The sequence below is a fragment of the Micromonospora sediminicola genome (assembly GCF_900089585.1).
GTDB classification, from domain to species: domain Bacteria; phylum Actinomycetota; class Actinomycetes; order Mycobacteriales; family Micromonosporaceae; genus Micromonospora; species Micromonospora sediminicola.
The window spans coordinates 1,501,346-1,556,771 of sequence record NZ_FLRH01000003.1; the positions used below are offsets into that span (position 1 = coordinate 1,501,346).

Here is a 55,426-nt window from a genome sequence, read left to right on the forward strand (position 1 = left end):
TGCGGCGACTGCCCCCGGATCGTGCTCGGCAGCCCGGTCGCCGGGGTGGCCCGCGACGAGCTGCTCGACCCCACGCCGGCCATCGACGAGATCGTCCGCCGGTACGTCGGCGACAAGGCGTTCTCCAACCTGCCCCGCAAGTTCAAGACCTCGATCTCCTGGCTGGTCGACACCCCGTACGAGGCGAACGACATCGCGCTCCTCGGCGTCGACCACCCCGAGCACGGCCCCGGCTTCGACGTCTGGGTCGGCGGCGGGCTCTCCACCAACCCGATGCTGGCCAAGCGGCTCGGCGTCTGGGTGCCGCTGCACGAGGTGCCGGACGTGTGGGCGGGCGTGGTCGGCATCTTCCGCGACTACGGCTACCGGCGGCTGCGCAACCGGGCCCGACTGAAGTTCCTGGTCGCCGACTGGGGCGTGGAGCGCTTCCGCGAGGTGCTGGAGAAGGAATACCTGGGCCGCGCGCTGCTCGACGGCCCGGCCGCGGAGCTGCCGGCGAAGCCGGTCGACCACATCGGCGTGCACCCGCAGCGCGACGGCGCCAACTACGTGGGCGCGGCCCCGGTGGTGGGCCGGGTCTCCGGCACCCAGCTGGCGCAGCTCGCCGACGTGGTCGAGGCGCACGGCAGCGACCGGGTACGGCTCACCCCGTACCAGAAGTTGCTGGTGCTGGACGTGGCGCCGGAGCGGACCGAGTCCCTGGTGACGGCGCTGCGCGGGATCGGCCTGGAGGCCCGGCCGTCGGCCTGGCGGCGCGGCACCATGGCCTGCACCGGCATCGAGTTCTGCAAGCTGGCCATCGTGGAGACCAAGCGGCGCGGCGAGGAGCTGGTGGCGCGGCTGGAGGAGCGGCTGCGCGACTTCGACGCGGACATCTCCATCCACCTCAACGGCTGCCCGAACGCCTGCGCCCGCACCCAGGTCGCGGACATCGGGCTCAAGGGCCAGCTGGTGGTCGGCCCGGACGGCCGGCAGGTCGAGGGCTTCCAGGTGCACCTCGGCGGCGGCCTCGGCATGGCCGCCGGCCAGACCGCCGGTTTCGGCCGCAAGCTGCGCGGCCTGAAGACCACCGCCGACGACCTTCCGGAGTACGTGGAACGGCTGGCCCGCCGCTACCTGGCCGGCCGGACCGAGGGCGAGACCTTCGCCCGCTGGGTGATCAGAGTCGACGAGGAGGAGCTCCGATGAGTGATGCCCGATCCGCGCCTCTCTACTGCCCCTACTGCGGGGAGGAGGACCTGCGACCGCACGAGGCCGGGCACGGCGCCTGGGAGTGCCACGCCTGCGCGCGGGTCTTCTCGGTGAGGTTCACCGGTCTGCTGGGCCGGGCGGTGACCCGGTGAGCGGCCTGGTCTCCGCCGCGGGCCTGGGCCTGGTCGGCGCGGGTGGGGCGGCCGACCCGGCCCGGCGCGACCCGGAGGAGCTGCGTCTGCTGGCCGAGGAGGCCGGGCGGGAGCTGGCGGACGCGCCCGCGCTGGAGATCGCCCGCTGGGCGGTGGAGACGTTCGGCGAGCGGTTCTGCGTGACCAGCTCGATGGCCGACGGTGTGCTGGCGCACCTGGTCTCGCGGGTCGCCCCCGGCGTGGACGTGGTGTTCCTGGACACCGGGCTGCACTTCCCGGAGACGCTGCGGGTCCGCGACGAGGTGGCCCGGCGGATGCCGGTGCGGGTCCGCTCGATCCGGCCCCGGATGACCGTCGGGCAGCAGGACGGCCAGTACGGCCCACGCCTGTTCAACCGGTCCCCGGACGACTGCTGCCAGTTGCGCAAGGTGGAACCGCTGGAGCGGGCGCTCGCCGGGTACGACGCCTGGGCCGCCGGGCTGCGCCGGGACGAGTCGCCGACCCGCGCGAACACGCCGGTGGTCGGCTTCGACCCGCGTCGCGGCAAGGTCAAGGTGAACCCGATCGCCGCCTGGACGCAGCGCGAGGTGGACGCGTACGTGGCCCGCCACGACATCCCGGTCAACGAGCTGTTCGCCCGGGGCTACGGCTCGATCGGCTGCTGGCCGTGCACCCGCCGGACCAAGGCGGGGGAGGACCCCCGGGCCGGCCGGTGGGCGATGTTCGAGAAGACCGAGTGCGGGCTGCACACCTGACGGCCGCGCCACCGGTGGTGCTGGTGGCGCACGGCAGCCGCGATCCCCGGGCGGCCGAGGCCACCCGGGCGTTGGCCCGGGCGGTGGCGGTCGCGTGTCCCGGCCGCCCGGTGCTGCCGAGCTGGCTCGACCACACCGACCCCGGGCCGACCGAGGTGCTGCGGCGCCTGGCCGCCGACGGGCACTCCCGGGTGGTGCTGGTGCCGCTGCTGCTCACCGCCGCGTACCACCGGAAGGTGGACATCCCGGCGGCGGTGGCGGCGGCCGGCGCGGACCTCGACGTGCGGGTGACCGACGTGCTGGGACCGACCGGCGGCACGGTGGACGGCCGGCTGCTGGCCGGGCTGCGACGCCGGCTGGCCGAGGCCGCCGGGGACGACCCGGGCGACCTGGACGCGGTGGTGCTGGCCGCGGCCGGGACCCGGGACCCGGCCGCGCGGGGGTCGGTGGGTCGGGTCGCCGCGGCGCTCGGCGCCGGCCTGGGCGTGCCCTGCCGTGTCTCCTACGCCTCGGCGGCGCCCCCGGAGGTCGGCGACGCGGTGGCACGGCTGCGCGCGGCGGGGGCCGGTCGGGTCGCGGTGGCGGCCTACTTCCTCGCCCCGGGCCGGTTCCACGACGGGGTACGCGCGGCGGCCCGCTCGGCCGGGGCGGTGGCGGTCGCCGACCCGCTCACCGATCTGCCGGAACTCGCCGACCTGGTGCGCCGGCGGGTGGACGCGGCGGCGCGTTGAGCGTCCCGGGACAGCAGAACGCCCCGGCCGGAATCCCGGCCGGGGCGTCTCGCGTGTGCGGGTCAGGCGGAGTGAGCGCGCAGCACCCGGAGACCGCCGCGGCGCTTCACCGCGCGGCGCTCCTCCTCGCTCATCCCGCCCCAGACGCCGGCGTCCTGACCGGACTCCAGCGCCCACTGCAGGCACTGGTCGGTCACGGGGCAGCGCCGGCAGACGGCCTTCGCCTGCTCCACCTGCAGGAGAGCCGGACCGGACGTCCCGATCGGGAAGAACAGCTCCGGGTCCTCGTCGCGGCAGACCGAATCGTGGCGCCAGTCCATGGCGGCAACACTCCTCATTCTTAGTGGGTGGCCAGATAACGCTTCGTTGCTATTCCTATATGCATCCGCATTGCCGATAGGTGACGGTCAGCATCCATCAATTCGGCGCTGCGTGAGCAGGCTGCGGGCCCCTGGACCTGCTGGAACAGCTCAACCTGCCGAGCATATCCAGGCAATGTCCCGGTAACACGAGTTCGCTTGTGAATACTTTCACGAACTACAGCGATGTCAAGGGTGACGCTCGGAAAAACTCCGAACAGTGAGCGGGCTCACCACCCATTTGTCCGGGTTTCCGAAGTCTCTCGTTACCCGGCGTGCCACAGTCGAGGATCAATATAGTACGGTCTGCGTGACGTTGCTGACATTTCCGGCACCCTTCCTCGGCGTGGCGGCCACCGCGCCCGCGCGGCGGGGGGTCCGCGTCAACCGACTGGGATACCCGAGACCTAGCAGATTACTCTGAGTGCGGCCGGCACGGAGGTAAATCTGACTTTTTCCCGCTCGCCGAGGTAGTCGCCGTCCAGCTGGAACGGCAGCGGACGCGCCGCGAGCAGGGTGAACTCCGCCACGTCGTGCAGCCGGAGCACCTGCTTGCCGTGCGGGTCGGGCTTCCGGGAGAAGAACTGGGTCACTGTCCGTGCGGTGCTGGCCACCCTGAGCTGCCGGATGGCGAGCACGTCCAGCCCGAGGTCGAACGACGCCTCCGGATTCGGGTTGATCTCCCGGTCGCCGAGGTACGTCCACGGCGCGGTGTTCTGGATGATGGCGGTGGCCAACTCCGTCGCCGGCGCCTCACCCGGCCGCTCCAGCGTGATCGGCGGGTGCCGGCGGTCCGAGCCGACGAAGTACTGGCTCGCGGTGGACCGGAAGTAGAGCGCCGGGGTGGAGACCCGACCCCGCTTGCGGGCCTGCTCCACCCGGCGGATGACCGCCGCGTCGAGGCCGAAGCCGGCGCAGAACGTGAAGTAGCGGTCGTCCGCCCGACCCAGCCCGATGGTGCGGGATCGGCCCAGCCGCAACCCCTCCAGGATCATGCTGGTGCCGTCCGGCCACTCGCGGGGCAACCCGAGGGCGCGGGCGAAGACGTTGGTCGAGCCGCCGGGCACGGTCGCCAGCGCCGGCAACCGCTCGGCCGAGGTCTGCCCGGTGCGGAACGTCGGCGGCTCGGCCGCCATCAACCCGTTGACCACCTCGTTGACCGTGCCGTCGCCACCGAGCGTGACCACCAGGTCGACGCCCTCCTGGGCGGCCTCCCGGGCCAGATCCATGGCGTGGCCCCGTCGGCGGGTGTACCGCACCGACAGGTCGACTTCACTGCGCAGCGCCCGGACGAGCACGTCCCGGCTGCGTTCGCTGGTGGTGGTGGCCTTCGGATTGACCACCAGGACGGCCCGCATGGGCGGCACTGTACCGCGACTACCCACCGGTATCGTGGCGCCCGTGACGATCGACTCCGACCCGACCCCCGGTCCGCTCCGCGCGGCGGTGCTCCTGCTGCGCGCCGAGGCGGTGGCGCTCGGGCTGGTCGCGGTGTGGCTGATCTGGTCCGACCTCACCGCACGGACCACCGATCTGGCCTCGGCGCTGCTGGTGACCGCGTTCGCCGTCGGCGGCGCGGTCGCGCTCTGGGCTCTCGGCGGCGCGCTGTCCCGTCGGCGGGCCGGTGCCCGCGCGCCGGCCATCGTGCTCCAGCTCATGCTGCTGCCGGTCGGCTGGTTCATGATCGAGGGCGGCCTGGGCTGGCTCGGGCTGCCGTTGATCGCGCTCGGGCTCGGCATGGTGGGCCTGCTGGTCAGCGGCCCGACCAACCGGGCGCTCGGTTTCGGCGACCCGACCCCCTGACGGCCGCCCCCTGCGGCAGCTCCCGGTGGGTCAGTAGCCGCGGGCGCGACGGGTCAGCAGCGAGATGGTGGCCCGGCCGTCGGCAGCGTGGGCGCCGGCCGAGGTGGTCAACGCGGTGAGCACCTTCCAGGCGAAGGACGACTCGGACGGGAGCGTGGCCCCGCGCACGGTCGGCACGGTCACCTCGACGGTGAGCGCGTCCTCGGTGACCGCGAAGCGGCACTCCAGCTCGGCATCGCGGGTCGCGATGGCGAGCAGCATGGCGCACGCCTCGTCGACGGCGATGCGCAGATCCTCGATCTCGTCGAGGGCGAACTGGAGCCGGGCCGCGAGGCCGGCCGTCGCGGTGCGGAGCACGCCGAGGTAACCACCGTCGGCGGGCACGGTGAGGTGCACGACGTCGTCGTCCGTCGTCGGCTGCCCGGTCAGTTGAGTCACGCCTCATCCCCCCGGTGCGGGACTCTACCCGGTCAGGCGGCCGGGTGGGTGGGTGCGGGCGTCGACTGCGCGGCGAGCTCGCGCAACGCGGGTCCGGCGAGCCGGTACGGGGTCCACTCGTCCATCGGCGTGGCCCCGATCGAGGCGTAGAAGCGGGCCGCCGGGTTCCAGTGCAGCATCCACCAGTCGAGGCGCTCGTAGCCGCGCTCGACGCAGATCCCGGCGAGGGTGGCCAGCAGCATCCGACCCGCGCCGGTGCCCCGGGCCGCCGGCCGGACGTAGAGATCCTCCAGGTAGATGCCGTGCACGCCGGCCCAGGTGGAGAAGTTGAGGAACCAGAGGGCGAAGCCCACCGGCTCGTCGGCCGCGTCCACCGCGACGTGGCCGAAGAGCGCCGGAGCGGCCGGGAAGAGCGCCGCGTGGAGCTGTTCGGCGGTGAGGTGGCACTGCTCCGGGGCGCGCTCGTACTCGGCGAGTTCGTGCACCATGGCGACGACGGCCGGTACGTCCTCGGGACGTACCGGCCGGATCGTCGGTGCCGCGACGGGCGACGTCACGCCTGCTTGGTCTCCCAGAAGATCTTCGAGATCTCGTCGATCTTCGAGAGCAGCTCGTCGGCCTTGGCCGGGTCGGTGCCACCCTTGGCGCCGGCCGCGCCGGCCAGCTTGGTGGCCTCGTTGAAGAGCTGGTGCAGGTGCGGGTACTTCTCGAAGTGCTGCGGCTTGAAGTAGTCGGTCCAGAGCACCCACAGGTGGTGCTTGACCAGGTCCGCCCGCTGCTCCTTGATCAGGATGGCGCGGGTGCGGAACTCCGGGTCGGTGTTGGCCTGGTACTTCTCGCAGATCATTTTGACCGACTCGGCCTCGATCCGGGCCTGCGCCGGGTCGTAGACGCCGCACGGCAGGTCACAGTGGGCACTGGCGGTCACACGGGGCGTGAGGATGCGGGGAAGGCGCATCAGGGTCCTCCATGGGATGTTTGCGATGATCCAAGACGACACTACTCCTGGAGATGCTTTCCAGCGGGCGGGAGGTGAAACCCGGTGCCAGGTGTGAACGAACACGCCGTGCCCGCGCTGCGCGGGCCGCTGGTGCCGGTCCTGGTCACCGGCCCGTCCATGTCGCCCACGCTGCGCCACGGCGACGCGGTGCTGGTCCGCACCGGTGGCCGGCCGGTCCGCCCCGGCGACGTGGTGGTCGCCGTCTTCCGCACCCGCCCCGACCTGCTGGTGGTCAAGCGCGCGGTCGAACCCCGCGCCGGCGGCTGGTGGCTGCGCGGCGACAACGACCTGGTCGCCGACGACTCCCGGGCCTACGGCGTGGCCGACGTCCGCGGGCGGGTGGTGGCCCGCTGGTGGCCGCGTCCGGCCCGGATCAGGGGCCGGCAGGGGTAGCGGCGGATATGACCCCGCTCACATCCTGGGAGCCGGTGCGTGACTATGCTCGGAAAGTGCCCGGGTGACCCCCGCACCGCCGCCCCGCCGGTCGCTGACCACCGCTGACCACGCCGGCCGGTCCGTCTGCATCGACAGATCCTGGAGTCACCATGTCTTCGTCCACCCCGGACCCCGCTGATCCCGTCTTCCGGCTGCACGTCGGCGGCAAGATGGCCGTCACCTCGACGGTGCCGCTGACCAGTCGGGAGGACCTCTCCCTCGCGTACACCCCGGGGGTGGCCCGGGTGTGTGAGGCGATCGCCGCCGACCCCGACCTCGCCGACACCTACACCTGGGTGTCGCACACCGTCGCGGTGGTCACCGACGGCTCCGCCGTGCTCGGTCTGGGCAACATCGGCCCGCGCGCCGCGCTGCCCGTGATGGAGGGCAAGGCGGTGCTGTTCAAGCAGTTCGCCGGCGTGGACGCGGTGCCGGTCTGCCTGGACACCCAGGACGTGGACGAGATCGTCGCGGCGGTCCGGGCGATCGCGCCCTCGTTCGGCGGGATCAACCTGGAGGACATCAGCGCCCCCCGTTGCTTCGAGGTGGAGCGCCGGCTGGACGAGGCGCTGGACATCCCCGTCTTCCACGACGACCAGCACGGCACCGCGATCGTCGTGCTGGCCGCGCTGCGCAACGCGGCGACGCTGCTCAACCGCAAGCTCGGCGACCTGCGGGTCGCGGTCAGCGGCGCCGGGGCGGCCGGGGTGGCGGTGACGAAGATGCTGATCGCCGGCGGCGTCGACCCGGCGCGGGTGGTGGTCTGCGACTCCCGGGGCATCATCGGCCGGCACCGCGAGCTGACCGGCACCAAGGCCGAGCTGGCCGAACTCACCAACGCCGAGGGCCGCCAGGGTGACGTCACCGAGGCGCTGCGCGGCGCGGACGTGCTGGTCGGCGTCTCCGGCGGCCAGATCCCCGAGGCGGCGGTGGCCGGCATGGCCCCCGGCGGCATCGTCTTCGCGCTGGCCAACCCCACCCCGGAGGTGCACCCCGAGGTGGCCGCCCGGCACGTGGCGGTGGTCGCCACCGGGCGCAGCGACTACCCGAACCAGATCAACAACGTGCTCGCCTTCCCGGGCGTGTTCCGGGGCGCGCTGGACGCCGGCGCCACCCGGATCACCGACGCGATGAAGGTGGCCGCCGCCGACGCCATCGCGGGCGTGGTCGCCGAGTCGCTGACCCCGGACGCGATCGTGCCGTCCCCGCTCGACCCGCGGGTCGCCCCGGCGGTCGCCGACGCGGTGGCCGAGGCCGCCCGGCGCGACGGCGTCGCCCGCCGCTGAGGGTGTAAGGAGGGGCACCTTCTTAACGCCTCCGGTAGAGGAAGGGCCCCTTCTTAACGGCCGCTCAGCTTGTTACCGTGCCGATCATGCGTGCCGCCTATGCCTCGGCCTTCGACGCCGACAACCCGCTCGCCGCGCTCACCGTCGGCGACCGTCCCGAGCCGACCCACCCGCAGGACGACTGGGTCACCGTGCGGGTGCGGGCCAGCTCGCTCAACCACCACGACCTCTGGTCGCTGCGCGGCGTGGGGCTGACCGCCGACCAGCTCCCGATGATCCTCGGCTGTGACGCGGTCGGCACCGACCCGGACGGCAACGAGGTGGTCATCTACCCGGTGGTGCCCACCCCGGGCGACCCGCGCGGGGTCTCCATCCTCTCCGAGCACTACCAGGGCACCTTCGCCGAGCTGGTCGCCGTACCCCGGATGAACCTGCTGCCGCTGCCCGACGGCCTGTCGGCGACCGACGCGGCGTGCCTGCCCACGGCCTGGCTCACCGCCTGGCGGATGCTCACCACCAAGGGCCGGGTCGCCGACGGCGAGTCGGTGCTGGTCCAGGGCGCCGGCGGCGGCGTGGCCACCGCGGCGGTCGCGCTCGGCGTCGCGCTCGGCAAGCGGGTGTACGCGACCAGCCGCGACGCCGCCAAGCGGGAGCGCATCACCGAGCTGGGGGCGACCGCGCTGGAGCCCGGCGCCCGCCTGCCCGAGCGGGTCGACGTGGTGATCGAGACGGTCGGCGCGGCCACCTTCGACCACTCGCTGAAGTCGGCCGCCCCGATGGCCCGGATCGTGGTCTCCGGCGCCACCGCCGGCCACGAGCCCGCCGTCAACCTGCGCCGGGTCTTCGCCATGCAGCTGGAGATCCTCGGCACCTCCATGGGCACCCCGGACGAGCTGGCCGAACTGCTCGCGTTCTGCGCCGAGCACGAGGTCCGCCCGGTGGTGGACCGGGTGGTGCCGTTCAGCGGGATCGCCGAGGCGTTCGCCCGCCTGCACTCCGGCGAGGTCTTCGGCAAGGTCGTCATCGACCACATCGCCTGAGACGGATGGCGTGTTAAGAGGGGGCCCCTTCTCTACCGGAGGCGTTAAGAAGGGGCCCTTCCTTACAGGCGGTCGTCGAGGGTGGCCAGGCCGCCCCTGGCGGCGTCGGCGGGGAGACGCTTCTTCGCCGCCGGGTCGCCGTAGAGCGTCCAGCGCAGGAACTCGACGGTGGTGTCGGCGACCACGCCCAGCGCCCTGCCGTCACCCAGCAGCGCCCGACCGTGGTCGCCCTTCGGCAGGCTGAGCATCGCCTTGGGCCACGGCACCGCGTCGTAGACGGCCCTCCCGGCCGCGTACGACACCACCTCGTCCACCTCGCCGTGCACGAACAGCTGCGGCGCGGCGGCCCCGGCGAACGCGGTGCCGACGCCGAGCGCCGTGCCGGCGAAGACGATGCCGGCGTCGAGCCGCTCGTCCCGCCCCGCGGTGAACAACCCGATGGTGGTCACCCCGCCGGCGCTGTGCCCGGTCGCGGCGACCCGCTCCGGATCCAGCCGGCCGCGCAGCGGGTCGCCCGCCTTCTCGCCGAGGGCGAGCACCCGGGTCAGCACGTACGACACGTCGGCCGGCTGGTTGAGCACGTCCAGCGGGTTGCCGTCGCCACCCCGGCCGGTGTGCGGGAAGCGCGGCGCGGCGACCACGAAACCGGCCGCCGCCCAGCGCGTGAGCAGCACCTGGTAGTCCTCCGGCCGGGCGCCGAGGCCGTGACTGAACAGCACCACCGGGAACCGCCCGTCCGCCGCCGGCGCGGACCGCTCGGCCGCGCCACCGGCCGCGCCCTCCGCCGGGTACCAGAGCGTCACCGGCAACGGCCGGTCGCCGTCGCGGTTCAGCTTCACCTGGCGTACGCCGACCGCGAAGCTCTTCGTGGGCGCCTTCCCGGCGGGTACGCGCGGCGTGGGTGCCGTGGTCGTCGGCGGGGTGTCGGGTGCGGGCCGCCCGGTCGGGGCGGTCGGCTCGGAACAGCCGGTCAGGCCGGCGCCGAACAGGGCGGCGGCGGTGGCCAGGGCGACGGGACGACGGCGCATGAACTCGATTGTGCCTCGCGATCGGGGGCGACCCGGGCGGGTCAGCGCAGCGGGGGCCCGCCGGTCGACGCCCGGAGACGGGCCAGGTCGGCGGCGTCCTTGGCGCGGCGCGGCCGGTCGGGCATCCAGACCGGGAACATCTCCTTGAACTCGATCTGCGCGGCCACGCTGATCACCGGCGCGGTGAGTGGGCCGATCCGGCCGGCCGGGCCGTCCAGCATCCCCTCCGGCAGGGGAGTGCCCGCCCACGGGCCGGCCCCGACCACCACCCGTCCCGCCTCGTCCCGGTCCAGGTACGCGAAGCTCAGCTCGACGTCGCCCCGGAGCACGTCGAGCTGCGTCTCCGCCGGCATCCGCGGGTCGGGCCGCCAGCCGAGCGCGCCCAGCCGGGCGGACAGTCCCTCGGCGTCCCGGCGCCAGCAGTACCAGTCGACGTCGACGTGGGGTCGGCTCACCGCGCCGAGGTGGAAGTCCATCGCCCACCCGCCCCGCAGCCACACCTCGATCCCGGCCGCCCCGGCCAGCTCGACCACCTCCCGGATCGCGCCAAGTTGCCGCCCGGCCACCTCGTCCACGCCCGCACCCTAACCGTCGATCATGAAGTTGGCGGCGCCCGGTGTCCGGTTTGTCACTGTCAACTTCATGATCGTCAGGTGGGGAGGGAGCGGGTGGTGAAGGTGGTCAGGGCGGGGGCGGGGGCGGTGGCGTCGGCGGGGAGGCGGCGCAGCGCGGCCCGGTCGGCGTAGAGCGTCCAGCGCAGGAAGTCCGTGGTGGTGGCGAGCACCTGGGGGAAGCCGGGTCGGCTGGGGTTCAGGTACTCGCCGTGGCCCTGACCGGGCAGGCTCAGGAACGCGGCCGGCCCGAGACAGCGGGCGTACGCGGCCCGGCCGATCGACTCCGGCACGACGCGGTCGGCGCCGCCGTGCACGAACAGCATCGGCGCGAGCGGCCGGGCGACGCCGGCGACCGGCCGGCCACCGGCGATCACGATCCCGGCCCGTACCGGGAACGGCTGTCCGGCGGCGAACATGCCGAGCGTGGTGTGACCGCCGGCGGAGTGCCCGGCGGCGGCGAACCGGTCCACGGCCAGGTGCGCGCCGAGCGGATCACCGGGGCGGGCGCCCAGGCGGACCAGGTGACGGACCAGCCGCCAGGCGTCGGCCGGCTGGTTGCGGACGTCGTCTCGGGTGAAGCTCCGGGCCCGCAGGTTGGTGCGCGGGTAGGTGGGCGCCGCCACCACGAAACCGGCGGCGGCCCAGCGGGTGGTCAGCTGCGCGTGCAGCGCGGGCAGGCTGCGCAGGCCGTGACTGAAGACGACCACCGGGAACCGCCCGACGGCCACCCGGGCCCCCGCCCGGACATCCGGCGCGGCGGGAGGGGCGGTGACCGGGCCGGGGGAGGCGGACGGGTCCACCGGGTACCAGACGGTGACCGGCAGGGGGCGGATGCCGTCCGGGTCGACAGTGAACTGCCGCATCCCCACCGCGTACGGGCGCTCCGGCGCGGCCCGGACGCCGGCCGGGACCGGGCCGGTGGTGGCGACGGCCGGCCCGCAGCCGGCCAGCAGCGCCGTCATCAGCACGGCCACCAGCCGCTGCCCCGTCATGCCTGCACGGTAGGCAACCGAGCGGCCCGGCCGCGCCCGCCGTCCGGGCCGGCTGCCTCCGCCACCCGGCCGGGCCGTGCCTCCACCGCCCGGGCGGGTTTGCGCGCGCCGGCCGCCCCGGTCCGTCGACGCCGGCACGGCGGGGCACGCGGGGACGGCGGGCTTCGCTAGGGTCACCCGCATGGCTGAGAACTACACCGACCCGAGCGGCAACACCGCGCAGTTCCGCGCCTTCGTGGACGCGCCCGAGCCGGCCGCGACCGCGACCGCGCCGTCCCGGCTGCCGTTGATCGCCGGCCTCGCCGTCGCCGCCGTGGTGGTCGTCGGCCTCGTCGCCTGGCTCGCCCTGGGCTGACCGGGCGGGCCGGGTCAGGCGGCCAGCACCTCGCGGGTCTCGCGGGCGATCTCCCGCTCCTCGTCGGTGCCCACCACGAGCACGGTGACCTCGGCGCCGGCCGGGGAGATCACCCGGTCGCCCGTGCCGTCGTTGCGGCCCGGCTCGACGGCGACGCCGAGCCGTTCCAGCCCGGCCAGCGACGCCGCCCGGACCGGCGCGGCGTGCTCACCGACGCCGGCGGTGAACGCGATCGCGTCGACCCGCCCGAGCAACGCGTAGTACGCCCCCACGTAGCCGGTGATCCGGCGGCAGTAGACGTCGAACGCCAGCGCCGCGTGCGGGTCGCCGGCGTCCCGGCGGGCCAGCACCTCCCGCATGTCGTTGACGCCGGTCAGCCCGAGCAGGCCGCTGCGGTGGTTGAGCAGGTCGTCGATCTCGTCCACGCCCATCCCGCCCTCGCGGCGCAGGTGGAAGATGACGGTCGGGTCGAGGTCGCCGCTGCGGGTGCCCATCACCAGGCCCTCCAGCGGCGACATGCCCATCGACGTGGCCACGCTCCGGCCGCCCTCCACCGCGCACGCGCTCGCCCCGTTGCCCAGGTGCAGCGTGATCGTGTTCAGCTCGGCGTACGGCCGGTCGAGCAGCTCCGCCGCGCGCCGCGAGACGTACGCGTGCGAGGTGCCGTGGAAGCCGTACCGGCGCACGTCGTAGCGCTCGGCGGTCTCCCGGTCGATCGCGTACGTGGCGGCGGCCTCCGGCAGCGTGTGGTGGAACGCGGTGTCGAAGACGGCCACCTGCGGGGTGTCCGGCAGCGCCTCCCGGGCCACCCGGATGCCGGCCAGGTTGGCCGGGTTGTGCAGCGGGGCGAGCGGGACGAGTTCCTCGATCCCGGTGACGACCGCGTCGTCGATCAGCACCGGCGAGCTGAACCGCCGTCCGCCGTGCACCACCCGGTGCCCGACGCCGGCCAGGCCGGTCAGGTCGAGCCGTTCGATGATCTCCCGCACCGCGCTCTCGTGGTCGGCCGGCCCGCCGCCGGGTTCGCCGATCCGCTCCACGGTGCCCTTGTCGCGGACCTCGTCGCCGTCGTACAGCCGGTACTTGACCGACGAGGAGCCGCTGTTGAGGACCAGGATGCGGCTCATTCCGACGCCTCCGCGGCGGCCTGGATGGCGGTGATCGCCACCGTGTTGACGATGTCCGGGACGGTGGCGCCCCGGGAGAGGTCGTTGACCGGCCGGCGCAGGCCCTGCATGACCGGGCCGACCGCGACCGCGCCGGCCGAGCGCTGCACCGCCTTGTACGTGTTGTTGCCGGTGTTCAGGTCCGGGAAGATGAACACCGTGGCGCGTCCCGCCACCGGGCTGTCCGGCAGCTTGGTCGCGGCGACCTGCGGGTCGATCGCCGCGTCGTACTGGATCGGGCCGTCGACCAGCAGTTCCGGCCGCCGCTCGCGGACCAGCTCGGTGGCCGCCGCGACCTTCTCCACGTCCGCCCCGGCGCCGGAGCTGCCGGTGGAGTACGACAGCATCGCCACCCGCGGCTCGATGCCGAACCGGGCCGCGGTGTCGGCGGAGGAGATGGCGATGTCGGCGAGCTGGGCGGCGTCCGGGTCCGGGTTGACCGCGCAGTCGCCGTAGACCAGCACCCGGTCGGCGAGCAGCATGAAGAAGACGCTGGACGCGACCGAGACGCCGGGCACGGTCCGGATGATCTCGAACGCCGGCCGGATGGTCGCGGCCGTGGTGTGCGTCGCCCCGGAGACCATCCCGTCGGCGTGGCCGGTCTGCACCATCATCGTGCCGAAGTAGTTCGGCTGCGCCACGATGTCGTGCGCCAGCTCCGGCGTCACGCCCCGGTGCGCGCGCAGCTTCGCGTACGTGGCGGCGAACTCGTCCCGCCACTCGCTGGTCGCCGGGTCGACGATCTGCGCGTCGCCGACGTCGACGCCCAGTTCCCGGGTCCGTCGGGCGATCTCGTCCGGGCGGCCGAGCAGGGTCAGCTCGGCGACACCCCGGCGCAGCAGCACCTCCGCCGCGCGCAGGATCCGCTCCTCGGCGCCCTCGGGCAGCACCAGCCGGCGGCGGCGGGCCCGGGCCCGGTCGATCAGGTCGTTCTCGAACATCAGCGGGGTGACCCGGGCGGAGCGGGTGACCCGCAGCCGGCGGGCCAGGTCGTCGGTGTCCACGCAGCGCTCGAACGCGCCCAGCGCCGCGTCGACCTTGCGCGGGTTGGCCGTGCTGGGGCGGCCCTCGATCCGGCTGGACGCCTCGACCGTGTCGTAGCTGTCGGTGGGCACCGACAGCACAGCCAGCCCGGTGTTCATCCGCTCGACCAGTCGCATCGCCCGGGGGTCGGGTTGCTCGCCCAGCGTGAGCACCAGCCCGGCCAGCGACACCTGCCCCGCCACGTGCGCGGCGCCGGCCGCCACCAGCAGGTCGGCCCGGTCCCCCGGGGTGATCACCAACGCGCCGTCGGTGAGGTGGTCCAGCAGCGTCGGCACGTGTGCGGCGCCCACCACGTAGTCGAGCACGTCGCGGTCCAGCGCGGCCTGGTCGCCGGCGAGCAGGGTGGCGCCGAGCGCCGCCGCCACCTCGGCCACCGTCGGCGCCGACACGGCCGGCACCTCCGGGATCGCGTACACGGGGACCGGCAGCTCGGGCAGCGTCATCGGCCCGGGCACGCGGTTGGCGACCACCGCGACCACCGTCGCGCCCAGGTCGGCCAGATCGTGGTAGGCGCCCCGCAGCGCCGCCGCGATCGCCTCGGGCGGCTGCCCGAAGCCGTCCACCACGGGCACCACGACGCTGCCGAACTCGGTCGCCAGCCGGGCGTTGAAGGCCAGCTCGCGCGGGCCGGCGCCGTCTCCGTCGGCGAAGTCGCTGCCCACCACCACGACGGCGGGGCAGCGTCGTTCCACCTCCCGGTAGCGGGCCACGATCGCCGAGATCAGCTCCTCCCGGCGGCCGTTCGCGACCAGCTGGGTGGCCTCGGCGTAGGTGGCGCCGTGCAGCTCGCCGACCGGCAGCTCGACCCGGTAGCGCTCGCTGAGCAGGGCCAGGATCGGGTCGGCGCCGTCGCCGGCGACCAGCGGCCGGAACGCGCCGATCCGCCCGACCTGTCGGGACAGCAGCTCGGCCAGCCCGAGCGCCACCGTCGACTTGCCCCCGCCCGACCCCACACTGGTCAGGTACACGCTGCGCGCCACGACCTCACGCTACAAGATCGCGCGAACCCGCGCCCGGGTCCTTCGCCCCCCGTGCCAGCCCTCGTCGATCTTGCACTTACGGCCCGGACAAAAGCCGCTGTCCGGGCATCTGCCGGGCCGCAACCGCACGATCGCGGGGGAGACGGGAGGGAGGGGACTAGTCCTCGTCCTCGTCGTCGAGGCGGGCCAGCCAGGTGGCGAAGCGTTCGATCGGGGTCTCGAACTCGGGGTTCAGGTCGACGAAGTCCCGCAGGCGCTCGCCGAGCCACTCCAGGCTGACCTGCTCGTCGCCCCGGCGCTCGACCAGCTCCTCGATGCCACGGTCGGTGAAGTACACGGTGTTCCTCTCGTCGTACGGCAGCGGCCCGCCCCGATGTCGGGGCGGGCCGCTGCGGGTGATGTCACGGGCGGGGGAGAGCCGCCTCGATCAGCGCGTTCTGCTCGACCTCGTGCATCTTCGCCGAGCCCACCGCCGGGGCGGCGGCGGACGGGCGGGAGATGCGGCGCAGCCGGACCTCGGGCAGGTGCTCCAGCAGGTTGAGCGCGACGAACGACCAGCCGCCCTGGTTCGCCGGCTCCTCCTGGACCCAGGCGAAGTCCTCGGCGTTCGGGTACTGCGCCAGCGCGGCCCGGACCTCCTCGACGGGCAGCGGGTAGAGCTGCTCCATCCGGAGGATCGCGGTGTCGGTGACGCCCCGCTCCTGCCGGGCCTGGAACAGGTCGTAGTAGACCTTGCCCGAGCAGAGCAGCACCCGCTTCACCTGCTCCGGCGCCGGGGCGGCGGTGTCGGCCAGCACCGGCTGGAAGGTGCCCGTGGTGAAGTCCTCCACCGGCGACACGCAGAGCTTGTGCCGCAGCAGCGACTTCGGCGTGAACACCACCAGCGGCTTGCGCTTGGGCGACAGGGCCTGGCGACGCAGCAGGTGGAAGTAGTTCGCCGGGGTGGTCGGGATGGCCACCCGCATGTTGTCCTCGGCGCAGAGCTGGAGGAAGCGCTCCGGGCGGCCGGAGGTGTGGTCCGGTCCCTGCCCCTCGTGGCCGTGCGGCAGCAGCAGGGTGACCGCGGAGCGCTGGCCCCACTTCACCTCGCCGGAGGAGATGAACTCGTCGATCACCGACTGGGCGCCGTTGACGAAGTCACCGAACTGGGCCTCCCAGGCCACCAGCGCGTTGACGTTCTCCACCGAGTAGCCGTACTCGAAGCCCATGGCGGCGTATTCGGAGAGCAGCGAGTCGTGGACGAAGAAGCGGGACCGCTCGCCGTCGGCGGTGAGCGACTTCAGCGGCAGGTAGTCGTCGCCGGTCTTCGAGTCGACCACCGACGCGTGCCGCTGGACGAACGTGCCCCGGCGCGAGTCCTGCCCGGCGAGCCGGACCGTCACGCCGTCGTGCAGCAGCGAGCCGAACGCGATGATCTCGCCGAAGCCCCAGTCGATGCCGCCCTCGACGGACATCTTCCGGCGCCGCTCCAGCAGCTGCTGGATCCGCTTGTGCGGGGTGAAGCCCTCCGGCAGGTTGACGTGCGCCTCGCCGATCGCCTTGACCACGGCGGCGTCGGTGGCGGTGTCGACCTGCGGCTCCGGCTCGTCCTCCCGCTTCGGGCGGCTGAGCTGGCGCGGGCTGGTGGCGGCGTCCCGGGTGGCCTTGAAGACCCGCTCCAGCTGCCCCTGGTAGTCGCGCAGCAGCTCCTCGGCGTCCTCCACGGTGATGTCACCGCGCCCGATCAGCTCCTCGGTGTAGAGCTTCCGGACCGACCGCTTCGAGTCGATGATCTTGTACATCTCCGGGTTGGACATCGACGGGTCGTCGCCCTCGTTGTGCCCGCGCCGGCGGTAGCAGACCATGTCGATCACGACGTCCTTGTTGAACGCCTGCCGGTACTCGAAGGCGAGCCGGGCCACCCGGACCACGGCCTCCGGGTCGTCGCCGTTCACGTGGAAGATCGGCGCCTGGATCATCCGGGCCACGTCGGTGCTGTAGAGGCTGGACCGGCTGTACTCCGGGGCGGTGGTGAAACCGACCTGGTTGTTGACCACCACGTGCACGGTGCCGCCGGTGCGGTAGCCGCGCAGCTGGGACAGGTTGAGCGTCTCGGCGACCACGCCCTGGCCGGCGAAGGCGGCGTCGCCGTGCACCGCCAGCGGCAGCACGGTGTAGCCCTCCAGCTTGAGGTCGATCCGGTCCTGCTTGGCCCGGACGATGCCCTCCAGCACCGGGTCGACGGCCTCCAGGTGCGACGGGTTCGCCACGACCGACACCTTGACCGCGTGCTCGCCGTCCGGGGTGGTGAACTTGCCGTTCTGGCCGAGGTGGTACTTCACGTCGCCCGAGCCCTGCGTGGAGCGCGGGTCGAGGTGCCCCTCGAACTCGGAGAAGATCTTCTCGTACGGCTTGCCGACGATGTTGGCCAGCACGTTGAGCCGGCCCCGGTGGGCCATGCCGATGACGACCTCGTCCAGCCCCGCCTCGGCGGAGGACTCCAGCACCTCGCCGAGCAGCGGGATCAGCGACTCGCCGCCCTCCAGCGAGAAACGCTTCTGGCCGACGTACTTGGTCTGCAGGAAGGTCTCGAACGCCTCGGCGGCGTTGAGCCGGTTGAGCACGTGCTTCTGCTCGTCGGTGCTGGGCTTCTCGTACTTGCGCTCGACCCGCTCCTGGATCCAGCGCCGCTCCTCCGGGTCCTGGATGTGCATGTACTCGATGCCGACCCGGCGGCAGTAGGAGTCACGCAGCACGCCGAGAATCGAGCGCAGCTTCATCCGCTGCTGGCCGGCGAAGCCGTTGACCGGGAAGACCCGGTCGAGGTCCCACAGCGTCAGCCCGTGCTGGAGCACGTCCAGGTCGGGGTGCTTGCGGATCTTGAACTCGAGCGGGTCGGTGTCGGCCATCAGGTGGCCACGCACCCGGTACGCGTGGATCAGCTCGTGCACCCGCGCGGTCTTGTTGATCTGGCCCTCGCTGTCGACGGCCACGTCGCGCATCCAGCGCACCGGCTCGTACGGGATCCGCAGCGAGGTGAAGATCTCGTCGTAGAAGCCGCGCTCGCCGAGCATCAGCTCGTGCATCACCTTGAGGAACTCGCCGGACTGCGCGCCCTGGATGATCCGGTGGTCGTAGGTGCTGGTCAGCGTGATGACCTTGCTGACCGCGTTCTCGGCCAGGGTGGCCTCGCTCATGCCCTGGTAGGGCGCCGGGTATTCCATCGCGCCGACGCCGATGATGGCGCTCTGGCCCTGCATCAGGCGCGGGATCGAGTGCACCGTGCCGATGCCGCCCGGGTTGGTCAGCGAGATGGTGGTGCCGGAGTAGTCCTCCATGGTCAGCTCGTTGCGGCGGGCGCGCCGGACCACGTCCTCGTACGCCTGCCAGAACTGCCGGAAGTCCATCTGCTCGCAGGCCTTGATGGACGGCACGACCAGGTTGCGGGAGCCGTCCGGCTTGACCAGGTCGATGGCGATGCCCAGGTTGACGTGCTCCGGGCGGACCATCGCCGGCTTGCCGTCGACCTCGGCGAAGGAGTTGTTCATCTCCGGATGCTCGACCAGCGCCCGGACCATCGCGTACCCGATCAGGTGGGTGAAGCTGACCTTGCCGCCGCGGCCGCGGGCCAGGTGGTTGTTGATCACGATGCGGTTGTCGACCAGCAGCTTGGCCGGGACCGCGCGCACGCTGGTGGCGGTGGGGACGGAGAGCGAGGCGTCCATGTTCTGGACGATCTTGGCGGCCACGCCGCGCAGCGGGGTGGTGCCGGCGGCGCTCGCGGTCGGCGCCTTCGCGGCCGGCTTGGCCGGGGCGGCCTTCTTCGCTGGGGCCGGCTCGGGCGCCTTCGCCGCCGGCTTGGCGGCGGGCTTGGCGGCCGGCTTGGCCGGAGCGGCGGGGGCGGCCTTGGCGGGGGCGGGCTGCTCGGTGACCGTGGCGGCGGCCTCCTGCTGCTCCGCGGGCTCGGGCTTGGCGGCCGGCTTGGCCGGCGCCTCCGGGCGCGGTGTGGCGGCGCCCGGTGCCGGCCGGTAGTCGGCGAAGAAGTCGTGCCAGGCCGAATCGACGCTCGAGGGGTCGGCGAGGTAGCGCTGGTACATCTCCTCGACGATCCACTCGTTCGGGCCGAAACCCGCCAGTGGGTTCTCCTGCGATGTCTGCTGGGTCGACACGGCCGCTAATCGCCTCTTTCACGCGGTTGTGAATGTCACGCGGTGGCTCCCGTGCCCGCTTCGCCGGGGCACGGAAGACGGATCCCAGGCTACGCCGTGCGATTGCCGCAGGCATTCTCGCCTCCGGCTGGTGGCCCGTTTCACAGAAGATGCCAGAAGTTCGGCAAACGCTGCGTGATTCGGCGACTCCTGCTAGACGACGGCGGCCCCGGCCGGTGACACGGGGTCACCGGCCGGGGCCGGGGTGCGTGGCGACTCAGGAGATGTCGCGCCGGCGGATCGTCAGCACGCCGATCGCGCCGGTCACCACCGCGTACCCGATGAGCACCGCGGCGCCCGCCCACCGGGGCGGGTTGCCGGGGATCTCGGCGCCGCTGACCATCAGGCCGGAGGCCAGCGACGGCACCAGCAGCTGGAGCTGGTTGATCCAGTCGCCGAACCGCTGCGCGAGCAGGCCGATGGCGATGGCCGCGCCGATGGTGCCACCCAGGTAGAGCAGGATGCCGGTCACGGTGGCGCCGATCTGGCTCCGGATCAGCACGCCGAGCCCGACGCCGAGCACCGACCAGAGCAGGTAGGCCAGCCCGTTGAGGGCCACCGCGCGCCAGACCGCCCCGCTGCCGAACTGCGCGCCGACGTCCGTGGCGTTCAGGATCAGCGGCGCGAAGATCAGGTTGAGCACCGTGGTGCCGATCCAGAACAGCAGCGCCAGCACGCCGGCGGCGGCCAGCTTGGCCAGCATCACCGCGGTGCGGTGCGGCGCGGTGAGGAACGTGGTGGTCACCGTCTGGTGGAAGAACTCGCTGGTCACCACCACGATGCCGAGCAGCATCACGATGAGCAGCCCGAAGAACTGCCCGTTGGTGTAGAGGTTGGCCGCGATGCTGTCGGCGCTGGAGACCGCCTGCACCTGGTCGGCCTGGTCGGCCGGCACGTCGCCGACGTTGCCGCTGGTCAGCGCGTCGGTCTGCAGCCAGTTGAAGAGCAGCGAGAGCCCCCACAGCGGCACGCTGATCAGCGCGAAGATCCACCAGGTGCTGGTGGTGCGGATCTTGAGCAGTTCGGATCGGACCAGCGTCATCGGATCTCCGCCTTTCCGGCCGTCAGCTCCAGGAAGACCCCTTCGAGGTCGGGGCGCTCGGTGGTCAGCTCGTGCAGCTCCACCTTTGCCGCCAGCGCGACGCGGCCCACGGTCGGCGCGTCCACGCCACCGACCAGGAGCGCGCCGTGCGGGTCGGCGTCGACCGTGGCGGACTGCTCGCGCAGCGCCGCGGCCAGCTCGTCCGCCTGCGGGGTGCGCACCCGCACCCGGGCGCCGTGCGTCATCGAGCCCATCACCTGCTCGACCGGACCCTGCCGGACCAGCTTGCCGGCCGCGATGATCACCACGTCGTCGGCGAGCAGCTGCATCTCGGAGAGCAGGTGGCTGGAGACCAGCACGGTACGACCCTCGGCGGCCAGCCCCTTGAGGAAGCCGCGCATCCAGCGGATGCCCTCCGGGTCGAGGCCGTTGGCCGGCTCGTCCAGGATCAGCACCTGCGGGTTGCCGAGCATCGCGGCGGCGATCCCGAGCCGCTGCTTCATGCCCAGCGAGTAGCCCTTGAACTTGCGCTTCGCCGCCGGGGAGAGCCCGACCAGGGCGAGCGCCTCGTCCGCCCGCTCCTTCGGCAGCCCGGCCGCCGCGCAGATCACCCGCAGGTGGTTGATGCCGGTGCGGCCCTTGTGCGCGCTGGACGCCTCCAGCACCGCGCCCACCGTGCGCAGCGGGTCGGTCAGGTCGGCGTACCGGTGGCCGCCGATGGTGGCCGTGCCGGCGGTCGGCGTGACCAGGTTGAGCAACATGCGCAGGGTGGTCGTCTTACCGGCGCCGTTCGGGCCGAGGAAGCCGGTGACCCGGCCCGGCTCGACGGTGAACGACAGGTTGTCGACCGCCCGGACGTTCTTGTATTGCTTGGTCAGGCCGGACACGATGATCTGGCCGGTCGCGGCACTGGGGCGTGGCTGCCCGTCGGACATCATTCTCCTCTCCTGCCCCGGCGCGCTGGACGCACGCCGGTGGGGGCGCCGTTGCGGGGGCGCCCCGCACAGCCTTCCAACCCGGCGCAAGGGGGTCAATCAGGCGGGATGCGTACGCGCCGTCCTCCTCAGGGAGGAGATCAGCCCGCCGGCACCGCGACCCAGGTGGCACGGGCCCGGCCGAGCAGGGTGCCGTCCGGCCCGTACAGGCTGCTGTGCACCTCGGCCTTCCGCCCCTCGCCGCCCACCGCGAGGCCGGTCACCACGCACTCGTCGCCGGGCCCCGGCAGCGCGGTGACCTGCGCGGCGATCCGCCCCAACACGTACGGGCGGCCGGCGGAGAGCACCGCCCAGCCGCCCGGGCAGTCGAGCGCCGCCCAGACCGTCGCCGGCACCACCTCGGCCGGCGCGCGGAACGGCGCGGCGGTCCGCCCGTCGGGCAGCCGGCCGGGGAAGATCCGCAGCCCGTCCGGGCGCGTCGGCCCGCAGACGTAGCAGCCGGGGAACGGGTGGTCCACCAGACCGGGGTACGCCCGCGCGGCCTGCTCGGCCGTCGCCCGGTCCACCGGCGGCACGACCGCGTCGACCGGCTCGACCCGGCGTACCTGGGCGACCAGCCGGCCCTCCGGGTCGCGCACCTCGCCGTCGCCGGCGGTCAGTGGGGTGTCCAGCGGCGGCGGCCGGCGCAGGGTGACCTCCACCGGCCCCCGGTCGTCGATCAGCGCGGCGAAGATCCCGGCGCTCCAGCCGCCGTTGCCCGAGCCGTCCGGTCCGTGGAAGCGGGCCTCGACGAGCATGTGCACCTCCGGGTTCCGTGCGCCGCCGGCGCCGTCGTCGGCGGTCGCCCGGCAGCCTCGCACACCCGCCGTCACCGGTTCGCGCACGCCGCCGCCGACGGGCGTTCACCGGATCGACATCCCTCACCCCGGGGGCGGCAACCCGGGGCCCTTACACAGGACCCATGGCCGTTCTGCACGCCGCTGGCGCACCGCTCACGACCAGCGGTTACACCCTGCTGATCGCCGACGACCCGACCCTGGTCGCGGCCGCGCAACGCCTGCGCCACGAGGTGTTCGCCGGCGAACTCGGCGCCACCCTGCCGCCGGGGTCCGCCGGGCTCGACGCCGACGAGTTCGACGCCCACTGCGACCACCTGGTGGTGCTCCGCGAGGGCACCGGGGAGGTGGTCGGCACCTACCGGCTGCTGCCGCCCGGACGCACCGACCGGCGGTACGCCGACGGCGAGTTCGACCTGGCCCCGCTGGCCCCGCTCCGCGACGACCTGGTCGAGGCGGGGCGCTCCTGCGTGCACCCGGACCACCGCACCGGGGCGGTGATCAACCTGATGTGGGCCGGGATCTGCCGCTACCTGCACCTGCGTGGCTCGCGCTGGCTCGGCGGCTGCGCCTCGGTGCCGGTCGCCGACGGCGGGACCGCCGCCGCCGAGGTGTGGGCGCGGGTGCGGGCGCGGCACCTCGCCCCGCCGCCGCTGCGGGTCACCCCGCGCCGGCCCTGGCTCGCCGAGGCGCCGGCGGCGGTCGACCCCGCCACGCTCACCCCCGCCGAACGCCGCGCGCTCGTGCCGCCGCTGCTCCGCGGCTACCTGCGGCTCGGCGCGTGGGTCGGTGGCGAGCCCGCGTACGACCCGGACTTCGGCTGCGCCGACTTCTACGTGCTCTTCTCGCTGGACCGGATGAATCCGCGCTACCTGAAGCACTTCCTCGGCGAGGTCGGCTCGTGACCGGCGAGGGGCTCTGGCGGCCCGCCTCGGGCTGCGGGCCGGACTGCCTGCCGCCGCCCGCCGCGCCGGACGTGTCCTGGGCGTGCCGGGTCGGGCGGCTGCTCGGCGTACTCGGGATGGTGCTGGCCGGGGCCGGCCTGGCGGCGGTGCTGCCGTTGCTGCCGGCGGCCGACCGGCAGGCGGCGCTGCGACGCTGGGCCCGGGGAACGCTGCGCGCCCTCGGCGTCCGGCTGACGGTCCGGGGCCGGCCGCCGCGCCGCCGCGCGCTGCTGGTCGCCAACCACGTCTCCTGGCTGGACATCCTCGCGGTGCTCGCCGTCGCGCCGGCCCGGATGCTGGCCAAGCGCGAGGTCCGGGGCTGGCCGCTGGTCGGCGCGCTGGCCGCCGCGGCGGGTACGGTCTTCGTGGACCGGTCCCGACCGCGCGAGCTGCCGGCCACGGTCGCCCGGGTGGCCGGGGCGCTGCGCGCCGGGCACCCGGTGGCGGTGTTCCCGGAGGGCACGACCTGGTGCGGCACGGCGACGGACTGCCGCCCCGCCCGGGGCTTCCGACCGGCGATGTTCGAGGCCGCGGTCGCCGCCGGGGCGCCCGTGGTGCCGCTCGGCCTCGCCTACCGGCACGCCGGCGACCCGAGCACGCTGCCCGCGTTCCTGGGCGAGGAGACGCTCTGGGCGTCGGTGCGCCGGGTGCTGGCGGCCCGGGACCTGACCGTGGCGGTGACGGTGACGGCCGCCCTGCACCCGGCCGACGGGGCGGACCGGCGGTTGCTGGCCCGAGCCGCCGAGGCCGCCGTCCACCCGGCGCCGACCACCCGGACCCGGGTGACCCGTCCCGCCCCCGTGCTCGGTGGCCCGACCGGGTATCCGCTCTTGTCGGCACCCCGGTCCCGCTCCCTCATCGATGTCGTGTCCCGGGCCGACGTTTCGTCCTCCCCGGGCGTCGTGCCGTCGCCGTCGCCGTCGGGCGTGGCCGGGCCGGACCTCGACCTGGTCGCCTGACCACCCCGCCGCCGCGTCACCGCACCGCACCGCACCGCCCCGCCCCGCCCCGCGCCCGCCCTCCCGCCGACAGCGGTTCGGGCTTCACCCCCCCCGGAACCCTTCCACCCAAAGGGATCGATCTTCCACCTCTCAGAACGTCCGCAGATCTTGGTACGAAACGGCCCCTATGAGGGCCCTCTCGTACCAAGATCTCGGCGTCCTCAGCGTGAGCGGAGCCTCGCGGCCCCGGACGGTGGACGGCTGGGGCCGGCCTCGGGCTGACGCTCCGGGCCTCCCGGTGCGGGGACTCGTCCCGTTGATCAAGGAGTTTGCGTCGGCGGTCCTGCCGGACGTCGACGCGAACTCCTTGGTCAACGGGGGAAGGGTGAGGGGAGACGCGATACGGTCGCGATAGGGACTTGTTCAGTCGCGATGTATCGCGTTATGGTTCTGTCGTCATCGGGCGTGCCGGGGCGGCGCGCGACGAGGGGAGGAACCATGGCCAGCTGGACGGTCGACAGCCCGCAGCGGCTCACCCTGGACGAGCCGGTCACCCGGCTCGAGGTCCGGCTGGTCAGCGGCCGGCTCAACGTGGTGGCCACCGACGGCCCGGCCCGGGTCGACGTCACCCGGATCAGCCGCCGCCCACTCGTGGTCGAGCTGCGCGACGGCCGGTTGACCGTCCGGCACGAGCGGACCACCCGCTGGCCGGGCGTGCTCTGGTGGCTGGGGCAGCTCCGCCGCCGCTACCGCGCCGAGGTGTCCGTGGCGGTGCCGGCCGAGGCGCTTGCCGACCTGCACCTGGTCGACGGCGCGCTGGTCGCCTCCGGACTGCGTCGCGACACCCGGGTCGACGTCACCTCCGGCCAGGTCACCCTGATGGGGCTGCGCGGCCGCACCACCGCCAAGGTCGTCTCCGGCCCCGTCGAGGCGCTCGGCATCGGCGGTGACCTCGACCTGGAGACGGTCTCCGGCGAGCTGATCCTGGCCGACAGCGCACCCGAGCGGGTCCGCGCCCACGCGGTGTCCGGCTCGATCACCTGCGACCTGGACAACCCGCGCGGCAGTGAGATCCGGCTCAGCGCCATCTCCGGCAGCATCACCGTGCGGGTCCGCGAGGACAGCGACCTCAGCGTGCACCTGCACACCACCTCCGGCCGGATCACCAGCGGCTTCCCGCAGATCTGCGGCGGCCAGCACGGCTTCGGCGCGGTCAAGGACAGCCACGGGGTGCTCGGCGGGGGCGCCGGTAAGCTCTGGGCGTCCGCGACGTCCGGCAGCATCGCGCTGCTGGCCCGCCCGGTCGCGGACGCCGACGACGTGGAGGACCTGCCGTGACCGCCGTGTTCAGTCACGGGCGGCTCCGGCTCTACCTGCTCAAGCTCCTCGACGACGGGCCCAAGCACGGCTACGAGCTGATCCGCCTGCTGGAGGAGCGCTTCCTCGGCCTCTACGCGCCCAGCGCCGGCACCATCTATCCCCGGCTCCAGCGGCTGGAGGTGGAGGGTCTGGTGACCCACACCGCCGTGGGTGGGCGCAAGGTCTACGAGATCACCGACGCGGGCCGGGCCGAGCTGCGGCAGCGGGCCGACGAGCTGGCCACGCTGGAGGCCGACATCAGCGCCTCCGTCGAGGACCTCTCGGCGCTCGCCGGCGAGATCCGCACCGAGGTACGCGGTTCGGTGCGCGACCTGAAGCGGGAGCTGCGCGAGGTGGCCCGGCAGACCCGGCAGGGCCGCTGGACACCGCCGCCCCCGCCCCCGCGCCCGGGCGGCAGCGGGAGCCCACCCGGCCCGGCCGAGTCGCCGTTGCTCGCCGAGTTCGACAGGCGGCTGGCCGCGTTCACGGTCGAGGTGGGCGCCCTGGTCCGGGCCGGGCGGCTCAGCGACAACCAGCTCCGCACCGCGATCCGGGTGCTCGACGGCGCGCTCGACGGGCTGCGACGACTGCTCCGCTGAGCTCACAGGTTGTTTCCAGGTGGCGCCCAGCGCGACCGCAGCCGGAGCACGGATGATGGGAGCCATGGCGGCTACCCAGACCGAGGCCCGACTGCTCGTCGTCGAGGACGATCCCAACATCCTCGAACTGCTCTCCGCGAGCCTGCGCTTCGCCGGCTTCGACGTGGCGACGGCGACCAGCGGCAGCGCCGCGCTGCACGCCGCCAAGGACCACCGGCCCGACCTGGTCGTACTCGACGTGATGCTGCCCGACCTGGACGGCTTCGAGGTCATCCGGATGCTCCGCGAGGGCGGCACGCGTACCCCGGTGGTGTTCCTGACCGCGCGCGACGCCACCGACGACAAGATCCGTGGGCTGACCCTGGGCGGCGACGACTACGTCACCAAGCCGTTCAGCCTGGAGGAGTTGACCGCCCGGATCCGGGCCGTGCTGCGGCGCACCGCGACCGGCGAGCACGCGCCGTCCCGGCTCACCTTCGCCGACCTGGAGCTGGACGAGGAGACGCACGAGGTGCACCGGGCCGGCCAGCGGGTGCAGCTGTCGCCGACCGAGTTCAAGCTGCTGCGCTACCTGATGCTCAACGCCAACCGGGTGCTCAGCAAGGCGCAGATCCTCGACCACGTCTGGAACTACGACTTCCGCGGTGACGACAACATCGTCGAGTCCTACATCTCCTACCTGCGGCGCAAGGTCGACAACACCCAGCCCCGGCTGATCCACACCCTGCGCGGGGTGGGTTACGTGCTCCGCAAGCCGGCGGCGTGAGCGCCGTCCACGACGCGAAGGGCTGGCTGCGCGGGATCCCGCTCCGGCTCAAGCTGGTCACCGCCGTGCTGGCACTGGTCGGCGGGGCACTGCTGGTCATCAGCGTCTCCACCGCGTACTTCCTGCACGACTATCTGGTGGGCCGGATCGACGGCGAGTTGGACGACCAGCTCGACCGCGGTGTGACGGTCAGCCAGGAGAACCTGAGCACGCTTCCGACCGACTACCTGGTCGCGCAGTGGAACAGCACCGTCCGGCAGGGCAAGGTGGCACGCGACCGCGCGCTCGACGACCAGGACCTGCCGGCGGGCATCGGCCAGCAGAGCTGGTACGACGAGCACGCCAACGGGGAAGCGTTCACCGACGACGGCGCCGACAAGCGGGTCCGGTGGCGGTTGATGGTGCGGCAGGACGGCGAGGACTCGTACCGGGTGGTCGGCCAGAACCTCGACGACGTCGATCTCTCCGTCCGGCAGCTGCTCTGGATAGACCTGCTGGTCGGTGGAGCGGTGATGATCATCCTGGCGTCGGTGGGCGCGGGCATCGTGCGGACCAGCCTGAAGCCGCTGGTGGAGATCGAGCGGACCGCGGCGGCCATCGCCGGCGGCGACCTGACCCGGCGGGTGCCCGACCCGGAGGAGGGGCGGGCCTGCCCGACCTCCGAGCTGGGCCGGCTCTCCCGGGCATTGAACGCGATGCTGGCCCAGATCGAGGCCGCGTTCACCGCGCGGGCCGCCTCCGAGGCGGCGGCGCGCAGCGCCGAGATGGGCGCCCGGGACGCGGCCGCCTCGGCGCAGGCGTCGGAGGGGCGGGCCCGCCGCTCCGAGGAGCGGATGCGGCAGTTCATCGCCGACGCCTCGCACGAGCTGCGTACCCCGCTGACCACCATCCGGGGCTTCGCCGAGCTGTACCGGCAGGGCGCGGCGCGGGAGCCGGAGCAGACCGCGGACCTGCTGCGCCGGATCGAGGACGAGGCGTCCCGGATGGGGTTGCTGGTCGAGGACCTGCTGCTGCTGGCCCGGATGGACCGGGAGCGGCCGATCGCGCTGGCCCCGGTGGAGCTGCCGGTGCTGGCCTCGGACGCGGTGGAGGCGGCCCGGGTGGTGGACCCGGACCGGCGCATCGAGCTGGAGCGGGAACCGGGTTCCGGCCCGCTGGTGGTGCTCGGCGACGACGCCCGGCTGCGTCAGGTGATCGGCAACCTGATGACCAACGCGCTCACCCACACGCCGTCGGACGCCGCGGTGACGCTGCGGCTGCGGGCGGAAACCGGCAACGTCGCCGTGGTGGAGGTCGCGGACACCGGGCCCGGCCTGACCCCGGAGCAGGCCGAACGGGTCTTCGAGCGGTTCTACCGGGTGGACGCCGCCCGGACCCGGCGGGCCGGCGGGCCGACCAGCACCGGGCTCGGCCTGGCGATCGTCGCCGCGCTGGTGGCGGCGCACCACGGCACGGTCGAGGCGGCCGAGACGCCGGGCGGGGGCGCCACGTTCCGGGTGAAGCTGCCGCTGCTGCCGGAGTCGCCGGAGCCGGGCGAGTGACTTACAGAAAACATTCAGGCGGATTCCAGGCTGGTGACAGTGCCACGGGGAAAGCTGGTGTCATGACCGAGCACGAGACCGATCCGCAGCGGTCGCCGGCCCCCGCCGACGCCGAGCCGTCGCACCACACCGCCGAGCTGCCCCGCGTCGAGAGCGGGACGTCGGACTCCACCACCACTACCCCGGCCGCCGCGCCGGTTCCGGCCGACTCCCCGGCCGCCGGAACCGTCGCCCACGCCGGCTCTCCCGACACGCCGACTCCGTCGGGGTGGGCGACCCGGCCCGGCCCGGACGCGCCGGTCGCCTCCGGTGTCCAGGCCGACCCGGCCGCCCACGGCGGGCAGCCTGCCCACGCCGGCTCGCCGGGCCACCCGTACGGGCCGTCCACCGCGACGCCGTCCGCCCCGCCGTACCCGGTCTCCGGGCAGTCGCAGCAGACCTACCCGTGGTACGGGGGCCAGCACCAGGGCGGTTGGGCGCAGCAGGGCGGCGCCGGCTACCCGTCGTCGCCGCACTCCGCCGGCCCGGTGCCGACCTACCAGGCCCAGCCGCACCAGCAGTACCCGCACCAGGCCGGGCAGCCGGTCCCGCCGTGGGGCCCGCAGCAGCCGGCGCGGCCGAGCCGGGCCGGCAAGTTCGTCGGCGCGGGCGCGCTGGCGCTGGCCCTGATGCTCGGTTCGGGCGTGGCCGGCGGCGCGCTGGCCCTCGCGCTCGACGACGGCGGCGGCGTCACCCGCACCTACTCCGCCGCCCCGGTGATCAACAGCGCCGACCTGCCCAAGATCGCGGCTGCGGTCCAGGACAGCATCGTCACGATCATGACGAACAGCGGTGAGGGCTCCGGGGTGATCCTCAGCGCCGACGGGTACGTGCTGACCAACAACCACGTGGTCGCCTCCGCCGGCGGGGACACCGTCAAGGTGGTCTTCGCCGACGGCAAGACCGCCTCGGCGAAGATCGTCGGGACCGACCCGAAGACCGACCTCGCGGTGGTCCAGGCCAGCGGCGTGAGCAACCTGAAGGCGGCGAAGTTCGGCGACAGCGACGCCATGCAGGTCGGCGACCAGGTGCTCGCCCTGGGCAGCCCGCTCGGCCTCCAGGGCTCGGTGACCGCCGGCATCCTGAGCGCCCGCGACCGCACCATCGCCGCAGGTGAGGGCGGCCAGCAGCAGAACCCGCAGCAGGGCGCCAGCTCGATCTCCGGGCTGCTGCAGACCGACGCGCCGATCAACCCGGGCAACTCCGGCGGCGCGCTGGTCAACACCCGGGGCGAGGTGATCGGGATCAACACCGCGATCGCCACCGCCGGGCAGGGCAGCAACGGCAACATCGGCGTCGGCTTCGCCATCCCGAGCAACAAGGCCAAGGACGTGGCCGAGAAGCTCCAGCGGGGCGAGAAGGTCAGCCACCCCTCGCTCGGGGTCAGCGTGAACGCCGCCGAGGACGGCGGCGCCCTGGTCGCCGCCGTCACGCCCGGCAGCGCCGCCGAGAAGGCGGGGCTCCAGCGGGGCGACGTGATCACCAAGTTCGGCGACACGGTGGTCAACGACTCCAACGATCTGGTCGGCGCCGTGCAGGCCGGCAAGGTCGGTGACCGGGTCGAGGTCCAGTACAAGCGAAACGGATCGGCCGAGACGGCAACCGTGACGCTCGCCGAGACGTCATAGTCCGTAACACCTGCCTCCCTCCCGGGCGGCGGGTGACGGAGCCAAGGGGGTTGGCTCCGTCACCCGCCGCCCTTTTTCGTGCCTCACCCGGTCCGGGTGACCCGGGCTCACCCCCACCGGCGGCACCCTCGGGGCATGACCACCACCGTCGCCGCGCGCACCGACCAGGAGATCCAGCGGGACGTCCTCGCCGAGCTGGACTGGGACGCGCAGACCCGGCCCACCGAGATCGGCGTGACCGTCGCCGAGGGCGTGGTCACGCTCACCGGCCAGGTGGACAGCTACGCCCGGCGCTGGGCGGCCGAGCGCTGCGCGCACCGGGTACGCGGGGTGCGTGCCGTCGCCAGCGAGCTCGACGTCGACCTGCCCGTGGCGGACCGGCGTACCGACGCCGACATCGCGATCGCGGCCAGCCGGGCGCTGGAGTGGGACAGCTTCGTGCCGGCCGAGCGGCTGGACGTGACCGTCGCCGACGGCTGGGTCATGCTCCGCGGCGAGGTGGAGTACGGCTTCCAGCGTCGGACCGCCGAACGCGAGCTGCGCCGGCTGCGGGGCGTACGCGGGGTGACCAACCTGGTCGAGGTGCGCCCGCCGACTCCGCCCAGCGACGAGCAGAACCGCCGTGACCTGCGCCGCCTGCTCGTCCGGCGCACCGGGACCGAACGCGTCGACGCCCGGGTCGAGGGCGACACCGTGGTGCTCGCCGGCGTGGTGCGCGCCTGGTGGCAGCGGGAGGAGGCGGAACGGGCGGCCTGGGCCCTGCCCGGCGTACGGGAGGTGCACGTCGGGATCGTGGTGACCGACTGAACGTCGACCGCCCGCCGTCGACGTCGGCCGATGGCCGGCCGCGCCGCCGTTTAGCGCCGGTCGGGTCGGGAACCCGCCGCCGATCGGGTACGCCGGGGACCAACGGGGAGGGCTCGTGGCCGTGAACCAGCCGGACCGCGCGTGGACCGGACCTCTCCGGATCGCGATGGTGGTGCCGCCGTGGCTCTCGGTGCCGCCGCCCGGGTACGGCGGGCTGGAGACGCTGGTGGCCGGGCTGGTCGACGCGCTGATCGACCGGGGGCACGCGGTGACGTTGTTCGGCGCGGGCACGGAGCACGGCACGAACGCCCGTTTCGTCTCCACCTGCGCGGAGTTGCAGTACGACCGGCTCGGCGAGTCGCTGCCCGAGCTGGCCCACCTGGCCCACGTCGACCGCCTGGTGGACCCGGCCGACTTCGACCTGGTGCACGACCACACCACCATCGGCCCGATGGTGGCCGGCCGCCGCCGCGTCCCCACCGTGGCCACGGTGCACGGCAACCCGGTCGGCGAGTACGGCACGGTGCTCAGCAACACCGACCGGGGCGTGGGCCTGATCGCGATCTCGCACGCCCAGCGTCGGGCCAACCCGGGCCTGCCGTGGGTCGGCACGGTGCACAACGCGATGCCGCTGCGGGACATCCCGCGCAAGCGGTCGCCGGGGGCCGGGCCGGTGCTCTGGCTCGCCCGGTTCAGCCCGGACAAGGGCCCGGACGTGGCGATCCGGGCCTGCCGCGCGGCCGGGCTGCCGCTCACCCTGGCCGGCAAGTGCCACGAGCCGGCCGAGCGTCGCTACCTGGAACAGGTGGTCGAGCCGATGCTGGACTCCGACGTCACGCTGGTGGTGAACGCGGAGCGCGAGGCCACGCTCCGGCTGCTGCTCGACGCCCGCTGCCTGATCATGCCGATCCAGTGGGCGGAGCCGTTCGGCATGGTGATGGTGGAGGCGATGGCGACCGGTACGCCGGTGGTCGCGCTGGGCCGGGGCGCGGTGCCGGAACTGGTCCGACCGGGCGTCACCGGGCTGGTCTGCGACCACGCCGACGAGCTGCCGGCGGCCCTGCGGGCGGCAGCCGACTTGGACCCGGCGGACTGCATCGCGCACGTCGCGGAGAACTTCTCGGTGGAACGGATGGCCGCCGACCACGAGGCGGTGTACCGGGGCTTCCTGGCCGCGCGGGCCACCACGGACCGCCCGCGCGCGGTCACCCCGGTCGTCGCCGGCTGACCGGTCAGGTCGGCCCGGCCAACAGCCGCGCGGCGGCGGCGTCGAGCTGCCGCGCGTACCCGGGACTGATGCTGCCCTCACGCCGGCGCTCGGCGATCTTGCCGCGGAGCCGGTCCACGGCGGCGGTCACCTCGCCCTCGTCGGCGGCGATCGCGTTGCGCAGCAGGTTGCGCAGGTCGACGCCGACGTCGTCGCGGATCTGCCCCTCCGCCAGCCCGGCCGCGATCAGCCCGTCGACCCGTTCGGCCGCGTCGGCCGGGTCGGCGGCCGGAGCGGTCGGCCCGACGGTGGCGGCCGGCGGCGTCGGCTCGGTGGACGGGGTGCCGGCCGTCTCCTCCGGCGCGGTGGACGGCACCCGCACCGGCGCGGTGGTCGGCAGCACCCCGGGCTGGCTCGGCCGGTCCGGGGTGAGCGCGGGCACCAGCAGCGCGGCGGCGGCGACCACCGCCACGCCGGCCCCCGCCCACGCGAGCGCGCGTCGCCGGTCCGGCGCGGGACCCGGCGTCGCCGCGGTCGCCGTCGTCGCGTGCGGGGGAGCGGGCAGCGCGGGCAGGGTCATCGTCGGTGCCAGCATGGTGGCGGCCTGCGGGTCGGCGGGCAGCAGCTGGTCGCGGAGCACGGCCGCCACCCGGTGCGCGGTCGGCCGGCGGCGCGGGTCCCGGTCCAGGCAGCGCAGGCAGATCTCCGCGACCGGCCGGGGCAGCCCCGGCACGCCGTCCAGGGTGGGCGCCGGGCTGTCCGCCAGCGCGGCGCTCAGCTGCTCCCAGGTGTCCGCCGGGTACGGCGGCTGGCCGGTCAGCGTCTCGAACAGCAGCACGCCCAGCGAGTAGACGTCGGTGGCCGGCTGGGCCGGGGCGCCGTCCAGCCGCTCCGGCGCCACGTACGCCGGGGTGCCGAACGTGCCGCCGTCCTCGTCCTCGTCCGGCGCGCCGACCCGGGTGGCGATGCCGAAGTCGAGCACCTTGGCGCCGTTGCCGGTCATCATCACGTTCGCCGGGGTGACGTCCCGGTGCACGATGCCGAGCCGGTGCGCCGCGGCGAGCGCCTCGGCCACCTGGGCGCCCGTCTCCACCGCCGTCGGCCAGGGCAACGGCCCCTCGGTCAGCCGGTGCTCCAGCTCCTCGCCGCTGAGCAGCTCCATCACCACGAACGAGGTGATCGAGCCGTCCGGGGCCACCGTCTCGCCGTAGTCGTGCACGGCGGTGACGTGCGGGTGGTCGAGCTGGGCGGCGGAGCGGGCCTCCTCGCGCACCATGTCCCGGAACCGGGCGTCCGCGGCGAGCGAGGGGGCGAGGACCTTGACCGCGACCACCCGGTCGAGCACCTCGTCGCGGGCGCGCCAGATCACCGACATGCCGCCGGCGCCGATCCGGTCGATGAGCCGGTACCGCCGGGCCAGCAGACGGCCGGCCTGCAGTGTCGCCATCACCTCGCACCTGCCTGGGCTCGGGAGCGCTACCAGGTTGCGGGAATGTGTCCGACCTGTCAACGGCCGTCCGATCCCGGATCGCGGCCCGCGCGCCGCCGCTGACCGTCCGTGACGACCGTGGTCGGCCCCGCCGCCACCGACGGGCCGGGCTGTGGGCCGCGTGCCAGGATGAACGGCATGGCAGGTGGTCCGGTGGCGTTCGTGCTCGGCGGCGGGGGAGTGCTCGGCGCCGTCGAGGTGGGCATGCTGCGGGCCCTGTTCCGCCACCGAATCCGACCCGACCTGGTGCTCGGCACCTCGATCGGCGCGGTCAACGGCGCGCTGGTGGCCGCCGACCCGACCGAGGCGGTGACCGACCGGCTGGTCCGCCTCTGGGCATCCCCGGAGGCCAGCGAGGTGTACGGCGACTCGGTCGCCCGGCAGCTGCGCCGCTTCGCCGCGCGCACCCACCTGCACTCGCCCCGCCCGCTGCGCCGCCTGCTGGAGAGCGAGCTGGGCGAGGGCACCACGTTCGCCGACCTGGCCGTGCCGTTCCGCTGCTGCGCCGCGAACATCGAGCGCGCCGCCGAGCACTGGTTCAGTGAGGGCCCGCTGGTGCCGGCCGTGCTCGCGTCCGCCTCGGTGCCGGGGCTGCTGCCACCCACCCAGATCGCCGGGCAGCACTACATCGACGGTGGGGTGGTCAACTCGATCCCGGTCGGCGAGGCGGTGGCCGCCGGCGCGACGCAGATCTTCGTGCTCCAGGTGGGCCGGATCGACCGCGAGCTGAGCCCGCCGCGCCGGCCCTGGGAGATCGCCCAGGTCGCGTTCGAGATCGCCCGCCGGCACCGGTTCGCCCGCGAGATGGCGGCGCTGCCCGACGGCGTCGCGGTGCACGTGCTGCCGACCGGCGGTCTGGACCCGCGCGACGACAGCCCGTGGGCGTACCGGGACATGGCGGCCGTGGGGCGGCGGATCAGCCGGGCGTACACCGCCTCGCGCCGCTACCTGGACACCGCGCTGGAGCGTTGATGCCGCTGCCACCCCGCTGGCTACGCCGGTTGCTGCTCGCACCCGGCGTGGTGCTGCTCGCCGTCGCCGTGGTGACCACGCTCCCGGTCTGGGCGCTGCTGGCGCTGGCCGCGTCGCCGCTGGTGCCGGGGCGGCTGCGCCCGCTGCGACTGCTCTGGATCGGTGCCGTCTACCTGGTCTGGGACGCCGCCGCGCTGCTCGCCCTCTTCCTGCTCTGGGTGGCCTCCGGCTTCGGCGCGTACAAGCGGTCGCCGGCCTTCCAACGGGCCCACTACGTGGTCGCCGGCCGCTTCCTGCGGGTGCTGTTCTGGCAGGCCCGGTGGACGCTGCGGCTGAGCATCGACGTGGTCGGCACCGACCCGGACACCGCGCTGCCCGGCCGGCCCGAGCTGGTGCTCTGCCGGCACGCCGGGCCCGGCGACTCGTTCATCCTGATCCACGCGCTGGTGAACTGGTTCCACCGGGAACCCCGGATCGTGCTCAAGGAGAGCCTCCAGTGGGACCCGGCCATCGACGTGCTGCTCAACCGGCTGCCCAACCGCTTCATCGCGCCCGGCGCGGACGGCCGGGACTCGGCGGTCCAGCAGATCGGCCACCTGGCCACCGGCCTGGACGACGACGACGCCTTCGTCATCTTTCCCGAGGGCGGCAACTTCACCCCGTCGCGCCGGCTGCGCGCCATCGCCCGGCTGCGGTCGCTCGGCCTGGAGCGGATGGCGCTGCGCGCCGAGCGCATGCAGCACGTGCTCGCGCCGCAGCCGGGCGGGCTGCTCGCCGCGCTCGACGCCGCGCCGGACGCCGGGGTGATCTTCGTGGCGCACACCGGGCTCGACCAGATGCTCACGGTCGCGGACGTGTGGCGTGAGCTGCCGATGGACAAGCGGATCGTGATGCGGTTCTGGTCCGTCCCACCGGAGGAGATCCCGGCCGGCAAGCAGGAACGCGTCGACTGGCTGTTCGACTGGTGGGGCCGCATCGACCGGTGGGTCGCGGCCAACCGGGACGGCACGGCCGACGCCTGACCGGATTTCCGCGCGGTTCGCGGCGGCGGTGCGGTCGTCCGCGTAGGGTGCGCTGGTGGAGCAGATCTGCGTGGTGACGACGGTGGTGGACGCCCGCGGTGTGGCGGACGTCCTGGCGGCTGCCGCCGTCGCCGGCCGGCTGGCGGCGTGTGCCCAGGTCGGCGGGCCGGTGGACAGCACCTACTGGTGGCAGTCGGCGATCCAGACCACCGCCGAGTGGTCGGTGCGGTTCAAAACCGCGCCGGACCGGGTGGACGCGCTGGTCGACCAGCTCCGCGCCAACCACCCGTACGAGGTGCCGGAGATCCTGGTCAGCCGCGAGGACAGCGGCAACCCCGACTACACCGCCTGGGTGCGCGAGCAGACCCGTCCCTAGGTACGCCTACTCTGTCCGCCCGCCCCGGGGACGACGAAGCTGGCGGGGTGGAGAACACCGGCTACCCCTGTCCCGGTTGCGGCGCCCCGGCCGACCTCGTCGCCGGATGCCGCGGCTGCGGCCGCCCGCCCTACCCGCCCGCCGCCGAGGTGGTCCGGCTGGACCGGGAGATCGCCGCGCTGACCCCGCGGGTCGAGGCGGCCCGGGCCGCGTACCAGGATCTCGCCGGCCGGCTCTCCACGGTCCGTCAGACCAGGGCGGCGCTGGCCGCCCGGATCCGCCTGGAGATCCCCGCGCCGCGTCCGGTCGCCGCGCCGGCGCCGGCCGTCGCCGGACCGCCGCCGGTACGACCGCTGCCGCCCGTCGCGCCGGCCCGCCCCGGCGGCGCGGAGACCTCCACCCGGGCCGTGCAGAGCCTGCTCTTCGTCCTGGGTGGACTGTTGCTCGGCACCGCCGCGGTGGTCTTCACCGCGGTCGCGTGGGCCGCGTTCGGGGTGGCGGGTCGGGCGCTGATCCTGCTCGCGGTCACCGTGGTCGCCCTCGCCGCGCCGCTGGTGGCCCGGGCACGCGGGCTGCGCGGCACCGCCGAGACGATCGCCGCGGTGGGTCTGCTCCTGGTGCTCCTGGACGGGTACGCCGCCTGGTCGGTGAACCTGTTCGGGGTGGCCGGCTGGCCGGGCAGCCGGTACGCCGCGCTGGTGGCGGCGGCCGGTGCGCTGGTGGCCGCCGGGTACGGGCGGCTCAGCCGCCTCACCGGGCCGTGGTTCGCGGCGTGGCTGGCCGCGCAGCCGGTGCTGCCGCTGGCCGTGGCGGCGGCCCGGCCGGGCGCGGCGGGTTGGGCGCTGGTGCTGACCGCGCTGGCGCTGGGCGACCTCGTGGTGGTGGTCGCCCTGCGTCGCCGGGCCCGCGCCGGTGGGGGACCGGCCGCCGGGGCGGTGCCGGCCGGCGAGGTGCTCGGCTGGGTCGGGCACGGCGCGGCGTTGGCCCTGGCGGCCGGCTGCGCGCTGGTGCCGCTGGCCCTCGGCCGGGCGGCCGGCACGCCGCTGCTGGCCGGCGGCCCGCTGCTGGTGGTCGCGCTGGCCCTGCTCGCCGGTGCGGTCGCGGCCGGCGGGCGGCTCTGGCGGGCGGTGGCCGCCGGCCTGCTGGTGCCGGTGCTCGCGGCCGCGCTGCTGCGGCCGGTGGCCGAGCTGCGTCCCGGGATGCTGTTGCTCGCGGCCGGGCTCGCGGTGGCGGTACTGGCCGGAGCGGTCCGGGCGTTGCCGGCGGGACTGCGGACCGGCCCTCGGGTGGGCGCGCTCGCGGTGACCGCCGGGCTGGGCCAGGTCACCGTCGTGCTCACCGGGCTGGTGGCCGCCGCGAGCGCGGCCGTCGCCCTCCCGGCCTGGCAGGGCGGCCGGACCGCGCCGGCCCCGTCCTGGGGCTGGCAGCTGCCGCCGGCCTTGCTGCTCACCGCCGGCGCGGTCGCGCTGCTGACGCCCCGGGCCGCCCGGCCGCTGGTGGGGGCGGTCGCCGCCGGGCTGACCGCGCTGGCCGTGCCGGCCGTGGCCGCGACGCCGTGGCCGCTGGTGCTGGTGGTCGACCTGGTGGCGGCCGCCGCGCTGCTGCTGGCCGCCGTGGCCCGCCCGCGCCCGGGCCGGGTCGTCGTCCCCGTCGCCGCGTCGACCGGCGCGGTGCTGCTCGGGCACGCGCTGCTGGTGGGCTGCGCCGCGCCGGCCGGGGCGGGCGCGGTGCTCGCCGTCTCGGCCGCGCTCGGCGTGACGGTGGCCGCGCTCGGCCGGCGCGGGCGGGGCGCGCAGCCGGTCGTCGCCGGCGTCGCGTTGGCCGTGGCGCTGGTCGCCGTACCGGCCGGGGTGGTCGTCGGGCTGCTCGGCCTGGGCGCGCCGCCCTGGTGGCAGCTGCGGGGCGGGACCGCCGCCGTCGTGGTGCCGGTGCTCGCCGTCCTGGCGGCCCGCCGCACCTGGCCCGACCTGAGCGGGTACGCCTCGGCGGGGCTGGCCGTGACGCTCGCCGCGGTCGGTCTCGGGCCGCTGGTCGGGGCGGGCGCGGAGCCGGTGGGGCTCTACGCCGTGGCGGGTGCGCTGCTGGCGTTGGCCGCCGGTGGCGGGGCCCGGCCGGCACCCGCCCCCCGCACGGTGGGCTTCGCGCTGGCCGGGCTCGCGCTGCTGGTCGCCGCGCCGGTGGCGCTGGCCGTGCTGGTGGACCTGCCGGTCCGACCCTGGTCCGGGGTGCCTGCCGCCACGGCGGCGCCGGCGCAGGCGGCCCGGGCCGGGCTGGCGCTGCTGCTCCTGGGTGTCGCCGCGGCGGGGTACACCCGGGTCGCGTCGCCGGGCGGACGCCGGCGGCTGCCGGCGCTGGCCGCGTCGCCGTTCGGCGCGGTGGCCCTGCCGGTGCTGCTGTCGGCGGCGGGGGCGCCATGGCCGGTGGTGCCGGCGCTGGCGTTCGGGACCGGGCTCGGCGCGCTGCTGGTCGCCGCGTCGACCGGCCCGCGTCCGGCGCTGCCGGCGGTGCTGACGCCACTGGGGACGGTCCTGGTGGCGACCGGCTTCGGTGGCCTGCTGGCCACCCGCGCCGGGACGCTCGCCGGGCTGGGCGCGCTGGTGGTGTCCGGCGCCGTGGTCGGGGTGACGGGGCGCCCGGTCGCGGTCCGGCTCGCCGGCTGGCTGGGCGCGGTCGCCTCGGCCACCGGCTTCGCGCTCACCGCGTCGCTCGCGGCCGGGCTGCCGCCGCGTACCGCCGGGTTCGCGGTCCTGGCCGTCGCGGCGGTGACCCTGCACGCGGTGCCATCGCTGCGCGGCGGCGCGTTCGGGGTGCCTGCGGGCGGTGCGGGTGGCCGGCCGGGGGAGCGGGCCGCCTCGCCCGGCGGGGTGGCTCGGGCCGGTGCGCCGGCGCTGGAGGCGGCGGCCCAGGCGGTGGCGCTGCTCGCGCTGCTGCTCACCGTCGGCACGCTGCGCCACGCGGCGGCGGTGTGCGTGCTGTGGGGGGCGGTCGTCGGGCTGCGGGTGCTGCGTGGGGGCGAGACGCCGGCCGGGCGGCGGGCGCTGGCGGGCGGCGCGACCGCAAGTGAACTGTTCGGCGGCTGGCTGCTGCTCGGCGCCGGCGGGGTGACGGTGCTGGAGGCGTACACCGTGCCGGCGGCGGTGCTCGCGCTCGCCGCCGGCCTGGTGGCGCTGCGGCACCGGCCGGGGCTGACCAGTTGGCTGGCGCTCGGCCCGGGACTCGGCGCGGCGTTGCTGCCCAGCCTCGTCTCGGTGCTGGCGTCCGGGGAGCCGCAGCCGTGGCGACGCCTGGCGCTCGGGGTGGTGGCGCTCGGTGTCGTGCTCGGCGGGGCGGTCCGGCGCTGGCAGGCCCCGGTCGTGCTGGGCGCGGCCACGCTGGTGCCGTTGGCGCTGCACGAGCTGGCCCGGGGCTGGGATCTGCTGCCCCGCTGGATCTTCCTCGGCCTGGGTGGCGTGCTGCTGATCGCCCTGGCCGCCACCTACGAGCGCCGCCGCCGCGACCTGGCCCGCCTGCGCACCCTGGTCGGCCGCCTGACCTGACCCCCCGACGGGACGGGTGGGGGTAGCACCACCGGGGATCGGGGGGTGTGCGGGATTAACTCTGGGTGTTCGGGTCGGGAGGATTGGTGACGGAGAGTCGCGCGGCGTGCGCGGCTCGCGGCACCGGGGGGCGATACACGCATGAGCACTTCGACGGCGGTGGCACCGGGCACCCGGCGGGGCAGCGACTACGCGCGCCTGTCCCGCCGGGTCGCCGAGGCGGGTCTGTTCCACCGGCGGCCCGGCCGGTACGCCGTCCGCATCGTCCTCACCCTGGGCGCCTTCCTGGCCGGCTGGGCGCTGGTGGCGGCGGTCGGGGACTCCTGGTGGCAGCCGGCGCTGGCGGTCGGGATGGCGGTGGCCACCACCCAGGTGGCGTTCCTCGGCCACGACGCGGGGCACCGGCAGATGTTCCGCCGGCGCGGCCCGAGCGAGGTGGCCGGCCTGGTCGCCGGCAACCTGGCGGTCGGGCTCAGCTACGGCTGGTGGGTGGACAAGCACAACCGGCACCACGCCAACCCGAACCACACCGACGAGGACCCGGACGTGGGCGCCGGCGCGCTGGTCTGGACGCACGAGCAGGCGCGGGCCACCCGGGGCCTGGGCCGGTGGATGGCCCGCCGGCAGGCGTGGCTGTTCTTCCCGCTGCTGCTGCTGGAAGGGTTGGCGCTGCACGTGGCGAGCGTCCGGGCGCTGACCGGCCGGGAGCCGGACGGCCGGTGGCGCGTCCCGGTGCGGCACCGGGCGGTGGAGGGGCTGCTGCTGGCGGCGCACGGCGTCGGTTACGTCGGCCTGCTCCTGGCGGCGATGTCCCCGGGCAAGGCGCTGGTCTTCGCCGCCGTGCACCAGGGGCTGTGGGGCCTCTACATGGGGTGCGCGTTCGCCCCCAACCACAAGGGCATGCCGATGCCGACCGCCGAGGACGACCTCGACTACCTGCGCAAGCAGGTGCTCACGTCCCGCAACGTGCGCGGTGGCCGCGTCGTCGACCTGGCGCTGGGCGGCCTGAACTACCAGATCGAGCACCACCTGTTCCCGAACATGCCCCGCGCCAACCTGCGCCGGGCCCGGCCGCTCGTCCGGGCGTACTGCGCCGAGCAGGGCATCCCTTACGCGGAGACCGGACTGATCGAGTCGTACCGGCAGGCGTTGGCGCACCTGCACGACGCGGGCCGCCCACTGCGGGCGGGCTGAGTCGGGGGGAGACACGGCAGGGGGCGTCGGGGGGACGTCCCCTGCCGTGGCGTGCGCCCCTTCCGGGCGGGCGGCACCGGGCCGCCGTCGGGAGCGGCCGGTAGGGTCGTCGCCAGGTGGAGGGCGCGCCCCGGTGGTGGCGCGCGGCCCAACGGGGCGGATCGCCCCGGGCGGGTCAGGCGACGACATCGTGCGGAGCGCGGCATGAGATTCGAGATCAGCAAGGTGCTGGACGCCATCGAGGGGCGGGTCTGCACCGACCCCTCGCTGGCCCGGGCCGTGGTCGACCTGGCCGAGGTCATCCGCTGGCAGAACCTGGACGGTGGCCGGCCGGCCAGCCTGCTGCGGCTCGGCATGGTGATCGACGCCCTGTCCCGGCAGATCGGCGAGGACAGCGTCCCGGTCTACGCGATCGTGCACCGGGCGCTGCTGTCCGACGCGGACCTGACCTCCAACGAGCGGATGGTGGTCCGCCGCTGGGCCGACGACGGCCTGGTGGAGGTGCTCGACCAGCCCGGTGACCGGATGTTGGAGGTGGCCGACCTGCTCGGCCTGCCGGTGCTCACCCGGGCCCGGTTGGACGGGCTCGTCGGCCGCTACCCGTGGCTCGGCCAGGCCGGCCGGGTGCTCGCCCCGGTGCCCGGCGCCGGTGGCCCGGTCTTCATCGCGCACGTCGGCGGCGGCCAGGACCCGACCACGGGCAGCCGCTCGCCGGCCGGGGTCAAGGTGCTCTCCCGGCAGTGGCGCTGCCCCGAGCCGGGGTGCGCCCTGTTCGGCGGCGGCGGGGGTGGCGGCGCGTTCGCCGACCTGGCCGCGGTGGACCGTGCCCCGGCCGAGCAGCCGCCGCCCACGCTGCGCACCGGCGTGCCGACGTGTCCGCGGCACGGCGCCCGACTCTCCGACGGCGGACCGCGTCCGCGCAGCGAGGTGCTGGCGGTGCGGATCGGCGGGCTGGTGCGGCGGCGCTTCGCGCTCACCGAGACCGAGCCGGTGGCGGTCGGGCGGGCGCCGGACGGACCGGGCGGGGTGACGCTCGGCCAGTGGCTCAACGACGAGGCCCGGCGCTGGATCAGCCGCAGCCACGTCCAGTTCGCGCTGGGTCGGGGCGGCGAGGTGGTGGTCACCGACACCAGCACGAACGGCTCCGGCGTACGACCGGGCGGATCCATGGTCGAGACGGAGCGGATCCCGCTGCCGCCGCAGCAGTCCCGGGTGCTGGGCGAGGGCGACCTGATCGAGCTCTACCCGGGCGTGCAGGTCGGCCGTGCCGGCGAGATGGCCAGCGACGCGACCTACACCCCGAACTCGGTGATGGCCGAGGCGCCGACCATGGCGATGCGGCTGCCGCGCCCCTGACCGGCGAAAACGCGAGGGCGCCGGGACCGTCGCGGTCCCGGCGCCCTGTCGCGTACGGCGTCAGCCGGCCAGCACGGCGGCGAGCTGCGCCACCGCGTGGTCGATCTCGTCCTCGGTGATCACCAGCGGCGGGGCGAGCCGGATGGTCGAGCCGTGGGTGTCCTTGGCCAGCACCCCCCGCTCCATCAGCCGCTCGCAGGCCTCCCGGCCGCTCATCAGCGCCGGGTCGATGTCGACGCCGGCCCAGAGGCCGCGGACGCGCACGGCGACGAGGCCCTTGCCGAGCAGCGCCTCCAGACCGGTCCGCAGCCGCTCGCCCAGCTCGGCCGAGCGCCGCTGGAACTCGCCGGTGGCGAGCAGGCGGACCACCTCGGTGGCGACCGCGCAGGCCAGCGGGTTGCCGCCGAACGTGGAGCCGTGCTGGCCCGGCTTGAGCACGCCGAGCACGTCGGCGTTCGCGGCCACCGCGGAGACCGGCACGATGCCGCCGCCGAGCGCCTTGCCCAGCAGGTACATGTCCGGGACGACGCCCTCGTGCTCGCAGGCGAAGGTGTGGCCGGTGCGGCCCAGGCCGGACTGGATCTCGTCGGCGATGAAGAGCACGTTCCGGTCGGTGCAGAGCTGGCGCACACCCGGCAGGTAACCCTCCGGCGGCACCACGACGCCCTGCTCGCCCTGGATCGGCTCCAGCAGCACGGCCACCGTGTTCTCGTCGATCGCCGCGGTGAGCGCGTCCAGGTCGCCGTAGGGGACCACGGTGAAGCCCGGCGTGTACGGCCCGAAGTCGGCCCGCGCGTCCTCGTCGGTGGAGAAGCTGACGATGGTGGTGGTGCGGCCGTGGAAGTTGCCCTCCGCCACCACGATGTTGGCCTGGCCCGGGGCCACGCCCTTGACCTGGTAGCCCCACTTGCGGGCGACCTTGATGCCGGTCTCCACCGCCTCGGCGCCGGTGTTCATCGGCAGCACCAGATCCTTGCCGCAGAGCGCGGCGAGTTCCCGGCAGAAGTCGGCGAACTGGTCGTGGATGAACGCCCGGCTGGTCAGCGTGAGCCGGTCGAGCTGCGCGTGCGCGGCCTCGATCAGCTTCGGGTGCCGGTGGCCGAAGTTCAGCGCGGAGTAGCCGGCCAGGCAGTCCAGGTAGCGGCGGCCGTCCACGTCGGTCAGCCAGGCGCCCTCGGCCGACGAGATCACCACGGGCAGCGGGTGGTAGTTGTGCGCCGTGTGACGCTCCGCGTCCCGGACCGCGGACGGAGTCCGCAGCATGTCGTCGATGATCACTTGCTCGCCTTTCCCTGACGGAGTCGCAACGTGCAGCACTTCGGTCCGCCGCCGGCCTTGCGCAGCTCGGACAGGTCGATCCCGATGGTCTCGTAGCCCCGGTCGCGCAGCTTCGCGGCCAGGTCGGTGGCCTGCGCGGGCAGCACCACGTGCCGGCCGTCGCTGACCGCGTTCAGGCCCAGCACCTCGGCGTCGGCCATGGTGGCGTGGATCGCGTCCGGGAAGAGCCGGCGCAGCACCGCCCGGCTGCCCGGGGAGAACGCCTCCGGCAGGTACGCCACGGTCCGCTCGTCGAGCACGGTGAGCGCGGTGTCCAGGTGGTAGAAGCGCGGGTCCACCAGCTGCATGGTGATCACCGGATAGCCGAAGACCTCCTGGAGCTGCGCGTGCGAGGCGTGCGCGGTGCGGAACCCGGTGCCGGCGAGCAGGTGGTCGCCGACCAGCAGGACGTCGCCCTCGCCCTCGTTGACGTGCTTCGGGTCGTACATCTCGAAGCCGGCGGCCTCGAACCAGGCCCGGTAGGCAGGCGCCTCGTCGGCGCGCTGCGGGTCGCGGAACTGCACCGCCATCGCCCTGTCGTCGATCACGGTGCCGCCGTTGGCGGCGAAGACCATGTCCGGCAGCCCGGCGACCGGGTCGATCAGCTCGACGTCGTGACCCAGGTCGAGGTAGGTCCGGCGGAGCTGCTCCCACTGCCGGATCGCCAGGTCGGCGTCGACCGGGGCGGTCGGGTCCATCCACGGGTTGATCGCGTAGTCGACGGCGAAGTACGTCGGCCGGCACATGAGGAAGCGCTGGCGGGTGGCGTCCATCGTCATGTCGTGCTCCCAGGGTCGGGCGCGCCCGGCCACGGTCGGCCCACGGGCTGGCGCCGTGGTCCAACGTTATGCGCCCCGGTACGACGACATCCACCGCGATAACGTGCGTCGAGCAGCGGATCGTTGCGTCTGGACCGCTCGGCACGACGGAACGTTGCGTCGACAGCTCACGCTGGCCGCTCGTACCCCGGACACAACTTCGGGGGCGGCGAACCGCCGCCCCCGAAAGAGGTTGTGCCCGGCCGGTGAACCACCGGAGCTGGTCGGGCTGCCGGCGCTGCCGGCGATCGGAAATGTGCCCGTCAGAACCGATCGGCAAACTGTGAGTCGAGCCACTCGCGCAGCCGGCCCACCCACTCGCCGTCGGTCGTCGGCCAGTCGAACTGGCCGGTCATCGCCACGACGCCGAGCACCACGGCGGCGATGCCGACCGCCACGCCGATCAGCGCGTCGGTCTTCCCGGCCACGTGCCGGCGCCGGGTGGCGATCAGCCCCAGGACGGCCAGCACCGCGCCGACCGCGCCCAGCCCGATGCCGTAGCCGGCCAGCGTGCCGGAGAGCACGAACAGCGCGCCGACCACGGAGACGATCAGGCCGAGCGTGGCGAGGAGGCTGGCTCGCGGCTTCTTCGTCAGCGCCGGGTCGGGCTCGCGGTCGGGACGGCCGTCGCCGTCGGTGTCGACGGGGCGGGCCACGGGGCCGGCCACGGTCGGGTCGACGGGGCGGTCGGGACGCCCGTCACCGTCCAGGTCGACGGTGCGGTCCCTGGTGGGGTCCGGGTCGACGGGCGTCGCGGTCGGGCCCGACGAGCGTCGGGTCACCGCGCGCGCCGCGGCGGCCCGCTGCGCCGCCCGCCGCTCCGGCTCGCCGGTCCGCTCCGCGACGTCGACCCGGTCGGCGTCCGCGACCCGGTCGGCCTCGGCGGCCCGCTCCGCCTCGGTGGCGGTCGCGCCGCTGCGGTACGTGGTCTGCGTGGCGTCCCGGTCGGTCACCACCGGCCGGTCGGTCGGCGCGTCCGCGGCGGTGTTCCCGTCGCGGGCGTCCACCACGCCGTCGCCGTTCACATCGGTATTCGACGCCGGAGGGTTCCGGCGGGACAGGATCTTCACGATGGCACCTCCTGATCCAGGCGCGGAGGCCGCGCATGACAGGGAAGAGGTACCCAGGCGCGCGGAAATCGACACCCGTCGCCCGCTCCGCGCGCCCCGGGTCACCCGCGGCAGTCCGGCGTGATGGCGCCGGGCGCCGCGCTGGTCGCCACGAGCAGGCCGAACGTCGTCGAGCCGCCCGGGGGCAGCGTCCCGTTCCAGGAGGCGTTGCGGACCGTGACGTCCGGGCCGACGCCCTCCGCGACTCCGCCCCAGACCGACTGGACGCGTTCGTCACCGGACCACCGCCAGGAGGTGAGCCAGCCCGACATCTGCGCGGTCCCGTTGTTGCGCACGGTGACCGTGGCGACGAAGCCGCCGCCCCAGCTGCTGTCGACCGTGGCCGTCGCGGCGCAGAACGACAGGGTCCGCGCCGGCCCGCCGATCACGTACGGATCCCGCACGCCCTTGGTGTCGCCGAACCGGAACCAGTAGGCGGTGCCCGGTGTCAACCCGCCGACGGTCACCGACCCCGAGCGGTCCAGGCCCGTGACGGCCTCGGCCACCGGATCGCGCCACTGCGTGGCGTCCTCGCGGCTGGCGAAGAGGCTGACGAGCAGCGGGGGGTCGTAGCCGCAGGGTGGGCTGAGCACCATCCAGTAGGTGATGGTGAGACTGCTGGTGGTGGCCCCGGTGACCTGGCCGCTGACCGGCAGCGCGGGTGGGCAGGTCAGCGTCGGGGCGGGCGTGGGCGTCGCCGCCGTGGGGGCGGGCGAGCGGAGGGTGCCGGCCGGTGCGGCCAGGCCGGTCAGGGCGAGTGCGGCGGCCAGGGCCGCGCCGAACGTACGAACCATGGGGTTCTCCTGGGACTGCGGGCGCCGGGCCGGGCCGGCGCCGGACGGGAGACGGTCACGGCCCGCGGCGCGATCTCCTCGGCGCGGCCCTGCACCGTGGCGCGACCAGCGGGACGGGTGGGGGAGAGGCTGCCCGGCGCCGGGTGGCGCACCACCCCGCGCGTCCCTCCCCGGATCGAGCGGCTCGCACCGGCTCCCGGGCGCTAACTTGACCAGTCTGGCATTCGACAGTCGTCGATTCAATGACGTCCCGTGGCCGGGTCCGACCCGGCTGGCTAACCTTGGCGGTCGTGCCAGAGGGACACACCATCCACCGCCTCGCCACCCGGCACGCCGAGCTGTTCGCCGGCGACAAGGTGCACGTCGACAGCCCGCAGGGGCGCTTCGCCGAGGGCGCCGCCCGCCTCAGCGGCACCGTCCTCGACGGCACCGAGGCGTACGGCAAGCACCTGCTGCACCACTACGCCGGCGAGCTGACGCTGCACGTGCACCTCGGGCTGTACGGGAAGTTCGCCGACGGGTCGGGGGCGCCACCGCCGGCGGTCGGGCAGGTGCGGCTGCGCCTGCGCAGCGACCGGCACTGGCTGGAACTGCGCGGACCCACCGCCTGCGAGCTGCTCACCCCGCCCGAGGTGGCGGCGCTGCGCGGGCGGCTCGGCCCCGACCCGCTGCGCGCCGACGCCGACCCGGACCGGGCGTACGCGCGGATCCGGCGCAGCCCCACCCCGCTGGCCGCGCTGCTGCTGGACCAGTCCGTGGTGGCCGGCACCGGCCTGATCTTCGTGACCGAGGCGCTGTTCCGCGCCGCCCTGCCGCCGCTGCTGCCGGGACGGGACCTGACGCCGGCCGGTTGGGCGGACCTCTGGGTGGACCTGGTGACCCTGATGACCCGCGCGGTCGAGCGGGGCCGGATCGACACCGTGCGCGACGCGCACCTGCCGGAGGCGACGGGCCGGGCGCCCCGCGTCGACCGGCACGGCGGCGAGGTCTACGTCTACCGCCGTCCCGGCGCGCCCTGCCACGTCTGCGGTACCGAGGTACGCCGGGGCACGCTGGCCGGCCGCAACCTCTACTGGTGCCCCACCTGCCAGGCGGGCTGAGTCACCCCTCGCCCAGCAGCCAGCGGACCGTCTCGACCTGGCCGGGGAAGACCTGGTCGCCGCCGATGCTCCAGGCCAACGTCTGGCCGACCGCCCACCCGCGCACCCGCTCCCGGTCCAGGCCCAGTTCGGCGCTGAGCCGGTCGAGCCGGTGCCGCACCAGCGCCGGGGAGTGACCCAGCTCCGCGCCGCGCACCAGCGGCACCACCGCGAACTCCCGCTCGCCGACCAGCGGCTTCGGGTCGATGACCAGCCACGGCTCGCGGCCGGCGGCCAGCACGTTGCCGGCGTGCAGGTCCTGGTTGACCAGCACCTGCTCGCCCTGGTCCGGCGCCAGCTCGGCCAACAGCCCGAGCGCGGCGTCCAGCAGCCGCCGCTCGTACGGGCGGTTGGCCCGCCGCCAGTTCCCCGGCATCCGCTCCGCCCAGCCGGCCGCCTCCTCGGCGAGCGAGGTGAACGGCGGCCCGGCCGGCACCCCGAGCCGGGGCAGCAGGCCGACCGCGACGTCGAGCGCGGCGTCGACCGGCAGCGTGTGCAGCGGCGTGCCCGGGTCGCACCGCTCGACCAGCAGCGCCCGGCGACCGGCGTCGTGGGCGAGCAGCCGGATCGCGCCCCGACCGGCCCAGTGCGCCAGCGCGGTGGCCTCGTGGACGCTGTCGTCGTCCGGGTACTGGAGCTTCAGCACCGCCCGCGTGCCGTCCGGCAGCTCGGCCGGCAGGGCCAGTGACGCGAACGCGTACGCGAACGGCGGGCCGAGCGTCAGCTCCCACCGCGCGACGCAGTCCGCCAGCCGACCGGGCAGCTCCGCCAGCCAGGCCCGGCCGACCTCGGTCCGTTCGACCCAGCGCAGCCCGTCCGGGATCTCCCACCGCATCCGGCCATCCTGGTCGTGTCCGCCCTCGCGGACAACCCGGGCGACCGCCCGCGCCGCCCGGAACATCGAATGTGCGCAGTTCGACCTGCCCGACAGGTCCGACGCTCACCGGCCGGTGCCGGCCAGGGCGTCGACGGCCTTGCGGGCGGCGATCAGCACCGGGTCCCAGACCGGGGCGTACGGCGGGGCGTAGCCCAGGTCGAGCGCGGTCATCTCGTCCACCGTCATGCCGTTCCAGAGCGCCACGGCGAGCGCGTCGATCCGCTTGGCCGCCTCGGACCGGCCGACGATCTGCGCTCCGAGCAGCCGCCCGCTGGGTCGCTCGGCGATCAGCTTCACGGTCATCTTCTCCGCGCCCGGGTAGTAGCCGGCCCGGTTCGTCGACTCGGCCAGCACGGTGACGAACTCGAAGCCGGCCTTGACCGCGTCCTGCTCGCGCAGCCCGGTGCGCCCGACCTCCAGGTCGCACACCTTCGTCACGGCGGTGCCGATCACGCCGGGGAAGGTGGCGTACCCGCCGCCGATGTTGATCCCGACCACCCGGCCCTGCTTGTTGGCGTGGGTGCCGAGAGGGACGTGCACCGGCATGCCGCTGACCCGGTGCAGGCTCTCCACGCAGTCGCCGGCCGCCCAGACGCCGGGCACGCCGGGCACCCGCATCCGGCGGTCCACCCGGATCGCGCCGGACGGGCCGAGCGGCAGGCCGGCGGCCTCGGCGAGCGCGGTGTTCGGGCGTACGCCCAGACCCAGCACCACGACGTCGGCCGGGATCGGTCCCTCGGTGGTGACCACCGCGGCGATCCGCCCGTCCCGTTCATCCAGGCCGGTGACCTTCATCCCGGTGCGGATGCCGATGCCGGTGCCCCGCATCGCCTCGGCCACCAGCTCGCCCATGTCCGGGTCGACCGTCGACATCGGCTGCGCGGCCTGCTCGACCAGCTGCACCGAGAGCCCGCGCTGCACCAGCGCCTCGGCCATCTCCACGCCGACGTAGCCGCCGCCGACCACCACCGCGTGCCGGGGCCGGGGCTCGCGTTCGAGCCAGTCGAGCAGTGCGGCGCCGTCGTCGAGCGTCTGCACGCCGAAGACGCCGGCCACGTCGTCGCGCGCCCACTCCGGCTGCACCGGTCGGGCGCCGGTGGCGTATACCAGGGTGTCGAAACCGACGCGGACCTCGCGGTCGCCGTCCAGGTCGCGCGCGACCACCTCGCGACGGTCGAGGTCGATGGCGGTGACCTCGTGCCGCATCCGGACGTCGATGTCGAAGTCGTCGCGGAAGGCTTCCGGGGCGCGGGCCACGAGCTGGTCGCGTTCCGGCACCAGGCCGCTGATCCAGTAGGGGATGCGGCAGGCCGAGTAGGACGTGAAGTGACCCCGCTCGAAGGCGACGATCTCCAGGTCCGTGCGGTCACGACGGCGTCGCGCCTGGGAGGCCGCCGACATGCCGGCGGCGTCCCCGCCGACGACGATCATCCGCTCCGCCACGTCGCTCATCCTGTCACGCCGGGCCCCGGCCGGCGGGCAGCTCAGCCACGGGTCTGCCGGGCCACGTCCGCGACCACGTCGACCAGCCGGCCGGTACGCGCGAACACCGCCCGCTGCCGCGCCGCGCCGCTGCCGTGCCGGCGCAGGCCGCCGAGCAGGTCGGTGACCCGCTCGAGGTCGCCGTGCCGCTCCAGTTCCGGGCGGAGCCGGTCGACCAGCCGGTCCAGCAGCTCCCAGGCCGGGCGCAGCTCGCCGTCGGTCAGGTCGACGCCCTCGCCCTCCAGCCCGTCGTGGGCGGCCCGCCAGTGCGCCGCGACCAGCAGGTGGTGGTCGGTGTTGACGGCCGGCCGGCCGGCCGCGATGTCGGTCAGCGCGGTCGCCACGAGCGCCCGGACCAGCGCCGCGACCAGCACCGCGTCGTCCACGGAGGGGCAGACGTCGCCGATCCTGATCTCCACGGTCGGGTACTTCGCGGAGAGCCGGGCGTACCAGTAGAGCATCCCCTCGTCCAGCATCACGCCGCTGGCGATGAGCTGGCGGATCAGGCGCTCGTAGTGCTCGTGCGACTCCAGGAAGGGGGTGGGCGCGACCGACGGCCAGCGTTCCCACTCGACCGAGCGCCAGCTCGCGTAGCCGGTGTCCTCTCCCCGGGAGAACGGGGAGTTGGCGGTGACCGCGTGCAGGATCGGCAGCCAGGGGCGGACGTGGTTGAGCACGTGGACGCCGGTGTCCGGGTCCGGGATGCCGACGTGCACGTGCATGCCGTTGTTGCCGGGGCCGGGCACCAGCAGCCGGAACCGTTCGATCATCCGGTCGAAGCGGGGCTTGTCCACCACCGGCGGCACCGGGCCGTCGACCGGACCGGTGCCGATGGCCAGCAGCCGTACGCCGGCCCGCTCGGCGGCGTCGGCCAGCTCGGTGCGGAGCATCGCCAGCGAGTGCCGGATCGAGGACAGCTCCAGCCCGGGCGGGCTGCCGATCTCGATCTGGCTGGTCTGGAACTCGCGCTCCACCTGCCCCCGCAGCTCGGCCGGCACCTGCTCCATCACCAGGTCGACGGCGGGTACGGCGGCGCCGGTGTGCGGGTCGGCCAGCAGGAACTCCTCCTCGACACCGACCGTCAGCAGGTCCGTTCCGCCCGGCGCGGCGTTCCGTTCCCGCTCCGCCACTGAGCCGCCCATCGTCACCACCGCTTCCTCCGGACCGGCCGCGGCACCGTGCCGCGTGGTCGAGGCCCTGTTACCCACGGTGTCGTCGCCCGGAAACGCACCGGTCGGCGTGTCGGCCCGTTTCGCCCGTTCGGGTGCGGGCTCCGGCGCGGGCCTTCTCGCCGAGCGGGCCGCCGGGCGTGACACGGCCGGCTACGGTGGGCGCGTGGCGGGGATGCCGGCGGTGCTGACGGGGGCGTGGGCCTATGCCCTCACCCTGGTGGCGGACCGGCCGGTCGCGCTGCTCGCCGGTGCGGCGGTGGTCGCCGCGCTGCTGCTGGCCACCCTGCTCGCGCTGCGGGTGCGCGCGCTGCCCGCGCCGCCCGGCACGCGCTGGGCCGCCGCCCTGCGGGCCCGCGCCCGCCGCCGCGGAGTGCCTCGGCAGGTCGACCCGGACGCGCCGGGTCGTCCGCGCCCGCGCGCACCCGGGCTCCGCCCCTCGGCCGCGTAGCCGGGCCCGGGCGGGCAGCCACCCGCGTGACGTCCACCGGTTCCTCCGTCCCGGCTTTCGCGGCCGATTCCGTCGTCGTCCGTCCCGCCGCGGCACGTCGCCGCCCCGGGACACCCGGAATCGTCGCCGAGGGGTCTTCCCATGCTCGCCTTCGCACCGTTGCACGCCGCGGCCTCGGCCGCCGCGGTCGTCGTCACCTGGCTCGCCGACGCGCTCGTCCCGCTCGCCGGCGACGCCGCGACGGCCGCCGCCATCGTCCTGTTCACCGCCGGGATCCGGCTGCTGATCTCGCCGCTCACCGTGGCCCAGGTCCGCGGGGAGCGGCGTCGCGCCGCACTCGCGCCGGAGGTCCGCGATCTCCAGCGCCGGTACGCCGACGACCCCACCCGCCTGCAGAGCGAGCTGTTCGCGCTCTACCGGCGGGCCGGCGCCAGCCCGGTCGCCGGTTGCCTGCCGGCGCTGTTGCAGGCGCCGTTCTTCCTGGTCATGTACCGCCTCTTCGCCACCGGTGACGGCGCGCCGGAACTGCTGGGGGAGCGGTTGGCCGGCGTACCGCTGGGGTGGCACCTCGGCGACGGACTGGCCGGGCCGGTGCCGGTCGTGTTCGGGGTGCTGCTGGCGGTCCTGCTGGCGTTGGCCTGGTGGTCCTCCCGGCGGGCGCGCCGGGCGGCCGCCGCCACCGGCACGGTGGCCGGCGCGCCGGCCGAGGGTCCCGGCGCGGCGGTGCTCGGCCGGCTGGTGCCGCTGCTGCCGTTCGGGACCGTGCTGGTGGCGCTGGTGGTGCCGCTCGCGGCCGTGCTCTACCTGGTCACCACCACCGCGTGGACCGTTGTGGAGCAGGCGGTGCTGCGTCGCCCGGTTCCGGAACCCATCGACAAGCGTTGACAAGTGCGGGGACGGGCGCGTAGAAATCGCTCTCAGAGAGCGCTCTCCGCCCCGTCCCCGCAGAGAGGCACCCCGACATGGACCCGATTCCGGCGGCCCCGGCCGCCCCCACCACCGTGCCCCGGCCACGCCGCCGGCTCGCCCTGGCCGCCGCCGTGCTCGCCGCCACCACCGCGCTCGCCGGCATCTCGATGACCGCGCAGGCGGCCGTGCCGGCCCCACCCTCCGGATGGAGCCTGGTCTGGAGCGACGACTTCACCGGCGCCGCCAACACGCTGCCCTCGTCCGCCAACTGGATCGTCGACACCGGCACCAGCTATCCGGGCGGGCCGGCCAACTGGGGTACCGGCGAGATCCAGACCTACACCTCCAGCACCGCCAACCTGGCCCACGACGGGTCGGGCAACCTGCGCATCACGCCGCTGCGGGACGCCGCCGGCCGCTGGACCTCGGCCCGGATCGAGACGGTACGGGCCAACTTCAAGCCGCCGTCCGGCGGCGTGCTGGCCCTGGAGGGCCGGATCCAGATGCCCAACGTCACCGGCGCGGCGGCGGCCGGCTACTGGCCGGCGTTCTGGGCGCTCGGTTCCCCCTACCGGGGCAACTACCAGAACTGGCCGGGCATCGGCGAGTTCGACGTGATGGAGAACGTCAACGGGATCAACTCGGTCTGGGGCGTGCTGCACTGCGGGGTCGCGCCGGGCGGCCCGTGCGGCGAGTTCAACGGCATCGGCGCGTCCCGGGCCTGCCCCGGCAGCACCTGCCAGTCGGCGTTCCACACCTACCGGTTCGAGTGGGACGCCTCGGTGAGCCCGCAGCAACTGCGCTGGTACGTCGACGGCCAGCTCTTCCACACCGTCGGGCAGAACCAGGTCGGCGAGCCGTACTGGGGGCAGATGACCAACCACGCCGGCTACTTCCTGCTGCTCAACGTGGCCATGGGCGGCGGCTTCCCGGACGGGGTGGCCGGCTCGGCCACGCCGACCGCGGCCACCGTGTCCGGCCGGTCCATGCTCGTCGACTACGTGGCGGTCTACACCCGCGGCGGCGGGGGCAACCCGTCGCCGACCCCGACCACCCCGCCGCCCGGCGGGGTGCGGGACGCCTACGCCACCATCCAGGCCGAGTTGTTCAACGCGCAGAACGGCGTGCAGGTGGAGACGTGCGCCGAGGGCGGCCAGGACATCGGCTGGCTGGCCAACGGTGACTGGGCCCGCTACGACAACGTCGACTTCGGCTCGACCCCGCCGCGCGACTTCGTGGCCCGGGTCGCCTCCGGCGCGGCGGCCGGCGTGAGCGGCCTGGTCGAGGTCCGGGTGGACAGCCCGACCGCGCCGCCGATCGGCAGCTTCGCGGTCGGGAACACCGGTGGCTGGCAGACCTGGCGCTCGGTGCCCGGCAACGTGGGCGCGGTGACCGGGCGGCACACGGTCTACCTGACCTTCAGCAGCGGCCAGCCGTCCGACTTCGTCAACGTCAACTGGTTCACGTTCCGTCGCTGAGGCGGGCGGTCAGCGCCCGGCGGTCACCGACTGCCGCCGGGCGCGCCGCCGGCGTACCTTCTTCACCGCCCAGCTCACGATCATGACGCCGAACACGGCGAAGATCGCGTAGTTGAACCACTGGCTGTACCGGTCGACGTCCTCCCACCGCGAACCCAGGGCGAAGCCGGCGCCGACGATCAACGCGTTCCACACCCCACTGCCCAGCGTGGTGAGCAGGATGAACTCGCCCAACGGCATGCGGTTCGCGCCGGCCGGGATCGAGACCAGGCTGCGGACCACCGGCACCACCCGGCCGATCAGCACCGCCCAGCGGCCGTGCCGCTCGAACCACCGGTCGGCCTTCTCCAGGTCCTCCAGGTCGACCAGCGGGATGTGGTCCAGCCACCGCTTCAGGCGGTCCTCGCCGAGCGCCGCGCCGAGCCAGTAGAGCACCAGCGCGCCGAGCAGCGAGCCGACCGTCGCGGCGAACACGATCAGCAGAACGTTGAACCGGCCCTCGGCGGAGAGATAGCCGGCCATCGCCAACACGATCTCGCTCGGGATCGGTGGGATGATGCTCTCCAACGCCACCAGCAGGGCCACGCCGACCGCGCCGAACGAGTCGATCACGCTGGCCACCCAGCCGGTCAGCCCGGTGAACTGGTTCGGGTCGACGTCTTGGGCCAGGGCCATGGTGGTCCTTCCACAGGGTTGCCGGAGATCCGGGGGTAGTACCCGGCCCGGCCCCGCTCACACCTGTGGCTCAGCTCTCCGGATGCAGTGCCGCGTCCGCCGGTCCGCGCCGCCAGCCGGTGAAGCGGACCACCAGGCCGCCCCGGCTGGGGGAGCAGCAGTACGGCCCGGCCGACGCCTCGGCGGCCGGGTCGAGCGGTGCGACCCGGACCAGTCGCCACGGCTCGTCCGCCACCCGGGCCCGTACGGTCAGCGCGTCCCCGGCCCGGCTCACCCGCACCGTCACGTCCCGCCCCGACCAGTCCGGCACCGGCGCCACCGACCAGTCGGAGAACTCGTCCGTCACCACGGCGCCGACCTGCGGGGCGCCGTCGCTCACCTCGACGCCGGCCTTGGTCCACCGCCGCTCGTCCACCCGGACCAGCACGCCGGCCTGGTCGAACTGCGCGCCGTAGTCCAGCCGGAAGGAGACCTCGACGGCGCTGTCCAGCGGGAACGGCGCGAGCAGCGCCGAGCCGTCGTCGTGCACGAAGCCGTAGCTGGTGCGCCGCCAGAAGTCGCTGCCGCCGCGCGGCTCCACCAGCAGGCCACCGTCGACCGGCTCGGCGCGCTCCGGCGGGTTCAGCCAGACACCGGCGGACCAGTCCGAGGCATCCTCGCTCATGGGGGCACCGTACCGGGTTTGCCGGATCGGGCGTTCGGAGAAGTAGTTGCCGCATGGGTGACAGGTGGTATCAGGAGGCGGTCGTCTACTGCCTCGACGTGGACACGTACGCGGACTCCGACGGCGACGGGGTGGGTGACTTCCAGGGCCTGATCGGGCGACTGGACTACCTGGCCCGGCTGGGAGTGACCTGCCTCTGGCTGAACCCGATCCACCCCTCGCCGAACAAGGACGACGGGTACGACGCGACCGACTTCTACAACGTCGATCCGCGCCTCGGCACCCTGGGCGACTTCGCCGAGCTGCTGCACCAGGCGCAGAACCACGGCATCCGGGTGATCATCGACCTGGTGGTCAACCACACCTCGGACCAGCACCCCTGGTTCCAGTCCGCCCGGT

General features: G+C 74.6%; 54 protein-coding genes (2 of these 54 cut by a window edge). 29 read left to right on the top strand and 25 right to left on the bottom strand.

The annotated features are described in order from the left end of the window. The 4 genes in view from GA0070622_RS07670 to GA0070622_RS07680 are tightly spaced (each overlapping or abutting the next) and all read left to right on the top strand, a layout consistent with a single transcriptional unit that may run on beyond the window. A protein-coding gene (locus GA0070622_RS07670; protein WP_091570923.1) for a nitrite/sulfite reductase crosses the window boundary here: on the top strand, window positions 1–1,188 show its 3' portion. It extends 522 nt beyond the left edge of the window; 1,188 of the gene's 1,710 nt are visible here — the last part of the coding sequence; its start codon lies beyond the left edge, outside the window; its stop codon occupies window positions 1,186–1,188. Further along, window positions 1,185–1,343: a hypothetical protein gene (locus GA0070622_RS32455; RefSeq protein WP_172967928.1), complete on the top strand. Its 159-nt coding sequence runs from the start codon at window positions 1,185–1,187 to the stop codon at window positions 1,341–1,343. Before GA0070622_RS07670 ends, GA0070622_RS32455 begins: the two co-directional genes overlap by 4 nt. Continuing rightward, entirely contained in the window at window positions 1,340–2,098 is a 759-nt protein-coding gene (locus GA0070622_RS07675; protein ID WP_091570927.1) for a phosphoadenylyl-sulfate reductase, read from the top strand. Before GA0070622_RS32455 ends, GA0070622_RS07675 begins: the two co-directional genes overlap by 4 nt. Next, window positions 2,080–2,829 (top strand): sirohydrochlorin chelatase, encoded by a 750-nt coding sequence (locus tag GA0070622_RS07680; protein ID WP_369700214.1) that lies wholly within the window; start codon window positions 2,080–2,082, stop codon window positions 2,827–2,829. Before GA0070622_RS07675 ends, GA0070622_RS07680 begins: the two co-directional genes overlap by 19 nt. A 62-nt stretch (window positions 2,830–2,891) precedes the next feature. Here GA0070622_RS07680 and GA0070622_RS07685 read toward each other — a convergent pair whose 3' ends face one another. Both GA0070622_RS07685 and GA0070622_RS07690 read right to left on the bottom strand, forming a co-directional pair. Beyond that, window positions 2,892–3,149, bottom strand: coding sequence for a WhiB family transcriptional regulator (locus tag GA0070622_RS07685; protein WP_013288358.1), 258 nt, complete (start codon window positions 3,147–3,149; stop codon window positions 2,892–2,894). A 446-nt stretch (window positions 3,150–3,595) separates the two neighbouring features. Next, window positions 3,596–4,546 (bottom strand): diacylglycerol/lipid kinase family protein, encoded by a 951-nt coding sequence (locus GA0070622_RS07690; protein WP_091570934.1) that lies wholly within the window; start codon window positions 4,544–4,546, stop codon window positions 3,596–3,598. Between the two features lie 43 nt (window positions 4,547–4,589). On the opposite strand from GA0070622_RS07690, the gene GA0070622_RS07695 reads away from it, so the two are divergent. Next, on the top strand, window positions 4,590–4,991 hold the full coding sequence (locus tag GA0070622_RS07695) for a hypothetical protein (RefSeq protein WP_091570938.1): 402 nt from the start codon (window positions 4,590–4,592) through the stop codon (window positions 4,989–4,991). A 30-nt stretch (window positions 4,992–5,021) separates the two neighbouring features. Here GA0070622_RS07695 and GA0070622_RS07700 read toward each other — a convergent pair whose 3' ends face one another. The 3 genes from GA0070622_RS07700 to sodN are packed head-to-tail and all read right to left on the bottom strand — an operon-like array spanning window position 5,022 to window position 6,387. Beyond that, window positions 5,022–5,429 carry an ATP-binding protein gene (locus GA0070622_RS07700; protein ID WP_091570942.1) on the bottom strand — a complete coding sequence of 136 codons (408 nt, stop codon included), beginning with the start codon at window positions 5,427–5,429 and terminating at the stop codon, window positions 5,022–5,024. Window positions 5,430–5,461: 32 nt separating this feature from the next. Further along, entirely contained in the window at window positions 5,462–5,986 is a 525-nt protein-coding gene (locus GA0070622_RS07705; protein ID WP_091570946.1) for a GNAT family N-acetyltransferase, read from the bottom strand. Next, the gene (sodN, locus tag GA0070622_RS07710) at window positions 5,983–6,387 is read right to left on the bottom strand and encodes a superoxide dismutase, Ni (RefSeq protein ID WP_089155059.1); all 405 of its coding nucleotides are present in this window, start codon (window positions 6,385–6,387) and stop codon (window positions 5,983–5,985) included. The genes GA0070622_RS07705 and sodN overlap by 4 nt, the downstream gene beginning before the upstream one ends. Window positions 6,388–6,471: 84 nt before the next feature. Here sodN and GA0070622_RS07715 point away from each other — a divergent pair, with 84 nt between their 5' ends. The 3 genes from GA0070622_RS07715 (at window position 6,472) to GA0070622_RS07725 (ending at window position 9,190) form a co-directional block, all read left to right on the top strand. Further along, window positions 6,472–6,822 (top strand): S26 family signal peptidase, encoded by a 351-nt coding sequence (locus GA0070622_RS07715; RefSeq protein ID WP_245666145.1) that lies wholly within the window; start codon window positions 6,472–6,474, stop codon window positions 6,820–6,822. Between the two features lie 152 nt (window positions 6,823–6,974). Beyond that, window positions 6,975–8,150, top strand: coding sequence for an NAD(P)-dependent malic enzyme (locus GA0070622_RS07720; protein ID WP_091570954.1), 1,176 nt, complete (start codon window positions 6,975–6,977; stop codon window positions 8,148–8,150). 77 nt (window positions 8,151–8,227) lie between these two features. Next, window positions 8,228–9,190, top strand: coding sequence for a zinc-binding dehydrogenase (locus GA0070622_RS07725; RefSeq protein ID WP_176558944.1), 963 nt, complete (start codon window positions 8,228–8,230; stop codon window positions 9,188–9,190). A 62-nt stretch (window positions 9,191–9,252) separates the two neighbouring features. Here the strand turns inward: GA0070622_RS07725 and GA0070622_RS07730 are convergent, their stop codons facing one another. The 3 genes from GA0070622_RS07730 to GA0070622_RS07740 all read right to left on the bottom strand — a co-directional run bounded on the left by GA0070622_RS07730 (window position 9,253) and on the right by GA0070622_RS07740 (window position 11,824). Next, on the bottom strand, window positions 9,253–10,218 hold the full coding sequence (locus GA0070622_RS07730) for an alpha/beta hydrolase family protein (RefSeq protein WP_091570957.1): 966 nt from the start codon (window positions 10,216–10,218) through the stop codon (window positions 9,253–9,255). Between the two features lie 41 nt (window positions 10,219–10,259). Then, window positions 10,260–10,793, bottom strand: a complete 534-nt coding sequence (locus tag GA0070622_RS07735; RefSeq protein ID WP_091570960.1) for a nucleotidyltransferase domain-containing protein — start codon at window positions 10,791–10,793, stop codon at window positions 10,260–10,262. Window positions 10,794–10,867: 74 nt separating this feature from the next. Beyond that, window positions 10,868–11,824, bottom strand: coding sequence for an alpha/beta hydrolase family protein (locus GA0070622_RS07740; protein ID WP_091570964.1), 957 nt, complete (start codon window positions 11,822–11,824; stop codon window positions 10,868–10,870). Window positions 11,825–12,005: 181 nt separating this feature from the next. Here GA0070622_RS07740 and GA0070622_RS32460 point away from each other — a divergent pair, with 181 nt between their 5' ends. Beyond that, complete coding sequence (locus GA0070622_RS32460; RefSeq protein ID WP_176558943.1) at window positions 12,006–12,179, top strand: hypothetical protein; 174 nt, start codon at window positions 12,006–12,008, stop codon at window positions 12,177–12,179. A gap of 14 nt (window positions 12,180–12,193) precedes the next feature. Here GA0070622_RS32460 and GA0070622_RS07745 read toward each other — a convergent pair whose 3' ends face one another. The 7 genes from GA0070622_RS07745 to GA0070622_RS07775 all read right to left on the bottom strand — a co-directional run bounded on the left by GA0070622_RS07745 (window position 12,194) and on the right by GA0070622_RS07775 (window position 22,330). Beyond that, the gene (locus tag GA0070622_RS07745) at window positions 12,194–13,306 is read right to left on the bottom strand and encodes an acetate/propionate family kinase (RefSeq protein WP_091570969.1); all 1,113 of its coding nucleotides are present in this window, start codon (window positions 13,304–13,306) and stop codon (window positions 12,194–12,196) included. After that, window positions 13,303–15,369: a phosphate acetyltransferase gene (pta, locus tag GA0070622_RS07750; protein WP_091570973.1), complete on the bottom strand. Its 2,067-nt coding sequence runs from the start codon at window positions 15,367–15,369 to the stop codon at window positions 13,303–13,305. The genes GA0070622_RS07745 and pta overlap by 4 nt, the downstream gene beginning before the upstream one ends. A gap of 157 nt (window positions 15,370–15,526) precedes the next feature. Then, window positions 15,527–15,706, bottom strand: a complete 180-nt coding sequence (locus GA0070622_RS07755) for a DUF6104 family protein (RefSeq protein ID WP_091570976.1) — start codon at window positions 15,704–15,706, stop codon at window positions 15,527–15,529. 64 nt (window positions 15,707–15,770) lie between these two features. Next, window positions 15,771–19,517 carry a multifunctional oxoglutarate decarboxylase/oxoglutarate dehydrogenase thiamine pyrophosphate-binding subunit/dihydrolipoyllysine-residue succinyltransferase subunit gene (locus GA0070622_RS07760; RefSeq protein ID WP_091570981.1) on the bottom strand — a complete coding sequence of 1,249 codons (3,747 nt, stop codon included), beginning with the start codon at window positions 19,515–19,517 and terminating at the stop codon, window positions 15,771–15,773. A 256-nt stretch (window positions 19,518–19,773) separates the two neighbouring features. After that, on the bottom strand, window positions 19,774–20,598 hold the full coding sequence (locus tag GA0070622_RS07765; protein WP_091570985.1) for an ABC transporter permease: 825 nt from the start codon (window positions 20,596–20,598) through the stop codon (window positions 19,774–19,776). Then, entirely contained in the window at window positions 20,595–21,536 is a 942-nt protein-coding gene (locus GA0070622_RS07770) for an ABC transporter ATP-binding protein (protein WP_369700213.1), read from the bottom strand. Before GA0070622_RS07770 ends, GA0070622_RS07765 begins: the two co-directional genes overlap by 4 nt. A 137-nt stretch (window positions 21,537–21,673) precedes the next feature. Beyond that, window positions 21,674–22,330 (bottom strand): hypothetical protein, encoded by a 657-nt coding sequence (locus GA0070622_RS07775; protein WP_091576988.1) that lies wholly within the window; start codon window positions 22,328–22,330, stop codon window positions 21,674–21,676. Window positions 22,331–22,494: 164 nt separating this feature from the next. Here GA0070622_RS07775 and GA0070622_RS07780 point away from each other — a divergent pair, with 164 nt between their 5' ends. The 9 genes from GA0070622_RS07780 (at window position 22,495) to GA0070622_RS07825 (ending at window position 32,221) form a co-directional block, all read left to right on the top strand. Further along, complete coding sequence (locus tag GA0070622_RS07780) at window positions 22,495–23,274, top strand: GNAT family N-acetyltransferase (RefSeq protein ID WP_091570988.1); 780 nt, start codon at window positions 22,495–22,497, stop codon at window positions 23,272–23,274. Next, window positions 23,271–24,272: a lysophospholipid acyltransferase family protein gene (locus tag GA0070622_RS07785; RefSeq protein WP_245666146.1), complete on the top strand. Its 1,002-nt coding sequence runs from the start codon at window positions 23,271–23,273 to the stop codon at window positions 24,270–24,272. The genes GA0070622_RS07780 and GA0070622_RS07785 overlap by 4 nt, the downstream gene beginning before the upstream one ends. 480 nt (window positions 24,273–24,752) lie before the next feature. After that, window positions 24,753–25,592: a DUF4097 family beta strand repeat-containing protein gene (locus GA0070622_RS07795; RefSeq protein ID WP_091570996.1), complete on the top strand. Its 840-nt coding sequence runs from the start codon at window positions 24,753–24,755 to the stop codon at window positions 25,590–25,592. Beyond that, the gene (locus tag GA0070622_RS07800) at window positions 25,589–26,212 is read left to right on the top strand and encodes a PadR family transcriptional regulator (RefSeq protein WP_091570999.1); all 624 of its coding nucleotides are present in this window, start codon (window positions 25,589–25,591) and stop codon (window positions 26,210–26,212) included. The genes GA0070622_RS07795 and GA0070622_RS07800 overlap by 4 nt, the downstream gene beginning before the upstream one ends. A gap of 64 nt (window positions 26,213–26,276) precedes the next feature. Next, the gene (locus GA0070622_RS07805) at window positions 26,277–26,978 is read left to right on the top strand and encodes a response regulator transcription factor (protein WP_088646020.1); all 702 of its coding nucleotides are present in this window, start codon (window positions 26,277–26,279) and stop codon (window positions 26,976–26,978) included. Further along, window positions 26,975–28,519, top strand: coding sequence for a sensor histidine kinase (locus GA0070622_RS07810; protein WP_091571002.1), 1,545 nt, complete (start codon window positions 26,975–26,977; stop codon window positions 28,517–28,519). Before GA0070622_RS07805 ends, GA0070622_RS07810 begins: the two co-directional genes overlap by 4 nt. 62 nt (window positions 28,520–28,581) lie before the next feature. Then, complete coding sequence (locus tag GA0070622_RS07815; protein WP_091571005.1) at window positions 28,582–30,186, top strand: S1C family serine protease; 1,605 nt, start codon at window positions 28,582–28,584, stop codon at window positions 30,184–30,186. A 135-nt stretch (window positions 30,187–30,321) separates the two neighbouring features. Beyond that, entirely contained in the window at window positions 30,322–30,993 is a 672-nt protein-coding gene (locus tag GA0070622_RS07820) for a BON domain-containing protein (protein ID WP_091571008.1), read from the top strand. Window positions 30,994–31,159: 166 nt separating this feature from the next. Further along, window positions 31,160–32,221, top strand: coding sequence for a glycosyltransferase family 4 protein (locus tag GA0070622_RS07825; RefSeq protein WP_176710535.1), 1,062 nt, complete (start codon window positions 31,160–31,162; stop codon window positions 32,219–32,221). Between the two features lie 4 nt (window positions 32,222–32,225). Here the strand turns inward: GA0070622_RS07825 and GA0070622_RS07830 are convergent, their stop codons facing one another. Continuing rightward, the gene (locus GA0070622_RS07830; protein WP_091571016.1) at window positions 32,226–33,647 is read right to left on the bottom strand and encodes a serine/threonine-protein kinase; all 1,422 of its coding nucleotides are present in this window, start codon (window positions 33,645–33,647) and stop codon (window positions 32,226–32,228) included. A gap of 180 nt (window positions 33,648–33,827) precedes the next feature. Here GA0070622_RS07830 and GA0070622_RS07835 point away from each other — a divergent pair, with 180 nt between their 5' ends. The 6 genes from GA0070622_RS07835 to GA0070622_RS07860 all read left to right on the top strand — a co-directional run bounded on the left by GA0070622_RS07835 (window position 33,828) and on the right by GA0070622_RS07860 (window position 42,145). Beyond that, window positions 33,828–34,661, top strand: a complete 834-nt coding sequence (locus tag GA0070622_RS07835; protein WP_091571019.1) for a patatin-like phospholipase family protein — start codon at window positions 33,828–33,830, stop codon at window positions 34,659–34,661. Continuing rightward, the gene (locus tag GA0070622_RS07840) at window positions 34,661–35,683 is read left to right on the top strand and encodes a 1-acyl-sn-glycerol-3-phosphate acyltransferase (protein ID WP_091571022.1); all 1,023 of its coding nucleotides are present in this window, start codon (window positions 34,661–34,663) and stop codon (window positions 35,681–35,683) included. Before GA0070622_RS07835 ends, GA0070622_RS07840 begins: the two co-directional genes overlap by 1 nt. A 55-nt stretch (window positions 35,684–35,738) precedes the next feature. Beyond that, window positions 35,739–36,059, top strand: a complete 321-nt coding sequence (cutA, locus tag GA0070622_RS07845; protein ID WP_091571025.1) for a divalent-cation tolerance protein CutA — start codon at window positions 35,739–35,741, stop codon at window positions 36,057–36,059. A 47-nt stretch (window positions 36,060–36,106) separates the two neighbouring features. Beyond that, the gene (locus tag GA0070622_RS07850) at window positions 36,107–39,595 is read left to right on the top strand and encodes an SCO7613 C-terminal domain-containing membrane protein (protein ID WP_091571030.1); all 3,489 of its coding nucleotides are present in this window, start codon (window positions 36,107–36,109) and stop codon (window positions 39,593–39,595) included. Window positions 39,596–39,736: 141 nt separating this feature from the next. Then, complete coding sequence (locus GA0070622_RS07855) at window positions 39,737–40,789, top strand: fatty acid desaturase family protein (protein ID WP_091571034.1); 1,053 nt, start codon at window positions 39,737–39,739, stop codon at window positions 40,787–40,789. A 204-nt stretch (window positions 40,790–40,993) separates the two neighbouring features. Further along, window positions 40,994–42,145 carry an FHA domain-containing protein gene (locus tag GA0070622_RS07860; RefSeq protein ID WP_091571044.1) on the top strand — a complete coding sequence of 384 codons (1,152 nt, stop codon included), beginning with the start codon at window positions 40,994–40,996 and terminating at the stop codon, window positions 42,143–42,145. A gap of 60 nt (window positions 42,146–42,205) precedes the next feature. On the opposite strand, the gene rocD is transcribed toward GA0070622_RS07860, so the two are convergent. The 4 genes from rocD to GA0070622_RS07880 form a co-directional block, all read right to left on the bottom strand. Then, on the bottom strand, window positions 42,206–43,420 hold the full coding sequence (gene rocD / locus GA0070622_RS07865) for an ornithine--oxo-acid transaminase (protein WP_176710536.1): 1,215 nt from the start codon (window positions 43,418–43,420) through the stop codon (window positions 42,206–42,208). Next, a complete protein-coding gene (gene ddaH, locus GA0070622_RS07870; RefSeq protein ID WP_172968071.1) occupies window positions 43,420–44,235 on the bottom strand; it encodes a dimethylargininase in 816 nt (271 codons plus the stop codon). Before ddaH ends, rocD begins: the two co-directional genes overlap by 1 nt. A 308-nt stretch (window positions 44,236–44,543) precedes the next feature. Beyond that, the gene (locus GA0070622_RS07875) at window positions 44,544–45,305 is read right to left on the bottom strand and encodes a DMT family transporter (RefSeq protein WP_245666147.1); all 762 of its coding nucleotides are present in this window, start codon (window positions 45,303–45,305) and stop codon (window positions 44,544–44,546) included. A gap of 146 nt (window positions 45,306–45,451) precedes the next feature. Beyond that, a complete protein-coding gene (locus GA0070622_RS07880; RefSeq protein ID WP_091571056.1) occupies window positions 45,452–46,183 on the bottom strand; it encodes a cellulose binding domain-containing protein in 732 nt (243 codons plus the stop codon). A gap of 290 nt (window positions 46,184–46,473) precedes the next feature. Between GA0070622_RS07880 and GA0070622_RS07885 the strand changes: the two genes are divergently transcribed. Beyond that, window positions 46,474–47,283, top strand: coding sequence for an Fpg/Nei family DNA glycosylase (locus GA0070622_RS07885; protein WP_091576994.1), 810 nt, complete (start codon window positions 46,474–46,476; stop codon window positions 47,281–47,283). Window position 47,284: 1 nt separating this feature from the next. On the opposite strand, the gene GA0070622_RS07890 is transcribed toward GA0070622_RS07885, so the two are convergent. The 3 genes from GA0070622_RS07890 to GA0070622_RS07900 form a co-directional block, all read right to left on the bottom strand. Further along, window positions 47,285–48,157, bottom strand: coding sequence for an aminoglycoside phosphotransferase family protein (locus GA0070622_RS07890; protein ID WP_091576996.1), 873 nt, complete (start codon window positions 48,155–48,157; stop codon window positions 47,285–47,287). Window positions 48,158–48,262: 105 nt separating this feature from the next. Further along, window positions 48,263–49,642 (bottom strand): FAD-dependent oxidoreductase, encoded by a 1,380-nt coding sequence (locus GA0070622_RS07895; RefSeq protein WP_091576999.1) that lies wholly within the window; start codon window positions 49,640–49,642, stop codon window positions 48,263–48,265. 41 nt (window positions 49,643–49,683) lie between these two features. After that, on the bottom strand, window positions 49,684–50,832 hold the full coding sequence (locus tag GA0070622_RS07900) for a carboxylate-amine ligase (RefSeq protein WP_091577001.1): 1,149 nt from the start codon (window positions 50,830–50,832) through the stop codon (window positions 49,684–49,686). A 193-nt stretch (window positions 50,833–51,025) separates the two neighbouring features. Between GA0070622_RS07900 and GA0070622_RS07905 the strand changes: the two genes are divergently transcribed. The 3 genes from GA0070622_RS07905 to GA0070622_RS07915 all read left to right on the top strand — a co-directional run bounded on the left by GA0070622_RS07905 (window position 51,026) and on the right by GA0070622_RS07915 (window position 53,688). After that, a complete protein-coding gene (locus GA0070622_RS07905; RefSeq protein ID WP_091577004.1) occupies window positions 51,026–51,301 on the top strand; it encodes a DUF6412 domain-containing protein in 276 nt (91 codons plus the stop codon). Between the two features lie 141 nt (window positions 51,302–51,442). Continuing rightward, the gene (locus GA0070622_RS07910) at window positions 51,443–52,186 is read left to right on the top strand and encodes a YidC/Oxa1 family membrane protein insertase (RefSeq protein ID WP_091571059.1); all 744 of its coding nucleotides are present in this window, start codon (window positions 51,443–51,445) and stop codon (window positions 52,184–52,186) included. Between the two features lie 77 nt (window positions 52,187–52,263). Beyond that, window positions 52,264–53,688 (top strand): carbohydrate-binding protein, encoded by a 1,425-nt coding sequence (locus GA0070622_RS07915; protein ID WP_091571064.1) that lies wholly within the window; start codon window positions 52,264–52,266, stop codon window positions 53,686–53,688. Window positions 53,689–53,697: 9 nt separating this feature from the next. Here GA0070622_RS07915 and GA0070622_RS07920 read toward each other — a convergent pair whose 3' ends face one another. Further along, on the bottom strand, window positions 53,698–54,363 hold the full coding sequence (locus GA0070622_RS07920; RefSeq protein WP_091571067.1) for a DedA family protein: 666 nt from the start codon (window positions 54,361–54,363) through the stop codon (window positions 53,698–53,700). Window positions 54,364–54,433: 70 nt separating this feature from the next. After that, window positions 54,434–55,027, bottom strand: a complete 594-nt coding sequence (locus GA0070622_RS07925; RefSeq protein ID WP_091571072.1) for a DUF1349 domain-containing protein — start codon at window positions 55,025–55,027, stop codon at window positions 54,434–54,436. A gap of 53 nt (window positions 55,028–55,080) precedes the next feature. On the opposite strand from GA0070622_RS07925, the gene GA0070622_RS07930 reads away from it, so the two are divergent. After that, window positions 55,081–55,426, top strand: the 5' end (the start) of a protein-coding gene (locus tag GA0070622_RS07930) for an alpha-amylase family protein (protein ID WP_091571076.1). It continues 1,307 nt past the right edge of the window; only the first 346 of its 1,653 coding nucleotides appear in the window; its start codon is at window positions 55,081–55,083; the stop codon falls past the right edge of the window.

What these genes read in the sequence shown, in the direction of transcription:
- GA0070622_RS07910 (WP_091571059.1), top strand. Translation starts at nt 51,443, where the DNA reads ATGCTCGCCTTCGCACCGTTGCACGCCGCGGCCTCGGCCGCCGCGGTC.
- GA0070622_RS07690 (WP_091570934.1), bottom strand. Translation starts at nt 4,546, where the DNA reads ATGCGGGCCGTCCTGGTGGTCAATCCGAAGGCCACCACCACCAGCGAA.
- GA0070622_RS07860 (WP_091571044.1), top strand. Translation starts at nt 40,994, where the DNA reads ATGAGATTCGAGATCAGCAAGGTGCTGGACGCCATCGAGGGGCGGGTC.
- GA0070622_RS07745 (WP_091570969.1), bottom strand. Translation starts at nt 13,306, where the DNA reads ATGAGCCGCATCCTGGTCCTCAACAGCGGCTCCTCGTCGGTCAAGTAC.
- GA0070622_RS07780 (WP_091570988.1), top strand. Translation starts at nt 22,495, where the DNA reads ATGGCCGTTCTGCACGCCGCTGGCGCACCGCTCACGACCAGCGGTTAC.
- GA0070622_RS07775 (WP_091576988.1), bottom strand. Translation starts at nt 22,330, where the DNA reads ATGCTCGTCGAGGCCCGCTTCCACGGACCGGACGGCTCGGGCAACGGC.
- GA0070622_RS07855 (WP_091571034.1), top strand. Translation starts at nt 39,737, where the DNA reads ATGAGCACTTCGACGGCGGTGGCACCGGGCACCCGGCGGGGCAGCGAC.
- GA0070622_RS32455 (WP_172967928.1), top strand. Translation starts at nt 1,185, where the DNA reads ATGAGTGATGCCCGATCCGCGCCTCTCTACTGCCCCTACTGCGGGGAG.
- GA0070622_RS07905 (WP_091577004.1), top strand. Translation starts at nt 51,026, where the DNA reads ATGCCGGCGGTGCTGACGGGGGCGTGGGCCTATGCCCTCACCCTGGTG.
- GA0070622_RS07740 (WP_091570964.1), bottom strand. Translation starts at nt 11,824, where the DNA reads ATGACGGGGCAGCGGCTGGTGGCCGTGCTGATGACGGCGCTGCTGGCC.
- ddaH (WP_172968071.1), bottom strand. Translation starts at nt 44,235, where the DNA reads ATGGACGCCACCCGCCAGCGCTTCCTCATGTGCCGGCCGACGTACTTC.
- GA0070622_RS07840 (WP_091571022.1), top strand. Translation starts at nt 34,661, where the DNA reads ATGCCGCTGCCACCCCGCTGGCTACGCCGGTTGCTGCTCGCACCCGGC.
- sodN (WP_089155059.1), bottom strand. Translation starts at nt 6,387, where the DNA reads ATGCGCCTTCCCCGCATCCTCACGCCCCGTGTGACCGCCAGTGCCCAC.
- GA0070622_RS07890 (WP_091576996.1), bottom strand. Translation starts at nt 48,157, where the DNA reads ATGCGGTGGGAGATCCCGGACGGGCTGCGCTGGGTCGAACGGACCGAG.
- GA0070622_RS07915 (WP_091571064.1), top strand. Translation starts at nt 52,264, where the DNA reads ATGGACCCGATTCCGGCGGCCCCGGCCGCCCCCACCACCGTGCCCCGG.
- GA0070622_RS07835 (WP_091571019.1), top strand. Translation starts at nt 33,828, where the DNA reads ATGGCAGGTGGTCCGGTGGCGTTCGTGCTCGGCGGCGGGGGAGTGCTC.
- GA0070622_RS07765 (WP_091570985.1), bottom strand. Translation starts at nt 20,598, where the DNA reads ATGACGCTGGTCCGATCCGAACTGCTCAAGATCCGCACCACCAGCACC.
- GA0070622_RS07825 (WP_176710535.1), top strand. Translation starts at nt 31,160, where the DNA reads ATGGTGGTGCCGCCGTGGCTCTCGGTGCCGCCGCCCGGGTACGGCGGG.
- GA0070622_RS07805 (WP_088646020.1), top strand. Translation starts at nt 26,277, where the DNA reads ATGGCGGCTACCCAGACCGAGGCCCGACTGCTCGTCGTCGAGGACGAT.
- GA0070622_RS07830 (WP_091571016.1), bottom strand. Translation starts at nt 33,647, where the DNA reads ATGGCGACACTGCAGGCCGGCCGTCTGCTGGCCCGGCGGTACCGGCTC.
- GA0070622_RS07685 (WP_013288358.1), bottom strand. Translation starts at nt 3,149, where the DNA reads ATGGACTGGCGCCACGATTCGGTCTGCCGCGACGAGGACCCGGAGCTG.
- GA0070622_RS07770 (WP_369700213.1), bottom strand. Translation starts at nt 21,536, where the DNA reads ATGATGTCCGACGGGCAGCCACGCCCCAGTGCCGCGACCGGCCAGATC.
- GA0070622_RS07730 (WP_091570957.1), bottom strand. Translation starts at nt 10,218, where the DNA reads ATGCGCCGTCGTCCCGTCGCCCTGGCCACCGCCGCCGCCCTGTTCGGC.
- GA0070622_RS07795 (WP_091570996.1), top strand. Translation starts at nt 24,753, where the DNA reads ATGGCCAGCTGGACGGTCGACAGCCCGCAGCGGCTCACCCTGGACGAG.
- GA0070622_RS07880 (WP_091571056.1), bottom strand. Translation starts at nt 46,183, where the DNA reads ATGGTTCGTACGTTCGGCGCGGCCCTGGCCGCCGCACTCGCCCTGACC.
- GA0070622_RS07820 (WP_091571008.1), top strand. Translation starts at nt 30,322, where the DNA reads ATGACCACCACCGTCGCCGCGCGCACCGACCAGGAGATCCAGCGGGAC.
- GA0070622_RS07920 (WP_091571067.1), bottom strand. Translation starts at nt 54,363, where the DNA reads ATGGCCCTGGCCCAAGACGTCGACCCGAACCAGTTCACCGGGCTGACC.
- GA0070622_RS07720 (WP_091570954.1), top strand. Translation starts at nt 6,975, where the DNA reads ATGTCTTCGTCCACCCCGGACCCCGCTGATCCCGTCTTCCGGCTGCAC.
- GA0070622_RS07815 (WP_091571005.1), top strand. Translation starts at nt 28,582, where the DNA reads ATGACCGAGCACGAGACCGATCCGCAGCGGTCGCCGGCCCCCGCCGAC.
- GA0070622_RS32460 (WP_176558943.1), top strand. Translation starts at nt 12,006, where the DNA reads ATGGCTGAGAACTACACCGACCCGAGCGGCAACACCGCGCAGTTCCGC.
- GA0070622_RS07925 (WP_091571072.1), bottom strand. Translation starts at nt 55,027, where the DNA reads ATGAGCGAGGATGCCTCGGACTGGTCCGCCGGTGTCTGGCTGAACCCG.